Origin of the sequence: Hymenobacter sp. GOD-10R, from assembly GCF_035609205.1 — a bacterium.
Classification (GTDB): domain Bacteria; phylum Bacteroidota; class Bacteroidia; order Cytophagales; family Hymenobacteraceae; genus Hymenobacter.
Map to the genome: position 1 here is coordinate 6,403,874 of NZ_CP141184.1, position 57,671 is coordinate 6,461,544.

28 protein-coding genes (2 of these 28 running past the window's edge) are annotated in these 57,671 nt (G+C 56.2%); 10 read left to right on the plus strand and 18 right to left on the minus strand.

Annotated elements, in window-relative coordinates:
- The 8 genes from SD425_RS25400 to SD425_RS25435 form a co-directional block, all read right to left on the minus strand.
- Positions 1-323, minus strand: partial view of a six-hairpin glycosidase gene (locus SD425_RS25400; protein WP_324673611.1) — the beginning only. The gene continues 1,552 nt to the left of window position 1, outside the view; only the first 323 of its 1,875 coding nucleotides appear in the window; it begins with the start codon at positions 321-323; its stop codon lies beyond the left edge, outside the window.
- A complete protein-coding gene (locus SD425_RS25405; protein ID WP_324673613.1) occupies positions 320-1,291 on the minus strand; it encodes a glycoside hydrolase family 43 protein in 972 nt (323 codons plus the stop codon). The genes SD425_RS25400 and SD425_RS25405 overlap by 4 nt, the downstream gene beginning before the upstream one ends.
- Before the next feature lie 128 nt (positions 1,292-1,419).
- Entirely contained in the window at positions 1,420-2,814 is a 1,395-nt protein-coding gene (locus SD425_RS25410; protein WP_324673615.1) for a glycoside hydrolase family 140 protein, read from the minus strand.
- A gap of 15 nt (positions 2,815-2,829) precedes the next feature.
- A complete protein-coding gene (locus tag SD425_RS25415) occupies positions 2,830-5,952 on the minus strand; it encodes a DUF6298 domain-containing protein (RefSeq protein ID WP_324673617.1) in 3,123 nt (1,040 codons plus the stop codon).
- Positions 5,953-6,448: 496 nt separating this feature from the next.
- Positions 6,449-8,107, minus strand: a complete 1,659-nt coding sequence (locus tag SD425_RS25420) for a polysaccharide lyase (protein ID WP_324673619.1) — start codon at positions 8,105-8,107, stop codon at positions 6,449-6,451.
- A gap of 47 nt (positions 8,108-8,154) precedes the next feature.
- Positions 8,155-9,891, minus strand: coding sequence for a RagB/SusD family nutrient uptake outer membrane protein (locus SD425_RS25425; protein WP_324673621.1), 1,737 nt, complete (start codon positions 9,889-9,891; stop codon positions 8,155-8,157).
- 14 nt (positions 9,892-9,905) lie between these two features.
- A complete protein-coding gene (locus SD425_RS25430; RefSeq protein ID WP_324673623.1) occupies positions 9,906-12,887 on the minus strand; it encodes a TonB-dependent receptor in 2,982 nt (993 codons plus the stop codon).
- A 66-nt stretch (positions 12,888-12,953) separates the two neighbouring features.
- A complete protein-coding gene (locus SD425_RS25435) occupies positions 12,954-14,519 on the minus strand; it encodes a fucose isomerase (RefSeq protein ID WP_324673624.1) in 1,566 nt (521 codons plus the stop codon).
- Between the two features lie 1,224 nt (positions 14,520-15,743).
- On the opposite strand from SD425_RS25435, the gene SD425_RS25440 reads away from it, so the two are divergent.
- The gene (locus tag SD425_RS25440) at positions 15,744-16,640 is read left to right on the plus strand and encodes an AraC family transcriptional regulator (RefSeq protein WP_324673626.1); all 897 of its coding nucleotides are present in this window, start codon (positions 15,744-15,746) and stop codon (positions 16,638-16,640) included.
- A 124-nt stretch (positions 16,641-16,764) separates the two neighbouring features.
- On the opposite strand, the gene SD425_RS25445 is transcribed toward SD425_RS25440, so the two are convergent.
- From SD425_RS25445 to SD425_RS25490, 10 genes are all read right to left on the minus strand, one after another.
- The gene (locus tag SD425_RS25445) at positions 16,765-17,652 is read right to left on the minus strand and encodes a dihydrodipicolinate synthase family protein (RefSeq protein ID WP_324673630.1); all 888 of its coding nucleotides are present in this window, start codon (positions 17,650-17,652) and stop codon (positions 16,765-16,767) included.
- 85 nt (positions 17,653-17,737) lie between these two features.
- Entirely contained in the window at positions 17,738-19,333 is a 1,596-nt protein-coding gene (locus tag SD425_RS25450) for a sodium:solute symporter (protein ID WP_324673632.1), read from the minus strand.
- 336 nt (positions 19,334-19,669) lie between these two features.
- Positions 19,670-23,257 carry a malectin domain-containing carbohydrate-binding protein gene (locus SD425_RS25455; RefSeq protein ID WP_324673634.1) on the minus strand — a complete coding sequence of 1,196 codons (3,588 nt, stop codon included), beginning with the start codon at positions 23,255-23,257 and terminating at the stop codon, positions 19,670-19,672.
- Between the two features lie 231 nt (positions 23,258-23,488).
- The gene (locus tag SD425_RS25460) at positions 23,489-26,317 is read right to left on the minus strand and encodes a glycosyl hydrolase family 95 catalytic domain-containing protein (protein WP_324673636.1); all 2,829 of its coding nucleotides are present in this window, start codon (positions 26,315-26,317) and stop codon (positions 23,489-23,491) included.
- Between the two features lie 261 nt (positions 26,318-26,578).
- A complete protein-coding gene (locus SD425_RS25465) occupies positions 26,579-28,150 on the minus strand; it encodes a glycoside hydrolase family 28 protein (protein ID WP_324673638.1) in 1,572 nt (523 codons plus the stop codon).
- Positions 28,151-28,279: 129 nt separating this feature from the next.
- Positions 28,280-29,851, minus strand: a complete 1,572-nt coding sequence (locus SD425_RS25470) for an MGH1-like glycoside hydrolase domain-containing protein (protein ID WP_324673639.1) — start codon at positions 29,849-29,851, stop codon at positions 28,280-28,282.
- A 98-nt stretch (positions 29,852-29,949) separates the two neighbouring features.
- Entirely contained in the window at positions 29,950-32,736 is a 2,787-nt protein-coding gene (locus tag SD425_RS25475) for an alpha-glucuronidase family glycosyl hydrolase (protein WP_324673642.1), read from the minus strand.
- Between the two features lie 87 nt (positions 32,737-32,823).
- Complete coding sequence (locus SD425_RS25480) at positions 32,824-34,587, minus strand: RagB/SusD family nutrient uptake outer membrane protein (protein ID WP_324673645.1); 1,764 nt, start codon at positions 34,585-34,587, stop codon at positions 32,824-32,826.
- 13 nt (positions 34,588-34,600) lie between these two features.
- The gene (locus SD425_RS25485) at positions 34,601-37,660 is read right to left on the minus strand and encodes a TonB-dependent receptor (protein WP_324673647.1); all 3,060 of its coding nucleotides are present in this window, start codon (positions 37,658-37,660) and stop codon (positions 34,601-34,603) included.
- A gap of 298 nt (positions 37,661-37,958) precedes the next feature.
- Positions 37,959-39,716 (minus strand): amino acid permease, encoded by a 1,758-nt coding sequence (locus tag SD425_RS25490; RefSeq protein WP_324673649.1) that lies wholly within the window; start codon positions 39,714-39,716, stop codon positions 37,959-37,961.
- A 193-nt stretch (positions 39,717-39,909) separates the two neighbouring features.
- On the opposite strand from SD425_RS25490, the gene SD425_RS25495 reads away from it, so the two are divergent.
- The 9 genes from SD425_RS25495 to SD425_RS25535 all read left to right on the plus strand — a co-directional run.
- Positions 39,910-40,596 carry a hypothetical protein gene (locus SD425_RS25495; protein ID WP_324673651.1) on the plus strand — a complete coding sequence of 229 codons (687 nt, stop codon included), beginning with the start codon at positions 39,910-39,912 and terminating at the stop codon, positions 40,594-40,596.
- A gap of 89 nt (positions 40,597-40,685) precedes the next feature.
- Entirely contained in the window at positions 40,686-41,372 is a 687-nt protein-coding gene (locus tag SD425_RS25500) for a carboxypeptidase-like regulatory domain-containing protein (protein ID WP_324673653.1), read from the plus strand.
- A gap of 171 nt (positions 41,373-41,543) precedes the next feature.
- Positions 41,544-42,266, plus strand: a complete 723-nt coding sequence (locus SD425_RS25505; protein WP_324673655.1) for a carboxypeptidase-like regulatory domain-containing protein — start codon at positions 41,544-41,546, stop codon at positions 42,264-42,266.
- 32 nt (positions 42,267-42,298) lie between these two features.
- Complete coding sequence (gene yiaK / locus SD425_RS25510; protein WP_324673657.1) at positions 42,299-43,279, plus strand: 3-dehydro-L-gulonate 2-dehydrogenase; 981 nt, start codon at positions 42,299-42,301, stop codon at positions 43,277-43,279.
- A 415-nt stretch (positions 43,280-43,694) separates the two neighbouring features.
- The gene (locus SD425_RS25515; RefSeq protein WP_324673659.1) at positions 43,695-48,287 is read left to right on the plus strand and encodes an FG-GAP-like repeat-containing protein; all 4,593 of its coding nucleotides are present in this window, start codon (positions 43,695-43,697) and stop codon (positions 48,285-48,287) included.
- A 294-nt stretch (positions 48,288-48,581) separates the two neighbouring features.
- Entirely contained in the window at positions 48,582-50,333 is a 1,752-nt protein-coding gene (locus SD425_RS25520; protein WP_324673661.1) for an FG-GAP-like repeat-containing protein, read from the plus strand.
- A gap of 303 nt (positions 50,334-50,636) precedes the next feature.
- Positions 50,637-53,753, plus strand: coding sequence for an FG-GAP-like repeat-containing protein (locus SD425_RS25525; RefSeq protein ID WP_324673663.1), 3,117 nt, complete (start codon positions 50,637-50,639; stop codon positions 53,751-53,753).
- Positions 53,754-53,802: 49 nt separating this feature from the next.
- Entirely contained in the window at positions 53,803-56,952 is a 3,150-nt protein-coding gene (locus SD425_RS25530) for an FG-GAP-like repeat-containing protein (protein ID WP_324673665.1), read from the plus strand.
- 149 nt (positions 56,953-57,101) lie between these two features.
- Positions 57,102-57,671: the start of a beta strand repeat-containing protein gene (locus SD425_RS25535; RefSeq protein WP_324673667.1), read on the plus strand. 3,942 nt of this gene lie beyond the right edge of the window; the window shows 570 of its 4,512 coding nt (coding positions 1-570); the start codon lies at positions 57,102-57,104; its stop codon lies beyond the right edge, outside the window.

Here is a 57,671-nt window from a genome sequence, read left to right on the forward strand (position 1 = left end):
ATGAGCAGGGTGCGCCCCGGCGGCACGTGCTCCCCCACCGGGTTACTCAGGTATTGCAGGTAAAACTGATTGTTCCAGTAAGCCAGCATGGGGGCGTGATTATACGTCCAGCCCTCGCCATTGGCAGCGGTCGGGTGCTCGCGGTCGGCGCGCAGTACCTGCTGATTATGAACGCCAATCACCGGCCGTAGCTGCCCGTGGTGGTAGTCCACGTTGCTGAGCGTTGTGCCGGTGTAACGGATGGTTTCTTGGGCGTGCGCCGTACCTAGGCCGAGCAGACCTAGCAGCGCGGTACTTGTAAGTTGGCCAGCTAGCTTATTCATGGTTTTACGCTGCTTGAGGTGGCGCTCGGGGCCGGAGCGGCTGCCGATTCTTGCTGTAGTTTCTTCAGAGTTTTGCGCGGGGCCATGAAGATGGTGCCGTGCTTGTGCCCCACCGGCACGCTCACTTGCACCGAGGCGTCGGTGAACGTTTTGAAATCGGCGGTTTTCATGGCGCCGTACTTCTTCTCGCGGTAGGCGTCGTAGTAGATCAGCCACTCGCCATGCGGCAGTTTAGCCACGCTCGGGCCTTCGGTGAAGTTAGCTGTGAAGGGCTTCGACACGTTCGGGAACGGACCTAGGGCCGTGGGGCCAAAGGCCACCTTGATATCGCGCTCAGGCCGGGTGTTGTCCTTCACGACCAGCACGTAGTCGCCGGGGCCGCGCTGGAGCACCTCCGAATCGATGGCGCTGAAACCAGGGTCTAGGTAGAGCTTGGCAGGCGTGAAGGATTGGAAATTCTTCGTGGTGGTGTAGTAGAGACGGTGGTTGTTGTCTTCGTCCTCCTGCCCTTTCGGGAAACGGAATGGAATAGTCGAGGCCCACACGATGAGGTATTGATCAGTGGGCTTGTCGTAAAAAATCTCGGGCGCCCATACGTTTACGGTGGTGGGCTCGTGGCTCATCACATCGACAAAGCGCTGCTCCGACCAGTGAATCAGATCTTTGGAGCTAGCATAGCCGAAACCTTTGTCGCCCTTCCAGCCGCAAGTCCAGACGAGGTGGTAGGTGCCATCGGGACCCTGCGTGATGGAGGGGTCGCGCATTAGCTTGCTTGGGCCAGCTTGCGGGGTGAGAAAGGTGCGACCTAGGTCCTGCCACTTGTAGCCGTCGTAGCTGTAGAGCAAGCGCAAGCCTTCGTTGGCCGGCTCGTGAAACGACGTGAATAGGTACACGTCTTTGGAGCAGGACGCCAGCAGAGTTCCACTGAGCAGGAAGGGCAAGCAGCGCAGGAGGCTAGGTGTAGTCATTTGAAGTAGAGACACATACTTGTGTCTCAATCGTTGCTGATGTTTGTATATTCCTACGCTGGGTCGTTCTAATGTTGTCGTTAGCTGCGCTGATTCTAGATTCAGTGTAGAGACACAAGTATGTGTCTCTACACTGAATCTAGAATCAGCACCCAATCATTCCCGTCCTTCTTGTCCGCGGGTGGGTTGAACTCCTGCGTGCCTTTGTTGGGGAACGTACCGATGGCGGTGGTCTTGCCGTCGCGGGGGCTGAACCAGGCGGCTTTCACCTTGGTGCCGGCGATCTTACCTAGGTTCACCTTCATGTTTCGGCCATTATAGGTGTAGATGAAGGCGTAGTTCTTACCGCGTGTGGCTACCAGTCGGTCATACTTCTGGCCTGCGTCGCCGGCAATCAACGATTGGTCCGGCACCCGGTCGAAATAAGGACGGGAGAGCATCAGCTGCTTTAGGTACTGCATCTGTGCAGAGCCCGGCGCGTTGATGGCCGACGACCACAGTTCTTTCGAGCCGTAAGCGCTGCCTTTATCGAAGCTGCTGTGCATCTGCATCACCGAGTTTTGGCCATAGGTGTAACCAAACGCACCCGCGAACACCGACCAATAGCCGTAGCGACGCACGTCGGCATCGGTCCAGCGGGGTTGGGTAATGTCGTGAAGGCCGTGCGGGATGCCTTCGTAGGAAGGCTCGCCGTCGAGGCTAGGTTTAGTTGGCGTCAGTTTGTAGTCGGCTTGCTGATAGCGCCAGTTGTCAGGGCCGTAGTGGTTCTTTTCCTTCCGTGAGGTATCCTGTTCGTAACGCTGGTGCCCCGATTGGTACATGTTGAAATCCAACCACTTGGCTTGATGAAACCAGTCTGACGACTGCGTGCGGCCGCGTGGGTGGTAGGTTACCAGGTGGTTCGGATCGTTGGCTTTCAACGTCGTGCCGATGGTGTTCCAAACCTGCATTGAGTCGGAGCCGGCAATGTCGCCGCCGTTGAGCCAGATGATATTGGGGCAGTTCCGGTAGCGTTCAGCCAGAAAAGTGGCGTAGGTCTTGGCTTGTTTTTGGGTCACCTTGCCGTTTTTCACATTGGTGCCCCACACCGGCACCATGCCCATGTAGAGGCCTTTCTTGGCAGCTAGGTCCACGATGTAGTCGACATGGTCCCAGAAGTCGTACTGCGCGGGGTCGGTGGCGGTGTTGCCTTGGGTAGTTAGGGGCCGAGCTATGTCAGCGCGCACCAGGGCGGAGTCGCCGTACACGTTTACGGCCGGTACTTGGTGCAGCACCATCACCTGAATAACGTTGAAGCCCTTTTTGCGGCGGTCTTCTAGGTAGGTTTCGGCTTCCTCGCGCTTAAGCTTGTTGAACAGCAGCCAACCGGTATCGCCCAGCCAGAAGAACGGTTTGCCGCTCTCCGTCGTCAGGTACCGGCCGTTGGCTGACACCTTCAGTTTGCCGGTGGGCTCCACCGGCGTCCAAGCCGCCAGCAGGGAAATCAGGAGAAGTAGAAAAGGGGTACGCGCTTTTATAAACATCTGTTTACGAGAAAACTATGCATGTTCCACCCACAGGATAGCAGGCGAGGCTTGCGGGTTCTTCAATTCCAAGGCTTTACCGCCCTTCACTTTCTGCTCTTTCCCGATAAGGTGTCCATCTTTTGCATCAAGCCAATGCACCCGGAACGAGCCCGACGTCTTGCTCAAATCAAGTTGGGCCGGCACGGCAGCGTCGCAGTACTGGATGTAAGACTTGCCGGGGCTAGCTAGGGCAAACTGTTTGGCCGTATTCTCCGGCTGTTCTGTGGGCTGCGCTATGACCGGCATGGCAGCCGCCGACGCCAAGAACCTAGGATCTTGCACGGCGGGCACATCGGGCAGCGAGCCACCCGCCATCAGCACGGCCCAGCCAAACTTATCAGCCCCATCACCGGAGTATATAACGGCCTTTTCGGGGTAGCGCTGGCGGTACTCGTGCACGGCGCGGTACACTTGGTCGAAGGAGCTAGCTTTCGGCTTGAGCAAGCGGGCGTGCTGGCGCGGAGCCAGGTTCTGCCCGCCGAGGGGGGCGTAGGCGGTGCCGTCGGCTTGGTAGTGCCAGTAGCGAATGTCGATGATGTCGACAACGGCGGCGCGGGCCGGATCGGCTAGAATGGCGTCTTGCACGTCCTTGGTCGTGCTCAGGCCGACGAGGGCTTTCTTACCGGTTTCCTGCTCCCACTCTTTGATGGTATCGAGCCAGAACTGCACGAAATGCAATGGACCCGTAAATTCCGCCCCGATCAGCTGAATGACGCCATTGTTCTCAGTGAAGTTGTTGAGGCACTGCCGAATGTAGGCCCGGTGCAATGCACGACGTACCGGATGGTTGATGTCGTAGAACTGCTCGGCCATGAAGATGCGCTTGTCGCCGGCATACGGGGGCGGCTCGGGGAAGCCGGTGTTGTTGATGTTGTTGACGGGGCGCCAAGTGAAATCGGCGTAGTGCGCGCCGGCCTCGATGATGTTGTGCTGGAAGTAGTTCTGGTGAATAAGCACCAAACCTTTCTGATCGGCTAGGTCGGCAAATTGGCGTAGACGGCCCCAATACCACGGATTGTATTTGGTGAGGTCGTACTTGCTCAGGCCATCCCAGGCAGTTTCCTGGCCGCTGCGGGCAAAGGGTACTTCGTAGAAGGGTGGCCACACGTCGCCATCGAGGCGACGCACCCGCTCGTGGTCGTCGCGGCGACGCTCGTACCAGAGGGCGTAGTTCTGCTCGATACCCACTTGGTGGCGGCTGAGCATAGAGTCAGTCAGCTGAGCTAGGTCGTCGGTGTGGCCGCGGCCGGTGCGACCGGGCACATAACGCGTAATGGCTTCACCGGCCGACTTCAACACCTCGGGCCGCACGCTGCTGTTCCACCACGGCACATCTTGGCGGCTGCCAGTCACAAGGTTGGTGCCCCGCACCAGCCAGCCGTTAACGACGCGCATAGGCGCCGCCGACGGCTGGCTGGCCGAGGACTTTGTTTTTACTTGATCAATGGTTTTGGCCCCACCCGCGGCCACCGGAATTGGCTGGCGCTGGCTGGCTTGGGTAATCCAGTTGGTAAGCTGCGGGGCGGGTTGCGTCGAGTTGGCCGTCAGCTCATTCGCCACTTTCACGCTCGGGCTGCTGGAGGCTTCGGTTTGCACCGGCATCACGTGCGGCTTCACCGCCATGCTCTTGCCTAGGCGCTCGGCTAGCTGCGCGTAGTAGAGGCTACGTGGCTGAATGCTGTTGTTCGACTCACCCCAGTAGCCATTGCCCTGAAACTGCGCCCAACTGCCAAAGGCCCAGTTCTGGGCCGTAGGGGGTTGAAAGCAGTCGATGCGGGCGGCAGTGCATTGCCAGAATACACTATTCGCGGCGCACCAGCCAGCGCCCTGTCCATCTTGGCCGCGGTTGGCGTAGCTCAGGGCGTTGCCGTCGATGTTCACCACATCAAACAGTACACCAGTGGCCCAACTGTCAATAGCGCCGCTGAAGCTCAGCGACTCGTATGTTTGCCCTTGCACAAAGGCATTCGGTCCCGCAGCGGCGTAGCCCACGGCAAAATCATGGTAGCCGTGCTCGGAGTAGAGACGCTGGAAAAGCGTTTGTTGTCCGTTGGTATAGAATGCGTTGCGACGCTGCCCACCTATTTCCGACACGGGAGCTAGGTTCTTGCAGTCTTCTACCGTCACGCGCTTAGCCGTTTCGAAAGCGGCTACGGCGGAGCCAGCAAAATGCTCAAACACCACTTGGCGCACCCAGGCATCGGCTACGTTTTCCAACGTAACAGCCATCCAGCGATGCGCCTCGTCTTTGGGGTTCTTGACGTCGAAGGTGGAACGGCAACGTAGGTTTTCGACGCCTACTTGCGTAATGCGGCTTGGCCAGTGGTACGTGCGCACGGTGCCGCCGCCGTAGATGGCGTCGAGGGCAGTAGTAAGCGGGGCATCGAGGGTCAGCACGTCACCTTCCACGGCTACTACTTGCCGGTCCCAATCTTGCTCGCGGGTACCGGGCTTCCAACCGAGGGCTGAGATGCCGCCGCCAAACTCTAAAGTACCTAGCTCTTGCAGCCACTCCTTGGTTGTGGGGCGGTGCACCAGCACCTGGTCGCCGGCTTTGAAGGCACCAGCTTTGGCCACGCGAATTTTCGTGGCGTTTACCGGCACGTAGGTATCGGCCACGGCCACTTCGGCGTCAAGCTTACGGTCGTTCTTACCTAGGACGCGGATGAGGGTTTCGCGATTCAGGCCGCTACCGAGCAAGATGGTACCAGCTTCGCCGCTGCCGCTGCCGCGCAACACCACGCCGGAGGCTTTGATCTGCAAGCCGCCGGCTAGCTCATATGTGCCCTTTTCTAATAGCACCGCGCCGCGAATACCGTCGCGGCTAGCTGGTAGCGTGGCGACATAGTCGAGGGCGGCTTGGATGCGTTGGGTGGCGTCGCCTTGTTTTAGGGGCACCAAGATGCGAACGGGCGCATCCGGAATGGCCTTTTCGCTGGCCGCGTAGCCGCAGTAAGAGAAGTCCGGAATGCGGTTGCCTTTCTCGTCGGGCACGTACACCAGCTTGTCTTCTTTGCTGACCGAAAGCGGTGGTAGTGGCTTGACAATTTTCGGCTTTTGGGCCTGCACCGAGCTAGGCAAAGCTAGGCACCCCATTACTAGCCAAGTAATTAGCTGAAGAGGCAGACTCGTTCTACCAGATACGGAAAGCGGACGATAGGCTATCAAAATCAATGTTCGGTTTTCTGTTCTGGGTAGTCGTTTTGCCTTTGAGTTCGTTCAAGAACAGGAAAGTGTGTCATGCTGAGCCGGCCGAAGCATCTCCTTCACTTCGAGTCCCACTTCGAAGCAAAAGAGCTGCTTAGCTTGCGTCTTCCTTCGTTAGCCGACCCAACACGACACATTTCCTTCAGTAATAGCTTATAGTACACAGGTATAAATCACTTTTTCACTTTCAATTCACTGCTAGTAAGAAGCTAAGCTAGAGTTAGAAGCTCCCCTCCTTTTTTAAGGAGGGGTTGGAGGTGGTTAGACTACAACTAGAAATCTAAAGCTAGCTAGTCGTTCAACGATCTTAACCACCCCGCCCTCCGGGTACCCCTCCTTGAAAAAAGGAGGGGAACTAGCTACATAGCTCTAGCTTTACTCCATGTTATGACTTGCGCTGACCTTGTGGGGCGGGTTTCACTTTTTGGATTTCTACTGCGCTGTTCAGGAATTCTTCGATGTTGCTGTAGCCGTCTTTGTCGCGGTCTTTGGTAGCGTCGGTGGCGTCTTTGGGATTGAGGCCGTGCTTCTTCTCCCACTCGTCGGGCATGCCGTCTTTGTCGGTGTCCGTGTAGGGCTTGCCTTGGTAAGTGGGATAGCCACCTACTTGCTGCGGATCGGTGATAATACCTTGCTTGTAAGAATCTTCCGGCAAGCGACGTTTGATATAAGGGCTCTTGGCGTAGGGCTTGGCATCCTTGGCGTAGGTGATTTTGCCGGTGCGCACATCCTCCACAATGCGGGCGTCAACAGCGTCACGCTTGGGTAGGGTGGCGCCTGCGTTGGCTAGCACGTACTGGTAGGCCTCTTGCGCCGGAATGACCGTTACGTTCGGCATGGGCAAGGGCTTGTCGGTGCGGATACCGGCCAGGATTTTCTCCGGCTCAGCCACATCTTCGAGCTGCACGCCGCCGGCCCAGTTATCCTTGGTAACCTTCTCGTTGCCTTCCACGATGTTACCGGCCACGTAGGCTTTGCCGAACACACCTTTCAACTCCTTATCGCGACTACTTTCGGGCTTGAGGATGCGGTAGCTGATGGGTTTATCCATCGGCGTGATGGGGCCAGGCTTGTAGTAGTTGTTCACGAAGTTGTACTCCGACTTGTTGTCGCCGCCGTCGGCCGAACGGTTCCACCAGTTGAACACCACGTTGTTCGCAAAGCCGAAGTCACCGTACATACCCACCGAGGGGTTGCGGGCAATGTTGTTGGCCCACAGGTTTCGCATGAAGGTGCTGTTTAGCCCTCCGATGGTGCTGCCGAAGGCATGGTTGTAGTAGTCGAGCGCCTCCGAGAAGATGGAGTTCTGAATGGTTACGTTCACCGTCGGTAGCTTGTCGGCCTTACCGGTTTCGGGGTTGTGGTACACGTGCCGGTACATCGACATGTTCTCATCCAAGCCCCATGAAGCCGATACGTGGTCGATCATAATGTTGCCCACGGGGTTGCCGCCCAAGGCATCATCACGCCGGCCCACTTCAGTAGCCCCGCGGCGGAAACGCAGGTAGCGCACCACCACATCGTGGGTATTGATCCAGACCGACTCGTTGGCCACGCACACCCCGTCGCCGGGCGCCGTTTGGCCGGCAATGGTGATATAAGGCGCCCGAATGATAATGGGGCTTTTTAGCTTGATGATACCCGCCACGTTGAACACCACGATGCGGGCGCCACCTTGTTCGCAGGCTTCGCGCAAGCTACCAGGGCCGCTGTCGGCGAGGGTCGTCACGACGTACACCTTGCCGCCCCGACCACCGAATGAGTGGGCACCGCCACCTTCAGCCCCCGGAAAAGCAAGCAGCTCTGACTGCGGCAGGTCGGATGGTTTCGCTGCCCAAGGAATGAACGGCTTACCCGCTTTGGCTTCCTTTTCCACGATTGGCAGCGCCTTCGCCCACATCTCGTCCGAATGCTTCTCGGCTTCGGCTAGGTAAGCTTCGGCTTTGGCTTCCACATCAGGCGGAATAGTGGGGTACTGGGCCCACGCAGGCCGTGTTGCACCGGCAGCCAGGAGAAGAGTCAAGAAAGCTAGGTTCTTATTCATGGGACTTCGGAGGAATCAACTATCGTATTGCTGGATCTTAGGAGAGGCTAGTAACCAGGATTTTGCATAAACTCGCCTTTGTTCGTCACCGCGTCGATGTCACTCTGCGGAATGGGGCGCAGCAAGTGAAAGTCCTTGATGTCGTTCTTGGCGTCGGGGTTGTAGTTGCGCACGCGCTCTAGCAGCTTGCCAGTACGCTTGAGGTCGAGCCAGCGCACTTGCTCACCGGCTAGCTCTCGCGCCCGCTCGTCGAGGACGAAGTCGAGATTCATCTGGGCAGCAGTGACCTGCATGGCTGCCGTGCGGCCGGGTAGGGCGGCGCGGGTGCGCACCAAGTTCACGTAGTAAGCAGCCGAGTCGGCTTTACCAAGGCGCACTTGGGCTTCCGCTCCTATCAGGGCAATGTCACCAACACGCAGGATGAATACATCGCGGGAGCTTTGCGTTTCCGTGGCAGAAGCACGGGTTGGGTCATCGAACTTCCGCAAAGAAGGGTAGTGGAACCGATCTTTGGGTGTACCGTCGGCGTTGTAGATATCGTCGATATCGTAGGTGCGGAAGCGGAAACGCGTGGTGTACTGCTGCTGAAAGTTCGGGATGCTGCGCTTGGTAGTCAGCACGGCCGTGTCGCCCACGGCGAATTTGGGCTGGTTCAGCAACGGAGCCAGGGCTGCGTTCTGGCCTACTTCGGCCTGCGACCATTTTGGAATAGTAGCGCTGTTGTTGGCTAGCCACGCCTGCTTAAAGGAAGCAGCATAGCGACTATCGTTCTGCTCATTATACAGGTTTAGCAGGAAGCGCGTGGGCATGTAGCGCACGTTGGCGAAGCCGTTAGCCACGTCGCGCGTCATGCCGGGCAACGTGTTGTACTCCATCAAAAAGAAGGTGTGACCTAGGTTGCTGCCCGCGTTGAAGGTCAGGTTGGTGGAGTAGTTCACCGCCCACAGCACCTCCGTATTGCGCTGGTTATTTATATTCCAGAGGTCAGCGTAGTTGGTAAGCAGGCGAATGCCTTGGCCAGTGTAGCCAGTGGTTACCTTGCGGGCGTAGTTAGCAGCGCGCTGGTATTGGCCACGGGTGAGGTACACCTTGGCCGCAAAGGCCTCGGCGGCGGGCCGGGTAATGCGGCCGTAGTCACTTGCGGTAGCGGGAGCAGGGTAAGCCGATAGCGTCACGGGGAGGTTCACCAGTGAGAACTCTAAGTCGCTTAGCACCTGCGTATACACGTCGTCAACGGAGGCGCGGGTGGCGGTGGTTACCACGCCTTCAGTAGGCTCCAGCTGGAGCGGAACTGGCCCAAAGCTTTCTACTAGCAGGTAGTAGTACCAGGCACGCATGAAGCGTACTTCAGCTTCCGCCGACGGCCGGCGAGCCGACGTCACGTTAGCCGTGCCGATGTACTTCATGGTCTGGTTGCAGAGGTTGATGCCGGCGTAGCACTGTTGCCACAGGTTGTTCTTCACCCACACGTTATCGGCATTCAGGCCTTGGTAGGTCATCAGCGACGGCTGGGGCGTTACGCCGTTGGTGGAAGTGGCGCCGTTACTAGCAGCGCTGGTCCAGATATCGGTGCCCATTTCCAGCAAGGCGTAGCCGGATTCCTTACCGTAGATAGTGCGGTTGTAGGTATAGGTACCGTTGACGGCCGTTTCTATCCCCTCGGGGGTGGTGAACACGGCCTCAGCCGTTGCCCCACTTGGGTTATACTCTTCCAGCTGTTTTTCGCAAGCTGTGGTGGCTAGGCCAAGCAGCGCGAGAGTCAGGAGACGAATGTTCTTGTTCATGGCTGACTGTCGAATTAAAAGCCCACGTTCAGCCCGATTACATAGGCACGGTTCAGCGGCCGATCAATAACGCCCTCGCCCTCAGGATCGAAGTCTTTGATATCGCTGAGTGTGTAGAGGTTGCGGCCCGATATATACACCCGCACGTTGTCGATTTTAGCCTTCCCGACAACCGACTTTGGAATGGTATACCCTAGGGTCACGTTGCGCACTTTGCCAAACGAAGCTTGGCGCTCGGTGAGGGTAGTCACGTAGCTCAGCGAGCGAGTAGCGTGGGGGCGCGGATACTCGTTGGTGGGGTTTTCGGGGGTCCAGTAATCGACGCGGGCGCCGTTGTTCACGCCGCTACGGGTGTACTTGGCGTAGTAGTCGGAGCTGATCCACTGGCCCACGCGGGCTACCAGTAGCACATTCAAGTCGAAGCCTTTGTAGCGGAGGTCGTTGCTGAGGCCGCCGGTCCAGGCCGGCACCCGCGAGCCAATCACCTTACGGTCGACGGAGGTGATTTTACCGTCGGGCACGCCATCAGGGCCGGAGATATCAGCCACCTTCAGGTCGCCGGGAATGGCGCTGAACTGAGCTGCTGCGGCTTCTTCACCTAGCTGCCAGATGCCAGTTTTCACGTAGTCGTAGTAGATCTGGGCCGGCTGCCCCTGAATCAGGGAGTTGCGGTAGTCGTCGGCAATCACGTTGCCGTTGGGCAGCTCTACAATGGTTTCCTTATTGCGGGCAAAAGTGGCTGTAGTCGACCACGTGAAGCTTTTGCCGTTGAGGTTCTGCGAGGTCAACGATACCTCGATGCCCTTGTTGCGGGTGCGGCCGATGTTGCGGTTTACGGTTGTTACGCCCGTCAACAATGGCAGCGTATAAGGGAAAATCAGGTCCTTCGTTTTGGCATCGTAGTAATCTACCGTGCCCGTAATGCGGTTGTCAAAGAACCCGAAGTCTACCCCAAAATCGGTGGTGTAAGTTTTCTCCCAACCTAGGTTAGGGTTGCCGATAGTAGGCGAGATGGTGTAAGTGGGAGCAGCGTTAGCGTCGCCGTAAGAGAAAGACGTATTGGTCAGCGAGTTTTGCGTTCCGTAGGCGTTAATTACATCGTTGCCCGACAAGCCGTACGAACCGCGCAGCTTCAGCTCCGTGATGAGCTTCAGGCTTTGCATGAACGGCTCGTCGATTAGGCGCCAGCCGAGACCCAATGAAGGAAAGTTAGCCCACTTATGGCCTGACGCAAGCTTCGACGAGCCATCGGCGCGGTTAGTCACCGAGAGTAGGTAGCGGCCTTTGAAGCTGTAGTTGATGCGCCCCGTGAACGAAATCAGCTTGTTTTCCGCGAAGCCGCTACCATAGAAAGGGTTCTGGTTGGCCGAACCTAGGTTGTAGAATGATTGCGAAGGCAGAACCTGGTTGTTGCCGCCGGCAAAGCTACTTGTGTTGGTAAACGACAGATAGCTACCCACTCCCGTGAAGGTGAACGAATGTTGACCTACGTCCTTCTTGTAAGTCAGTACGTTTTCCCAACTCAGGTTGCGGTTTTGGTTGTTCGTGATAGAGGCCTGCGAGTTAGCTCCGCGTCCGTCGATGGTATTACGACCGTAAAAGCTGCCGGCTTCCGAGGTGGCATAGTTGGCCGCAAAGGTTGAGCGCAGGCTCAGCCCATCCAGCGGTGTTATCTCCACGTAAGCGGCGGCGGTGATGCGGTTAGTTTTGGTGTTGCGCTGGTAGGCACCGGGCTGCTCATCGGCCAGCGGGTTTACCTGCGTGCCGCCCAGCGGAAAGATGATCATGTTGCCCTCATCGTCGTAGGGCCGGCCGAGCGGCGCAATCTGCGAAGCGATGTTGAACGGGTCGCGGCGGATGTCGTTGTTGATGTACGCAAGCTGGGTTTGCACACCCACCTTCAGCCACTTATTCACGATCTGGTCGACGTTAGCACGCGTGGTGTAACGCTTAAAACGGTCGAGCTTCAGCAAGCCTTTCTCATCATAATAGCCGAGCGAAAAGTACACTTTGGTGTTCTCGGAGCCGCCGGAAAGACCTATCTGGTAGTTCTGCTGCATACCCTTGTGCAGCAGCTGGTTGGGCCAGTTCACATACTCACCGTTTTCGATGGCAGCTAGCTGGTTGGGGTTAAATACTTTGGAGTCATCGTCGGGGCTGTTCCAGGTACCAGCCGCGCGGAAGGCTTCGCGGCGGAAAGCCACGTACTCGGGGCCGCTCATGAACTCGCCGTAGCCGGCCACCTTCGTGATGCCGGAGTAGGCGTTGAAGGAAATCTTGGGCTTGCCGGCGCTGCCGCGCTTGGTGGTGATGATAATAACGCCATTGGCGCCGCGCGAACCATAAATGGCGGTGGAGGAGGCATCTTTCAATACCTCAATGCTTTGCACGTCGTTGGGGTCGATGTCGGCGGCATTCACGCCCTGCACCCCATCCACAATGTAGAGCACGTTGTTGGAAGCGCTCGGGTTGGCGATGGAGCGGTTGCCCCGAATCCGGATAGACGCTCCCTGACCGGCATAACCGTTGGCACGGGTGATATCGGCGCCCGGAATTTTACCCTGAAGCGCCTCCGTCACGGTTGTTACCGGCAGCTTAGTTACTTCTTCACCTTTCACGGAAGATACCGAGCCGGTCAGGTCGCGTTTTTTCACGGTTCCGTAGCCAATTACGACTACGTCATCGAGCGCCGCAGCCTCTTGCGAGAGCCGAATTTCCAACCGCGTCTGGTCAGGTCTTACGGGCAGTTCCTGACTCTTATAGCCTAGGTAGGAAATAGTAAGGGTGACTTCGCTTTTATCAGGCACTTGAATGGTAAAGCGCCCCTCGCTATCGGTTGAGTTACCGTTTGTTGTGCCTTTCACCACTATTGTTACGCCAGGAAGCGCTTCTCCTTTGTCGCTGCTCACCACTTGGCCGGTAAGAGTGCGTGTCTGGGCCTGCGTTGCCCCCACGAGCAGCAACAAGACCGACAACAACAGGAGAATTCGTTTCATAGCTTGGAGAGGCAAATGGGAATTGTAGAGGCGGCGTTCGGAGGTAAGCTAGGCTTCTGCCGAGTGTTATTGAGCCAACTCGGCTTGCTCAACGGGTTGGGCGCTTTCGGCTAGCTCCACGGCACCGCAGAAGTGCACTTCCAGACCTAGCTCGGCCATAGCCGCTGCTTTGATGCGGCAGGCACGCTGGGCGCTGGCTTCGTCGGCGGCGTACACAACTTGGATATGGTTGGCTTTGTGGCGGGCCATCATCTGGTCGCGACTCACCCCTTTTAGCGTAGCATTCATGATGGGCCATTGGGGCGTGGTTTCCTGCCAGCGACGCTGGGTTTCGGCTTCCGGCAAGGCTACGGCCTCGCCCACCCCTAGGTCGCAGTGCAGCTTGCCGTCCATCACATACACGCGGCTCCACACGATAGCGCCGGGTCGGCTCACGCCTTTCAAGCTGCCACCGCCTAGGCGGAAGTACATGGGAGGCTGCCGCTCGCTACTAGCACCTTGATAGCCACCCACAAAGTGAGCTGGCGGAGCCGCACCCGAAATCAGGAACACCCATACAAAATCATCTATACCATCGCCGGTGAAGTGCTGCCCCCAACGCAGGTCGTGCAGCGTAGTTTCGCCCGGCAGACCTAGCTTTTGCCAGAGGTGGTAGGTGAGCAGGGCATCGAGACCGGCGCACTCATCTACTTCATTGAAGTGCGGAAGCGCCTGCCCAGCGTACAGTTCCTCCCCGGCTTCTGAGAAGACAGGTGGTCGATCTTGGTTGTTCAACAACCCTTCTACTAGGTCGCTGGCAGGCGTTAAGTCTTTTAAGCCTTGTTGGTACTGAATACCGATGGTAGCGCACCCAAACGTATCGGCGAGGCGGACGGCGGCAATGTACATCTTGCACTGCTCCAAGGTCTGCGCCTCGGTTAGCTCCGTGGCATCGTCGGTGCCCCAGTTGAAGGTCATGCCTTTGGCGAGCAGCCAATCGAGTACCTGGCGAGCTTCCGCGTCGGTTACGGTACGCATGGTAGCGTAGAGCGTCGATTGGCTCAGGCGCTCCTTGAACAGGCCGGTAGGGTGCAACAGCTCATCGGGGATGATGGCGTTGTACATGCCCATACAGCCTTCATCAAACACGCCCATGATGGCTTTGTCTTGCTTGAGCTTGCGGGCGAAGTCGCGACCTAGCTGCTCTTCTTCAGCGGGTAGCTCCGTCGAAGCTAGGTCAAGTACATGACTTTCATCTTGCGTGATGGTGCCGGTAGTTAGCCACTCGCCTAGGCCTTGCTCAAAGAAAGAATCGGTAAAGTCCTCGCTCCAGAGGCTGCTGTAGGTTACACCGGCTTTAGTTAGGGAACCATTAAGGTTCAGCATGCCGACGAGGCCGGGCCACTGACCGCTCCAGTTGGCCACCGTCAAAATGGGGCCTTGGTGCGTGGTGAGGCCAGCTAGCACGTGGTGGGTGTACTGCCACACACTTTCGGCTACGATGAGTGGCTGTTGCGGATCGATGGTACGGAATACCTCCATGCCCATCTTCTGCGAATCGATGAAGCCATGCTGCTTTGCCGCGTCGTAAGGGTGAGCCCGCTTTACCGACCAGCCTTGTTTCTCCAAGGCGAGCGTGAGCAAGCGTTCCATATCAGCTTGCGCGGCCCAGCAATCTTGGTTTGCAGCAAGTCGCAGGTCGCCACTTGCCACCAATAAAACTTCTTTTTTCGCAGTGGCCTCCATTGTCAGCACAGGGATAGTAAGTAATTCGATTTAGGAGAATAACATTCTATTCTCTAAGCCTAGCTTATTTAAGCCTCAGAGAAACAGCATCGTTATCTGCGCTCTTATTTGCAAAAACACAAGTCTGATTTATTATCAAATTCCTGTGAAAGCAGAAGAAGCGTTTTGCAGCACCCAAAATTCTCGGGGCAAAAAGCTAGATAACCTGGTATGCAAATATGATTGTTACTTAATCAGAGCTCTTACTAGTTATTATCTACTTACTATAGGATGTTACCATTCCCTACTTAAGCGCATAAACTGGAGCATTTTTCTAGTGCTCTTCGCTATAAACACGGCCCAGCCGACACTTACCAGCTATAAGGAGCAGACCTAGCTTTTTCGGTTGCTAACCTTCCCTGCTACTCGCTTTGCTTCTCGCACAGACTGCCACCTTTCCATGACTGAACACGCCATAAAAACCAACCATACGCTACTTAATATCAAGTATTTATCTTTAAAATACATACAGCTAAGTATACTGTAAGGGACTAAGTTTCCTTTGCTAAAAAGGCCCTGCAGAGTAAGAACGCCATTGCCTAGAGTGCGATATAGTAGAACTGCCGGGATTCTTGGTGCAGCCTAAAACGTTTGCGGGTGGCAATTACCGTTACAAGTAAGAATTAGGCGGATGAAATAGGAAGTATTCGCTATAAAGTTGCTTCCTACTCTCGCACTTGCTACTATTTTCGTCAGCGAAGTCTATTCTGAGAGATTAAGATGAGCAGTACTCTACAGGAGAGTGAGCTTGGATAGAATCTGCTACTTGGGGTATCTTACGCAAACCTTACAGTAAATTTCTTGTCTGAGAATTCTGTCGGAGAAGGCGCTATTGCTGCCACACCGCGTTTCGCTTCATAAGATAAGATCCTAGAGTAAGGCCGTCGGATGGCCTACCGCACAGGCAAAAAGCTCCGCTAGAACTATTCTTCCGGAAACGTTTGCTTGACTAATAACAAGTACCAGTAGCACTTAGCACGGTTCACCGGTAGCCCACGTACCCGGCCCCGTACTGTCGCTCGTCGGCAGCCATCAATAAGCGTCTTCCTCGTTACCATTTGCTTTCATTTTTCATTCCCACTCTTCCTAGCTATGAAAGCCCACTTTCACAAAGTCCCCGTCAATACCCAGAATTCATTCAGCATTCGTCACGACCGGCAGGCTAATTTTGGCACCACCTGGCACTATCATCCCGAGTTGGAATTACATTATGTAATTCAGGGGGAAGGTGTGCGATTAGTTGGTGATAATATCAGCAACTTTTCTTCGGGTGAAATTATTCTACTCGGTGAAAATCTTCCACACACGTGGCGCTGCAAAGAAGAATATTTTCAGCAAAATCCAGATTTAGCAGTTGAAGCAATTGTAATTCAATTTCTGCCTGATTGCCTAGGGCGCTATTTATTGGGTTTGCCAGAAGCGTATCTTATCCCGAAATTATTTGAGCGCGCCAAGAATGGTTTAATGGTAAGCGGCGCAGCCAAAGAAAAGCTTATTCCGCTGATGTACGCTGCGGTAGAAGCCACTAACCTCGACCGAATTATTATTCTGCTTTCTATTCTTAAAATTCTGGCAGAAACCGACGAGGTAGATACCATCGCCACGAAGTACCACGCGTTTGCCCAGTCGAACGAGTCCGACACAGTGCGCATCAACAAGGTGTGTAGCTACACCCTCACCAATTACAAAAAAGAAATCACGCTTGAAGAAATTGCTTCGATCAGCAACCTCAGCGTGACTTCCTTCTGTCGCTATTTCAAGCTCATTACCAAGAAAACGTATTACGACTTTCTAATCGAAATCCGCATCAGCCACGCTTGCCGCCTGCTTATTGAAGACAAGCTGCCTACCGAAGTGCTTTGCTTCGATTGCGGGTTCAACAATGTGTCGAACTTCTACCGTCATTTCAAGAAGATCACCAAGATGACGCCCTTGGAGTACAAGCGTAAGTACTTGCACCACAATTACAAAGAACTAGTAGCAGCCTAGCTCAGCTACTAGCTGGCACTGCCCACGAAATAAAGAGCCTGGACCATCGTTCCTGTACGTCCGCTGGATTCTTACTTCGTAGGCAGTGCCAGCTGATGCTGTCATAGCACGGCTAGCACCTAGCTTACACGGCGTATTCTAGCGACTTGCGCAAGTTGGTGTACTCGCTGTAGAGGTTCTCGACGTTTCTTTTCACTGCGCTGGAAAAGTTGCCCACTTTCCGACGCGTGAACGTCGAAATATCGATGCCGCGCTGGTTCAGGGAGTACTTGGCAACGATGGGGTACACATTGTGCATCACATTCATGTTGCGTACAAAAAACTTCTGCACCTCGTTGACCTCTTCAGCGCGGGAGGCATCGTCATAATGCTCGCACAGCCAGGAAATTAGCTCGGGGTAGAAGTTTCCCTGAATGCACGACAAGCCCGCAGAACCCGCCTTCAGTGAGTCAACAGCGTGTACCATGTATGCGTCATACAGGCCGAAGTTATGTCCTTGTACGGCAGCTAGCTTTTGCTCTACCTGTTTGATATCGAGGCAAGTATCTTTGTGATAAATCACTCGACCCGTTTCAACGAACTGCTTCAACTGCTCGGAGGATAAGAGGCGCTTATACGGCTCAGGGCATTCGTAGAAGCCGAGCGGAATGCCGGGCGTCAGGTCGATTAGCTGAAATACTTGCTCGTTGAAGTACTCGTCAGACTGCTCCTCAGCTGCGAGCAAGCCCGTGATGGCAATGACAGCTTCGGTACCCGCCTCGTACACTTGCTTCACAAAATCAGCTTGCTGCGCAATGGGTCCGCCGAAGGTGCCAGTAGCCACGACGGGCACGGCGCCATCCACTACTTTCACCACGTGCTTAATGGTTTGCAGCCGTTCTTCGGGCGTCAGCTCAAACATCTCGCTGGACAGGCAATTGGCAAACAATCCCGCCGCTCCCGACGCTAAGTACAACTCAGTCAGTTTAGTTAAGGCTTTATAGTCTACTTGCCCATCGTTTTGAAAAGGCATGAGCATGACCGGGACAAATCCTTTACGTGATTTTTCCATTATTATTGCGAGTCAGAAATTACGAGGTTGAGGGGAAGGTCCTAGGTTAGTGGACGGATTGTTTGACCGGCTCGGTAGTGCTATACACGGCCGTGCCTTTGCGGAATTTGGTTAGAAGAAGACCGATTAAGAAAATCGTGAGGGTACCCACCACGATGATCATGCTTTTGTGCAGCGTGTTGCGCAGGCCGGCATACTCATCGGGCAAGCTGTTGGAAAACGTCATCCAGATAATGACGAAGATGCCGATAATCGTTGCTGTAAGGGCCTCGTGGCTCGATGTGCGGCGGCTGATGACGCCGAGCAGGAACAAGCCCAGCATACCGGCGGCAAATATTCCCGAAAGCTCCCACCAGATATCGAGTACGCTTTTCACGCCAATCATGGCAATGCCGGTGCCCATGCCCAACAGACCAAACAGAACCGTAGCTAGGTGCAACAGCAGCAGGGTTTGACGACCCGTCATTTGGGGTTTGAAGTAGCGCTGGTAGATGTCGACGGTAAATACGGTGGCCGAAGCATTCATGCCCGAGCTAATGGTGCTCATGGCCGCCGACAGAATGGCCGACACAATCAGGCCCACGAAGCCTACTGGTATTTTCGTGACCATGAAGTGCGGCATCACTTTGTCGCCGTAGTCGGCGGGCGACAGGTGCGCGGCGGCAGCAGCAATTTGGGCGGTGGTGGCGGTGGCAGGCAGATTGGTAGCCGCCACTTGCAGCTTCACGGCCTGAATGAACTCGGGGTGCACCTGGTAGTAAGCAAACAAGCTAGCTCCTATGACAAAAAAGAGCAGCGAAGCCGGCAAGTACAGCCACACGCACAGCCAAATGGACTTGGCGGCTTGCTGCGGCGAAGCGGCCGTATGATAACGCTGCACATAATTCTGATCGACGCCGAAATTATTCAGGTTGATAAAGAACCCGTATAAAAACACAACCCAGAAAGTAGACTGCGTAAAATCAGGCGCAAAACCACCTAGGCTGAATTTATCATTTGCTTGCCCGATCTGAACAACTTTCGCTATTCCGCCCGGCATGTCATGAATAATTAACCCAATAATTAATAATGCCCCGATGGTTTTAATTACTCCTTGTACAACTTCCGTCCAAATAACAGCTTCAATACCACCGAGCACCGTATAAATAATAATACAGACGCCGGTAATAAGCATGATCATCTCCATCGAAAAGCCCGTCAGTGCTTGGAGCGTGAGGGCAATGCCATAGAAAATAGAGCCGATTCGAGCTAGCTGGGTCAGGAGAAAACAGATGACTGCGTAGGTCCGCGCCCAAGGGCCAAAACGGTGCTCTAGGTGCGTGTAAGCCGATATTTCACCCGTGCTACGGTAAAACGGAACAAAGTACTTGGCTGCTATCCACGCGGCAAAGGGCATGGATATACTGAATACGAAGGCATTCCAGTTGGCACCAAAGGCTTTTCCCGGAACACCTAAAAAGGTATTGCTGCTCAGAAATGTCGCGTAAATAGATAACCCAATTGCCCAGCCCGGAATAGAACCGGATGCGCGGGAATATTGGTCAGCATCATCATTTTTTCGGGAAAAATAAATTCCCACGCCAATCATGGCGACTAAATACAAACCAATAATTACTAAGTCAGGGATGCGCAGATTGTTCATGCAAAGGCTATTTTTTGAAATATAGCTTATCTCGCTCTATAACTTAGGCTATTTGTACCGATTACAAATTTATCATTGTAGGCTGCTTCGTCCGTGTACCATTTTCTCTATCTATTGTAGCATATTAGCTTTGACGGGTTGGACGTGCCAACCCAACCCTGAAGATGCCCGACTATTATCGTTGCGGTCGTCTTCCGGTCCGACGGCCTAGGCGTCCGGCCGGTTGTCGGCAGAACAACTCATCAGAACGATAGTCGTGCACCTAGCTCTTGCAAGCGTCCGCAGACGACGATTGGTCGGACGCCTAGGGCGTCGAACCGGTGAACAACACGATTCTTATTGCACGTCCAGTCCCGATACGCTTAGGCCGGCGGCGTCGGTGGCGGTTAGCTTCACGCGGTAGCTACCGGCGTTGATCATGCTGCCGGTGGAGCTGGTTAGGTAGTTCCACTTGCCGGTTTTGGAGGGCACTAGCTCTACGGGTTCCTCTTTGATGAGCGTGCCGTCGGCGTAGGCCACGGTGAGTTTGCCGGTGAGCGTTTTGGTGAGTGGATTGGCGTAACGGAAGGTGAGCGAATACGTGTCGGCCACGCCTACGATAAATGTCCATTCTAGGGCACCGCCACTGGGCTCTTTGAAGGTGATACTCTCCTTGGTATTGACGGTTTCCTTCACCATGCCGGGGCCTGATACACGGGCGGTTTCGGGTTTGTAACCGGTTGTGGGTTTCAGGTCATACGCCGGCTCAATGGTCGAAGCACGGTTGACAGCTACGCTGTACATCAGCGGTTTACCCTTGGCTGTTACTCCGTTAGGACCTAGCACCACGGTTGTACCGGCGGGGAAACGCTTCCGGTACACGTGGAAAGAATGCCCACCGGCCATGTCATTCGCCAGTGTCGTTTTGGTGTCTTCGTAGTCTTTCAACCAAGCGGGCTTGGCAGTTATCTGCACGTCCAAACCCACATACACATCCGCTTCCGCCGTCACCTCGAAGCTAGCATACGACTGGCTGGAAGTTGACGCCTCTTTCGGCGTGCGCAACCACTCGGCGCCGTAGAGGCCGGAAGGCAACGCACTGAAGGTGGTTTGGTCGCCAGCGTAGGCCTGGTCGCCCGTATCCAGCCACGTTTGCGCCGACCACTGGCTAGCAGTGGCTTTATCAGTAACGTTCAAGTTCTTAATAACAGCTTGAGATCTAGGTATCACGGTAGCTTTCGCATCGGTGGACGCAATAGCTAGGGCGGAAATCAACGCTTGTCCAGAAGCGACATGTGGAAAGGAAATGACGAGCTGACCGCCGGTTACGCGTGCTTTCACGGTCTTCTTCAGGGCTTGATCGTGGCCGGCTTCCTTCCAGATATCTAGGTCGTGGAGCACCGTTTCGTTGTTGATGGCTACGTCGAACAAGCGCCAGCCGGTGCAGTCGAGGCCACCGCCGGTACCTAGCCACGGCTCGGTGAAATAGAGTTCCACGAGGTAGTCGCCATCGGGCACCGGAAAGCTGTAGCGCAGCTTGTCGCGGCCATAGCGGAAGTCTTGGAACAAGGTCCAATCGGTGGTGCCCTGAATGGGGTCGTGGGTGCGGCGCTGGCTGGCAAAGAAGGGCGATAGACCAGGAAAGTCGTTCGTCCACGACTCGGAGCCCCAGGCAGTTGCGTCGGTGTGCGGCTGGTCGGCGAGCCAAGTGTTGCCGCTCTTATCCGTGTACGCAGGGCCGCCGCAGTTCACGCGGTAGAGGTAGTTATAGCTAGGTTGCGGGGCCATAATCGGCTTCGCGCCGGCTAGGAACTGGTCGAAGTGCGGCGCCTGGGGCAAGTGGTGCAGCACGATGTAGTCTTTGGCCACGGCTTTGCCCTGCATGTAGCCTATGGCATACAGCACATTGTACTTAATATCAACGTTATCCCATTGGAAATGCGTACCGATACCGCCGCGTGTTTTGCGACCTAGGGAAGCACTGTTCACGTCATTAAACAGCTCCACTTCGTCGCAGTTGGAGTACACCGTGATGCTGTCTTTCTTGCCGGGCGTGAGCCAACGGTCGGGCCAGGTGTGAGAGGCGATGTACACCATCGGCTCGGTGGCCTTGGGCGCGTAGTTGGCCCGAAACATATAGAATGCATCGGTCGGCTCCTCCCAGGGCGTAAGCAGGCCTTTGTAGTTCACGGGGCCGATGCGGTCTAGCTCCCGCTGCCCTTCGCCGCCCTGCACCCGGCCGGGGTTATCGTGGGAGGTGAAGATCCAGAAGAATTGCCCGGCCGTTTTGTCCTTCACTGATTCCGCCAAGCGCACTTTCGTCTCCATGATCTGCGTCATGCGGTCTTCGCTGAAGGGGCCGTTGTTGAGAATCGGCGGTCCTTTGGAGTGCAAATCGAGGGTGCGCCAGGCGCCGTATTCGCCAATTAGTACTTGGCGCTGCACATCGGCGGCGTAGGTAGCGGGGTCGCCGCCGTAGGTGCCGGTCCAGTTTTGGGGCACGTCCCAGTCGGTGCCTTTGCCGCCGTTGCAGGTCGTGACTTTGCGCTGACTCGAAGCGGTGGGGTCTAGCTGCCGAATGAGGGCAGTGCACTCCTTGGCGAAGTCTTCGGGCAGGGTGCTCTCGTTTTCCAGACCCCAGAGCACAACGGAAGGACTATTGCGCCGCTCCTTGATCCAGTCGACAAGCAGAGCTTTGAAGTTGACGCGAAACGCGGGCGTGTCGTACCAGACGTGGGCGGCGAGCTGCGGCCACCACAGCAGCCCTAGGGTATCCCAGTTCGCTTGGTAGCGCAAGTTGTGGGGTTGGTGGGCATCACGGAAAGCGTTGAAGCCGAGTGCTTTCATCTGCTGCACTCGCGTGCGAATCTGGGCGGCGCTGAAGGCATGGCTTTGCCCTAGCAAGTGCTCGTACTCGGCGATACCATTGATAAACACGGGCTTACCATTAAGCAAGAAGGCTTTCTGGTTGGCAGCGGCCTTCCCAATCGGCCAGCTGATCCAGCGAATACCGTAGGAGGTACTGAGTTCGTCCACCGGTTTACCTTTCTCCACTACCCGCGTCACGAGGCGGTACAAGTACGGGTCTTCCAGCGACCATAGATGAGGCTGATTGAGCTTCGGGAACTGCTGCTTGATCGTGGCGACGGTACCCGGCCGAAGCTGCTGCTTAGTTTTTACCTCCGCTATCCTAGCTCCTTTCTTGTCAAGCAATTGGCTCAGCACCGTAATGGTCTTCGTCTTGCTTTCATAGTTCTTCACCTCCGTGGTCAGATACAGCTGCGCCGACTTTTCCGACACCGTCGAGTCACTCCAGATGTGCACGCCAAACGGCTCCACCCGCACTGGACTCGTCACGACGAGCTGCACCGGCCGGAAGATGCCCATCGGCTGCGAGCCTTCCGAAAAGCCCCGTTCCTCGGAGCAGCCCCCGCATACCCACGGCAAATCCTGAATACCAGCTGGGTGGTCGGCGCGCACGGCCAGCAAGTTAGGTTTACCATCGAGGTTGATAACGGGCGTTACGTCCAGTGTGAACGTGGTGCGGCCGCCCGCGTGAAAACCTACCTTTTGGCCGTTCACCCACACCGTGGCATAGGAGCCCACACCTTCGAAAAAGAGGAAGTAGCGTTGCCCGCTTTTCTCAGGCTTCACCGTGAAGGTTTTGCGGTACCACGCGTAGCCGTGGCGGTTGCCGTGGCGCAGCCGGCGGTAGCCTTCGTAAGCGTCCCAGTTGTGCGGCACAGCCACAGTTTTCCAGTCTTTGTCCGAAAAGCTAGGTTGCTCGAAGCCGTTGAATGCTTGCGGATTTTTGTCATCAGCGACGGTGTGCCAGTCGGTATCAAGCGGAATGGTGACGCGCAGGTTAGCCTGCGACCTAGCTTCGACAATGGTCAGGAGAAACAGGAAAAGCAGCGTAAGTCGTCGCATAATCAGAATATTCATAGCACGATGTAGCGCGAAACTCCCGCTTCGCGCCGCGTTGAAGTCGTCCACCGGTCGGACGCCCTAGGCGTCCGACCGGTCGTCGTTGCTGATGCCTGCACAGGTTAGGCATAGGATGGTCATTCTACTAATTTGTTCTGGCAGCTCGTTCAACGACAACCGGTCGGACGCCTAGGGCGTCGGACCAGCAGACGCGAGTCGTTCAACGAGGCGCGAAGCGGGAGCTTCGCGCTACATCACTTCTAGATTTCCATTCAACCGATACGTTTTGCCCTTCTGCGTTGCTAGACTCACCTCCTTAGTGCCGTAGCGCACAGCACAGTTGCCACCGGCTTTCGACAGAATTTCAACTTGTTGCAGCTTGCCTAGCTGCCACTTCATGGTTACTTCGAAACCGCCGCGAGCGCAGAGGCCGCGAATCTCACCGTTGGGTAGCGCGGTAGGTAGCGCGGGTAATAACTCTAGGTAGCCCGCTTGGCTTTGCACCAGCATTTCGGCCAGGCCGGCCGCGCCGCCAAAGTTGCCGTCGATCTGGAAAGGCGGGTGCGCGTCGAACATATTGTGGTACACGCCGCCCCGCTCGCTGCCGGTGCCAGTTTCGGCGGGCGAAAGCAAGTTCTTCGCAATGAGCAGGGTATGGTCGCCGTCTTTGAACCTAGCCCAGAGGTTTACTTTCCACGCTAGGCTCCAGCCGGTGCCCTCGTCGCCGCGGTAGAGCAACGACTGCCGGGCGGCCTTTAGCACATCGGGCGTGGCCCAGGTAATATCGGTGCCGGGAAACACGCCCCACAGGTGCGACACGTGCCGATGGGTGTCGGTGGGGTCATCTTTGTCTTCCAGCCACTCTTGTAGCTGCCCGTGTTTGCCGATTTGATTTGGGGCTAGCTGGCGAGATTTTTCTTCCAGCGTTTTTCGGAAGTCGGCATCAACACCGAGAGCTTGTGCGGCGGCACTGCAATTCTTGAACAGCTCCCGAATAATCTGGTGGTCCATGGCGGGGCCGGCCACTAGACCACCGTGCTCCGGTGAGTTGGAGGGCGTGCTGATGAGCCAGCCGGTTTTGGGGTCCTTCACCAGGAAATTCACGAAGAAGCTAGCGGCCTCCTTCATCACCGTGTATTGCTGGCGCAGAAACTCCTTGTCTTGGGTGAACTGGTAATGCTCCCAGATGTGCTGGGTCAGCCAGGCCGCGCCAGTCACCCAGATACCGTGGTTGGAGGCGTTGATGGGCGCCGTGCCCCGCCATAGGTCGGTGTTGTGGTGGAGCACCCAGCCGGGCGCGTTGTAGTGGGCTTTCGCAGTGCCTTTACCCGCTTCGGCTGCTTCATCGATCAACCGAAATAACGGCTCGGTGCAGGCCGAGAGGTTTAGCACCTCCGCTGGCCAGTAGTTCATCTGTAAGTTGATATTGGTGGTGTACTTACTGCCCCACGAAGGCGTAAGCGACTCGTTCCAAACACCTTGCAGGTTCGCTGCCTGTGCTCCCGGCCGCGAACAGGAAATCAGCAGGTAGCGCCCATACTGCATGTACAACGCCAGCAGCGCCGGGTCAGCAGTCGGATTGAATTGCCGAATGCGCTCATCGGTGGGCAAGTTCTCGTTAGGGCTGTGCCCTAGGTCGACGGCGAAGTTTTTGAAGTAGCCTTGGTACTCCCGTACGTGTTCGGCTTTCAGCGCTTCGTACTTCTTGCCTTTGCTGAGAGCTAGGGCTTGAGCAGCTAGCTTCTCCGGCTCGGCCGATACGTCTTTGTAGTTCTTGAAACTGGTAGCCGCCGTCAGCGTAAACGTGGCTTCGTCGGCGTTTTCGACCTTGATCTGGTCATTGGTCACCGTCACTTTCCCGCGCTTGGCTTCTACCCGCAGGTAGCTCACGCCACGCAGGACGCCATCTTTCACCTGCACCGACAGAGCTAGGGTGTGGTCATCCACTTGGCGAGTAGTCATCTGCTTATGCAGACTTTTCAGCGCAGCAGCTAGGTTGATAGCGCCCTTTCTATCAGCCGCCAAGTGCCAGACAAGCGCTTGCCGTGGCGCACTGGCGAAGTACTCGCGGGTGTAGTTGACGCCGTTGTTGGTATACGAAACCCGCGTAATGGCCTCGTTCAAGTCTAGCTCCCGGTGGTAGTTGGTCGGCGTACCGGCCTGCGGGAATTGCAAATACACGTCGCCAAAAGGCTGGTAGCTAGCTTCGTAAGAAGGAAACAGCGGCGGATTATCATCCTGAATCCAGTACTGCCAGTTGGGGTCAAGCGGCACGTTGGTTTCGGGGCTGCCGCCTTCAGGATACACCACGAACACCGGCTGCTTTTCCTTTACCCCGATCAAGCCTCCCTTGTCGTAAAAGTTCAGCACCTTGATTACCAGCTGGTTCTTACCCGCGTGCAGCGCCGCGGCCGGAATGATATAGCGCCGCTTTTTGCTGATACCTTCATCGGTACCGATTTGCGTGCCGTTCACGTAGGTATAGTCCACGTCGCGAATGCGACCTAGGGCTACCGTCAAGTTCTTACCGGCCCACGCTTGCGGCACGTCGAAAGAGGTTTTGAACCACACGGCGCCATCAAGACCTTCTAAACCAACACTCTCCCAACCGTTTAACGCCGGAACAGCTACGTTCTGCCAGGTATGGCCGGGCGCTAGGGCTGCGGTTACATTCATGGCGCCCACTTTTTGTAGCCATGCCGCTTTTTGCGCGTCGTACTCGCCTTCGTGGTCCTTTACCCCCATGAAGTGCTGCTCGGCTAGTGCTTCAGCCTCAGCTTGTTTGCCCTCCGCCAACAGTTGGCGAATGGGACCTAGATATTGGGCGGCGCCTTCGCGGTAGTACGTGCGCGGTCGACCCGTCCAAAGCGTTGCTTCGTTGAACTGAATATGGTCTTCCGTCACGCCGCCAAACACCATCCCGCCTAGCTTGCCATTGCCGATGGGCAAGGCATCGGTCCACTTCTCAGCGGGCTGGTTGTACTGAAGCTTTAGTTGCTGCTGTTGCTGCGCCTCACTGGTGCTTAGGGTTAAGCTTAATAGTCCGGTGATGCTGAGGACGAAGCGCAGGTTTATCATACTATCTATAGTTGTCATGCTGAGCTTGCCGAAGCATCTCTACCGCTTCGTTGCCCGGTGTAGAGACACATACTTGTGTCTCAATCGTTGCTGATGGTATTTAGACCGTATTGTTCTAATGCTGTTCGTTCTAGCGTCAGTCGTTCAACGAGGAGACGCAAGTATGCGTCTCTACAACGTTTTAGCTACCCCCAACGAAGCACGCGAGATGCTTCGGCAAGCTCAGCATGACGTTCTTGAGGGTTCGTGCTTGGTCTCTCTTTAATCCACTACCACTTGCTCCTTCACCGCGTCTTCCTTCTTCAAGGGCGATTTCACATACTTGAAGTTGTTGTTGCGCAGCACCACGTTTTTAGTTTTGTCGCCGTTGAGCTTCAGGAAGGTTTCGGTGCCAGCGGCGGGGAAGGAGTTGTACACGAACACGTCTTCCGTGTTGGTCAGGTCGATGGTGGCGGTGGCGGCTTTGGGAGCTAGGGTGCGCACGCCGTCGAGCAACAGCGTTTTCACGTTTTCGGCGCGCACGGCGGGACCGGTGGCGGCATTCACCTGCACGTTGTGAAACTCAATGTTTTGGGCTTGCTTCACCGTGAAGCCAGTTTTGGCATTGAGATTCATGTTGTTAAAGGTGACGTTTTCGATGGGCATTTCTTCCAGGCCATTGAGGTAGCCGGCTTGGTTTGTCTCGGCGGTGATGTTGCTGAAGTGAATGTTGCGGAACCTAGGGGTACGCTCCGTGATGGGCTCGGGCTGACTCTTGGCGTACTGCATATCCAGCACGATGGCCTGCTCGCGGATGTTCTTCATCACGATGTTGTCCACCCGGATTTCCTCCACCACTCCTCCCCTGCCGCGGGCCGTTTTGATGCGAATGCCGCGGTCGGTGCCGTCGAAGATGCAATTCGAGATGGTAATCTTCTTCACGTCGCCCGACATCTCGCTGCCGATCACTACGCCGCCGTGCCCTGAGAGCATGGTGCAGTTGGTGATGGTGTAGTTTTCGGCTGGCGCGGCCATCTTACGGCCCGGACCATCTTTGCCCGACTTAATGGTGATGCAGTCGTCGCCGACGCTGATGTGGCAGTTGGAAATGTGCACGTACTTGCACGACTCCGGGTTGATACCGTCGGTGTTCGGCGACTTCGGGTTGTTGATGGTCACGCCCGTAACCGTCACGTTTTCACAAAACTCGGGGTTCACCGTCCAAAAAGGCGAGTTGCGGATGGTAATGCCTTCAATCAGCACGTTTTTGCAGTACATCGGCTGGATGAATGGTGGTCGTAGGAAGGCTCGCTCCATCACGCCCGGCACGTCGGGTTTTAAGCTGTTCAGCACCTCCGGGTTCAGGCGGCGAAATTCCTTCTGCCACTTCGACTCATTCTCCCGCCGCGACTTGCCCTCAGCAAACGCCCACCACTTTTTGCCCTGCCCATCAATCAGCCCGCGGCCCCGGATGGTGATGTTCTCGACTTTGTAGGCATAGAACAGCGGCGAGAAGTTCATCACATCCACGCCCTCGTAGCGCGACTGCACCATGGGCAGGTAGTCGTCGAAGTTGTTGCTGAAGTAAATTTCCGCCCCCGCATCGATGTCGATGATGATGTTGCTTTTCAGATGAATTGGGCCGGTTTTGTACTTACCGGCTGGGAAATACACCGTGCCGCCGCCCGCCTTCGAAGCCGCATCAATAGCCTTGGCAATGGCCTGAGTAGCTAGCTTGCTGCTGTCGCGGCGCGCACCATACTTCACTACATTGTAGTACTGCTGCGCCACGGAAACCGTAGCACTTGCCAGCAAAAGCACGAAGCTCAGGGCTAGGTATTTGAGTTGATTCATAGCGTTAGTTTTGTAGAGACACATACTTGTGTCTCATCGTTGAACGATTCGGCTTAGAACGATGCGCCGTAAACAACATCAGCAACGCGAGGAGACACAAGTATGTGTCTCTACAACGTGCAACGTAACCTAGCCTGGCAGCGTCGCCAATGCCCGCTTTAGGTCCTTGCCTTGATATATTTGCTTGCCATCGGCATAGATACGCAGGCCTTGGCCTCTACCGTATTTTTGGCCGGTTTCATCCCACAGCACTGTGATGCTCTTGCCGTGGTACGGCACGTTGTCGAGGCAAAACCACGCCCACTTACCTGCCGGGATCAAAGGAAAGATTTCCAACTTATTGTCAGCCCTAGGTTTTAGACCAACTAGGTCGCTGATAACTAAGTCACAGAAGCCGGAGTGGTTGTAGAAGCTGCTGCGCGGGTTGTCGCCTTTCAGCCACTCGCCGTTCTTTTCATCTTGGTATTCACCTAGGTAGGGCACACCGCGTTTCTGGTGCGAGAGGGCGTATTTGCGCAGCTCGTCGTAGTACACCTGCGGGCTCATGCCGTCTTGGTGCTTGTACTGGGTGAGCAGGTTGGCGAGGCCTTTCAAGGTTTGGGTGGTGGCAAAGGGCCACACGGCGCCGTCCCACTCGCAGCCGTGGCCGGAGCCGTGGGTGCGGAAAGTGGGGGCGCGGCGCTCGGCGGTGGTCAGGCCCCATTTGGCTTTGAAGCCGGCCGAGTCGGTGAGCTGCTCCCATTGCTTGGCGTACTTGGCTTTGTCGTCGGGCAGGGAGAAATACCAGGGAATGTAGCCTAGCTCCTCCCGCGACTCGCACAAGGGGCCGGCTTCATATTTTACTTTGAAGAAAGACGCTGGCTCATCCCACAAGTTCTTCTGCACCAGCGTTTTTAGCTCCTTTTCTTTCTGCTTGTATTTGCGAGCGAGGCTGTCATTCTTCACCAGCGCCGCCATAGCGGCCAGCGCTTTGGCGTTGCCGTACATGTAGCTGTTGATGGTGGGCCGCACGTTCTTGTTCTTGCGCGAGCCGCTGATGGATTCCTCCATGGCGTCGCGCACGTCGAACTGCCAGAACATCTGGTTGGGCAATTTGCGCTCAGTTTCCCACAGGCGGTAGTCGTCGTTGAGGGCGGGCAGCACCGCCTGCACAAAAGCTAGGTCGGGGCGCACGAGGTAGCGGTTGTACACGGCATCGTCGAGCCAGCTGCTAAAGGCATGCAGGTGGGGCTTCTTCTGCTTCGGATCGACAAAGAGCCAGAACTTGATGTACTCGTCGAGGTACTGCTGGTTCCGCAGCCAGCGTGCTTCGTAGATGTGGTGACCGAGGGCGCTGCTGATGGTGTTATGAACGCCCGCGTGGTTCATCGGTGTCATGAACTCCGTGAACACGTAGCCGTCGGGCGTCTGCTTCAGGTGCTTGCGCATCGTCCACCAGCGGTAGTAGTACGTCTGCTGAATGGCCGAATCGGGGCACTCGAACAGCGGCACGTTCTGCGCCATCCAGTCGGCCGACTGGGCGTTGGTGACGTAGTTCTTTACGGCTTCTTCCACGTCGAGCGAGTTAAAATACGCGACGCTGCTTTTCAGCTTGTCGGTGTTCAGCACCACGGGCGCGCTCTGCTGCGCAAGGCTAGGTTGCGGCTGTTGCCAAAGGGCTAGGCTAGCGAGAGAGAGAAGAAGCTTGGTTCGTAACTGCATTTATTCGTCCTAATTTGTCATTCCGAGCCAAGCGAGGAATCTGGGTTTGGCTATAGCGAACTCAGATTCCTCGCTTCGCTCGGAATGACAGATGATGTTTACTCAAAGAGCCAGTCGATTTCCTTTTTCTCCCCGCCCGTACCTAGGCCGGCGTCGTAGGTGCGCACGTCTTGGCTGCCGTCGATGAAGCCGAGGATCAGGCAGGCTCCCCGGTTCAGGTTCAGGGTGTGGGTGCCAGCTTTGAAGGAAAACGTGTGCACGTTCACCGGCGGTAGGTTGCCGGCGAGTAGGGCGTGAGCGGTTTTGGTATCGGCCTGACCGAAGTCATTAGCGCTGGCATCGGTTTCGAGCTGCGGTGCTTGCAGGTAGCCGCTGCCTTTCTTCTCAAAATAACCCACCAGCACTTTCACTGGCTTCGTGGTCGAGAATTTCACCTCCGTGCCTTGTTTCTGCTGGCTAGCTTTGGAAAGCAGCACGCCTTTCAGCCCCACTAGCTCCGGTGCAAACGCCTTGATCGGCGCCGTGCTATCAGCAAACACCTCCTGACCAGGGGCAATGGTATAATAGCCAGCTACTTTGCTAAGCACATTCACCGGAGCATTTTGTAGAACAATCAGCTTTTTGGCTTGGGCCGAAGGCTTGATGGCTTTCAGTGAGTCGATATTGTGGCGAAAGTTAGCTAGCTCCTTCTCGTACACGGGCAGCATTTCCACCCAGGTTTTGTAGGTGCCATCTACGCCGCGCATCGGAATTTTGCGCTGTGCCGTCTGCATGCTGTTGGCGTAGAGGTAGGCGTTTTCGGTGTGCGCCACTAGCTTTTTGAAGTGCTCGATGCTGCGCTGCAAAGGCGCCACGGCTTGCTCCAGGTCGGTGATGTTGTTGGAGTACTTGTAGCGCAACACCTGCACCGCCGCCCTCGCTTTTTCAGCGTAGAAGTTGGCCATGGCATTGTAGCAGTACATGTCGTTTTTGAGACGCTCAAATTCCTCTTTGTTCTTGGTCACGCTTGGGGCGGCTTTCTCGATGGCGGCTACCGCCTTGTGGCCGTGCACCACCACTTCGTCGGCTACTTGCGGGGGCGTCTCGCCGATGTGCGGCTGACGGGCGGCTTCCTTGGCCGCGTACTCGATAATCATCTCGCCCTCTGGTGCTTCCGAATTATAAAGCAGCGTAAACAGACCGTAGCGGTTTGGGTTGATGAGCTGGCCCATCAGCATACCTAGGGTCAAGGTCTGGCGGTTGCCGTCGGTGATACCGTAGCGGCGCAGGAGCTTCGGTGAAATCTCGCCCGACTCTTCGTAGGCTTCCAGGATAGCTTTGCCGGCTTGCTCGTCGCAGCCATACATTTCGCCAATGGAGTTACCCCAGTAGCTCACTTCCGCGGGCCGTGGGCGGTTGGCTTTCCAAGCGTAGCGGGCCCAACCTTTGTACCAAATCCAGTCACGGTCTACTTGCAGCTCGCGCTGCACCACTTTGTCGGCGGTATAGGGCCAATCCCAGTACGAGGCTTGTGGGTAGAGGTGCAAACCATTGGCTTCGTACACGTTGTGCATAGCTTGCACACTTTTCTGGATGAAGTCGGCCGAGCCGTAGCGGAAGGGCTCCAGGTTGGCCAAGATGTGCACGTTCTCGATCTGCACCGTACCGATGCGACTCAGGTTGCGGTGCAGCTCGGCCCATGGGCCGCGAGGTGTGTAGGTCGTGAGGGCCTCGCCGTTGAACTTGGCTTCGGTGTAGAGATTCTTGTAGAGCGGCAGCGCCGCTTTCATCACCGCTTGAGCGTCGGTATCGTGAGCGCGCAGCACGATGGGCGGCTGCGTGGTTTGGCCTAGGGCTTTCAAGCCGTCTTGCACCCCCGGAATGATGGTTTTGGTAAACCACTCAATATCGTCTTGTCCCACACCTTCCATCGCCTCGCCCAGCGCCAGCATCAGGCCCACGTTCGGATACTTCTCCACGAAGGCCGCAATCGACTTGCGGGTATAATCGGCAATGAGCGGAACGATGGGCCGGTTACGGTCCTGGGTTTTGATGTTGTGGTGCTCGGCGAAAGGCTTAGAAACGAGAATGTTGTAAAACATTTGAATCACCCAAATGCCACGCTTGTCGGCTTCTTTGGTCAGGAAGCTGAAAATTTCTTCGTTCTTCTTGAAGGTGGCGTCGTCTACTTCTACGGCGTAAGGGTACTCCTTCAGCTTCACCAAGGAAGCAAAGGGGTGGCCGTTCCAGAGGTAGAGCGAGTTGTAGCGGTTCTCGACCATCATGTCGAGGTACTTGATCCACAACTCTTTGTCGTACAGCCAGGGGAAAAGCTCGGGCGTGTAGGGGTACTCATATACACCACGGCCGGGCAGATACGTCGGCTTCTGCACGCCGATGCAGGTGCCGCGCAACACCATTTCAGGTTGGTCGACGTAAGAAATCTGCTCGGGTAAAGTCTTCTTCTCCTTCACCTGATCGGCTAGCTCCAAGCAACCGTACAGAGCGCCCGAATCGTCGGCACCGGTGATAACCAGCACGTTGTTATTCGCCGAGTTGATGGCAAAGCCTTCTTTGGCTAGGGTCTTGGCCGCGCCGAGCTGGTAGGTGCTCGTCGCTTTTTGCAGTAACTCATCTCCTGGCTTCCCGACGACAATCAGCCCTTGCTTGCCAGCTAGCTTGTCCTGCTGCACCACTTTCACCTGGTAGCCCGCCGCCTGCAAGGCAGTTGCCAACCGACTGGCGCCGTACTGCAAACGCGCGTGGGCCGACTTCGGAATCACGATGGTGCGAGACTGCCCTTTTACCGGCGTAGCAAGCCCATAAGACCTAGGTGAGCAGAGCAGCAGAAAGCAGCTAACAAACAGCAGGGTACTGACTACTTTTTTTAGGGGGAAGCAATTCAAGAGAATCGGTTTTAAACTACTGATTAGGTGTTGACTTGCGCCTGCCGGTCCGACGGTGGAGCATCGTCGGACCAGCAGACGGCCTGTTTAGTATCCTGGATTTTGGCCGAACTCCGCGCCGTTCGTCAGTGAGTTCAACTCCTCTTGGCGGATGGGGCGGAGCACGTGGAAGGGCTGCACCTGCGTGATATCGGGGTTACGCTGGGTGATGTAGCTAGCAAAGTCATTTCCGCTACGTACACCTTTCATGCGCTTCACGTCAAACCAACGGATGTTTTCGCCGGCAAACTCACGGGCGCGTTCATCCAAGATGAAGTCGAGTGTCACGTCGGCTGCCGTTATCTGCATGGCGGTCGTTTGGTTTACGGGTGTCTTTCTGGCGGCGCGAGTTCGCAGTACGTTGATCATGGTAGCTGCCGCCGGGCGGTTACCTAGCTGAAACTCCGCTTCCGCCGAAATCAGGTACATCTCGGCTAGGCGCATCACCATCACGTCGTTGGTGCCGGCTTGCACGTTGGGCGCCGAGCGGTTCGGGTCGAAGAACTTCTTCAACGTCACGAAGTTCAGACCGTCCCGAATGGTGCGGTTCGACAGGTACACGTCGTTGCGGTCGTACACTACATACGTCCGCAGGTTTTTATTGGGTAGGGCCCGCTTGGTGATAACCAATGCCGTATCGCCCACGCGCAGCTGCTTGCCCACTAGGCTAGCATCTTTGCCGTAGGTGCGAGCGTCGGCCGCCGTCCAGGTGTAGGCTTTATTCGCCAGCCAGACTTCTTGGAAGGAGCTTTCGTAGCGACTGTCTTTCGTGGCATCGTACAGGTCTAGTAGCGTCAGCGTGGGCATCAGGCGGCGATTGTTTTCGTAGCCGTACACCACACTCTGCTCTAGGCCAGGCTTGCCATTATAAGGTGTCTGGAACACCTGAAACAGGCGGTTGCCTTGGTCGTCGTAGTTGAGGCTCTGGTTCGTAGAGTTGCTGACTACGTATAGCGCCTCGCCCCCATCCCGGCCCTGCTTTTTGTTGTTGACCGGGTTGAAGAGATCGGCATAGCTAGGCGACAGGTCTACTTTCAGCTCTCCTTTCCTCGTGATAATGGAGTTAGCCATGTCGCGCGCCTTCGTGAAGTAGGTCTGCGCGTCGCCGCCGGTCGAGTAGTACGCCCGCGACAAGTAGGCTCGGGCCAAGAAGCCCATGGCCGCCTTGTTGGTAGCGCGGCTATATTCGTTGCCCCAGCTCACGGGCAGATTAGCTGCTGCAAACTCCAGGTCGCTAATAATCAAGTTGTAGAAATCTTCTACCGAGCTGCGGGTAGCCGTCAGCACTGGCTCTTGGGTTTCCTGTGTGCGCAGCATTACACCGCCCCAGGTCTCCACCACGTGCCAGTAGTAGAAAGCGCGCAGAAAGCGCAGCTCGCCTTCGCGCTGGTTCTTGTCCTGCGCCGAGGTGAAGCCGGCCCCGTTGATGCGGTTGATGCCGGCGTTGCAAAGGTTAATAGACTTCCACAGCGCCGTCCAGGCGGCGCGGTTAGGGTTGCCTTGCAGAGGCGTTAGGCCGGCGTACTGGGTCAGCTGGCCAGCGTAGGTGTTCTTGTCACGGTTGAACCACAGGTCCGTGCCCGACTCGCTCATGAACTCGCCGTCTTCCTTGCCGTACCAGGAGCGCTGCTCGGAGTAGGCGCCATTCACGACCGTCACGAAGCCTTCGGGCGTGCTCCAGACGGTGTCGGCAGTGGCGTTGGAGGGATTATATTCGTCGAGGTCATTGCAGGCACCTAGGCCCAGCGCAAGCACTAGCCCGAGTGCGCGAGAGAAAAGGACTCGTTTGGTAGTTATCGTAGTTACTTTCATTGGTGTGGACCCGTTAGAAATTAAGATTTACCCCGAAGACAAATTGCCGGCTCAAGGGCGTCGATTCGCTGCCGCCGCGCTCGGGGTCGTAATCTTTAATCAAATGGCTTTTCGCCAGCACCAGCAGGTTAGAGGCCGTGGCGTAAATCCGGGCATTTTCCAGTAAGGCTTTGCCGGCAATACCCTTTGGAATGGTGTAGCCTAGGGTCAGCGTGCGTAGCTTGAAGTAAGAGCCCTCCACAAAATTCAGCGCTTGGTAGCCGGTGTAGCCTTGGTAAGAGCTGAGCGTCGTGCCTTTTCGGGGACGCGGGAAATCATTGGTAGGATTTTCGGGCGTCCAATAATCAATAATTGCCGGTCCGTTGCCTGAGCCCGCCGTATTGTAGCGGCCCAAGAATTCAGCGTTAATCATTTGCCCGTAGCGAGCAAATAAAAACATGTTTAAATCGAATCCTTTGTAGGTGAATGTATTTTGAAAACCACCTACCCATTTTGGTACGTTCGAGCCAATATAAGTTTGGTCGGCGGCGCTAAATGTGAAGTCCCCATTTAAGTCCGCTAATTTTATATCGCCTGGCTTAAAGGTGTAACTACCTATTTTATATTGCGCGGCAATATCAGCTTCGTTTGTCTGCCAAATACCTAGCTTCCGGTACGTGTAGAACGAACGAATAGGATGGCCCAACAACAGTGAATTACTTTCCGGATTGCTGGAAGCAATAATATCGGTACCACTCGTCAACTTCGTAATTTCCTCGATGTTGCGAGAAAAGGTAATAGTGGAAGACCATTTAAAATCTTTGGTCTGCACGTTTTGCGTGGTGAGGGCAAATTCAATTCCCTTGTTGCGGGTAGCGCCAATGTTTTCGTACACCTGCTGCACGCCCGAAGAAATAGGCAGCGGACGGAGCAACAGAATGTCGGAAGTGCGCGTGTCGTACACATCTACCGTAGCGCTCACGCGGTTATTGAACATACCTAGGTCCAGGCCGATATCGGTGGTCGCCGACTTTTCCCACCCTAGGTTCGGGTTGCCCACAGTAGGCTGAAACAAGTAAGCCGTGGCAGGTACGTCGCCGAAACCCATGCGGGCACTAGCCGACAGGACGCTTTGCGTGCCGTACGGATCAATGGCATAATTGCCCGCTACGCCGTAGCTAGCTCTGATTTTTAGGTTGTTAATCTTTTCAACATCCTTCAGGAAGGCTTCGTCGCTGATATTCCAGCCGACGGCTGCCGAGGGGAAGAAATCCCATTTGTTGCCCGGCGCTAGGCGCGAAGCGCCGTCGTAGCGGCCAGTCAACGTCAGCAGGTATTTACCGTGGTAGCTATAGTTCAAGCGGCCAGCGTACGCCATGTTTTTCGAGCCTACGTAGGGCGAGCGAATGGTGCGTGTGGTAGCCGTGCTGGTCGAACTTAAATCATAAAACAACTGCGACGCGAGTAATTGATTTGTACCACTGGCGTAGGTATTATCATTATCACTCTGGATGTAGTTTGTAATTCCGGTGAGCGTGAATGTATGATCACCGAAATCCTTAGTGTAGCTCAGAATATTATCCCAGTTGTAAAACCGGTTGAAATTCGTTTCCGACGAGGCTACCGATGTGCGCGTGCTTGCTTGCGTAAGCGACGTTTTATCGTTGTAAATACCGCGGCGGCTAAACGTAATATTGGTACCAAAGTTAGAGCGCAACGACAGCCCCTTTACCGGCGTGATTTCCAGGTAACCGTTGGCGATAATATTGGTGCGAATCGTGTTGTCGCGCGCTACATAGGGGCCGCGCTCATCAGCGAGGGGGCTTACGCGGCTCTGGTCGGCCTGAATGGGGTAGGCATTGATAGCACCATTGGCGTCGTAGGGCACACCTAGGGGGCTGATGGAAGTGGCCTGCCCTAATGGGTTCTGGCGGTCGTTCTGCTTGAAATACGTTATCTGACTCAGGAAACCAGTCTTCACGACCTTGCTGATATTCTGGTCAACGTTGAGGCGCAGGTTGTAGCGGTTATAGTTGTTGTTACGCAGCATACCCTCTTCGCGGAAGTAGCCCGCTGAAGCAAACACCTTCGTATTGTCGGAGCCTCCACGCAGCGATACGGAGTGGTTTTGTTGCGTACCGTTGCGCTTCACCAGATTCACCCAATCAACCCATTGGTTGGCCTGCACGGCGGGGTACTCACCTACATCGGGAAAGATTTTCGCATCATCGTCGGGGCTGTTCCAATCGCCGGTGGTCCGCCAAGCCTCTCGGCGTAGGTTTAGGTAATCTTCCCCAATTCTGGATTTCGGAAATCGATACTCATTTACTCCGTAATAACCATTGTAGGAAACTCTTATCTTACCAGCAGCGCCTTTTTTGGTAGTTACGATAATAACCCCGTTAGCCCCCTGGGCTCCGTAGATGGCCGTGGAAGAAGCGTCTTTCAACACCTCAATGGACTCAATATCATTGGGGTTCAAATCGGCAATATTACCGCCCTGGAAACCGTCGATGATGGTAAGCGGACTGTTGCGGTCGATGCCGCTGCCAGCTCCCGTACCGACGTTGCTGATGGAGCGCGTGCCGCGGATAGATATGGTGGAGTTGGCCCCTGCCGCGCCCGAGCTGCGTACAATATCGGCGCCGGGCACGCGGCCCTGTATAGCTTCAATGGCATTGTGGGTGGGCGTTTGCACGATGTCATCTGACTTCACCGAGTACACCGAGCCAGTTAGGTCGCGCTTCTTGACGGTTCCGTAACCAATTACGACTACTTCATCGAGGGCGGCGGCGTCTGCGGCTAGCCGAATATCCAGACGTGCCTGGTCAGGGGCTACGTTCAGCTCCTGCGACTTGAAGCCGATATAGCTTACCACCAAGGTGACACGTTGATTGCCAGGCACGTTCAAAGCAAACTCCCCTTTCGTATCCGTTGAGATGCCGTTGGTGGTGCCCTTCTCCACCACCGTTACCCCAAGCAGCGGCTCCGACTTATCGGCGCTGACAATGCGGCCTGTGATGCTACGCGTTTGCGCATAGCTAGCTATGATGGTTCCTAGCAGCAGAAACCACAGGATAAAAACTCGTTTCATAGAAGAATGTAGTGCAGGTGGGTGAGGCGTACACTGTCTGCGCATAACAGGCAGCTTAAAACCAAAATTAATTTTATCCTACGCTACTACTTTGTACCATTTTCTCTAACCATTATAGGAAGTTAGCATAGAGTTATTGAGCTATAATTATGGTGCAATAAATACTCTACCTATGTAAAAACTGCACTAGTATTCAGTTATAAATAATAGTCGAAATTCAATTTCAATCAGTAGTAATTAAAACAAAGAAAGCCCGTTCAATACTATTGAACGGGCTTTCTTTGTTTTAATTAACAACTTAGCGCGCAAGCACCGAATTAAGTTTACTATGTTTATTACTGTAGCCAAAATAAATAGCTAGGCCAATAATGAGCCACCCAAAAAACAAAATCCAGTTGCTGATACCAAGCTGCGTCATCAGGTAGAGGTTCGTAAGCAAACCTAGTACGGGCAGCAGCGACAAACTTTTGGTGAACGATACCACCGCTAGCCCCACGCAAAACAGCAGAAATACAATCATCGGAATCAGGTGGCGGAACCGCTCGTAACTGCCGCTGCTGAACGCTTGCCAGAACTCGTTGATGGCCGGGCGATTGTAGGTCAACAGCAGCGCGGCCCCAACTAAAAGCACCAGCGGCACCAGGAAGCGGCCGTTTACGTAGGGCACCTTGAAGCGAGCATCCGATCTTCCGTAGGGGTCGATGACCAGGATGCCACCGCACACCAGCGCGAAGGCGAACAGCGTACCGATGCTGGTGAGGTCAATCACAAGGTCCATGTTGAGCAGTAGGGCTGGCACACCCACAAATAGGCCCGTCACGATGGTGCTGAACGAAGGTGTGTGGAAGCGCGGGTGCACCTTAGCAAAAACGGGCGGCAACAACCCGTCGCGGCTCATGGTGAGCCAGATACGCGGCTGCCCGATCTGAAACACCAGCAGCACCGACGTCATGGCAAATACGGCCGACACGGCCACGACGCCAGCCAACCAATCGACCCCTACCTTCTTGAATACGAAAGACAGTGGGTCGCCCACCCCTAGCTCTTTGTAGCTCACCATGCCCGTAAGTACCAGCGTGATAATAACGTACAGGACTGTGCAAATTACCAAGGCGTAGATCATAGCGCGGGGCAGGTCGCGCTGCGGGTTTTTGCACTCCTCAGCGGTGGTGCTGATGGCATCAAACCCGATATAAGCGAAGAACACTGCCGACACGCCCTTGAGCACCCCGCCGACGCCGTTAGGCGCGAAGGGCGTCCAGTTGGCCGATTTTACGTAGAAAGCGCCCACAGCAATAACCACCGCCACTACTGCTAACTTCAACAAAACCAGCAGGTTAGACGCCGTCTTGGATTCCTTGATGCCAATGTACACCAGCGCTGTCACGAGGACGGTGATACAAAACGCCGGGAGGTCGCAGACGAGCTTGAAGTCACCGAATAGGGTCGGGGCGCTGTTCCAGACGCGGTACGCATCGAGCTGGGCCGGTGAGGCGCCGGATAATGGTTGCCCGGCCTGCATGAGGTCTAGCACGTCGTGGTAGCCTTTGTAGGCACTTTGAGTACCTAGGGTCAGATAGTCAGGCACATGCATCCCAATACCATCGAGCAAGCCGGTGAAGTAGTCGGACCAGGAAATGGCCACCACGATATTACCCACGGCATATTCCATGATGAGCGCCCAGCCAATAATCCAGGCGGCTAGCTCCCCGAAGGAGGCGTAGGCGTAGGTGTAAGCCGAACCACTCACCGGGATAGTAGCCGCAAATTGGGCGTAGCACAAAGCCGAAAAGGCGCACGCCACGGCCGTAAACACGAAGAGCAGCGATACGGCCGGGCCACCGTCGTGGGAGGCGTTGCCGATGGTGCTGAAGATGCCCGCCCCAATAACGGCCGCAATGCCAAGGGCCGTGAGGTCGCGCACGGTGAGGTGCCGAGCTAGGCCTCCGTCGCCGGGGCCACCGTGGGCGTCGGCGGGGGGGCTAGCTTGGAGTTGGGCAATACTTTTCCGACGAAATAAGGTGCTGGCGCGCGATGGAGGCAGAGGAGTAGACAAGGCGTAATTGGTTTTGAGAGGGCAAAAGATACAGAATAATGCGCCGGGGCTGCATCATGGGCATTGCAGCGCTGGTTAGAGCTAGCTTGTTTGAGCAGGAACGCACCATGGCACATTCCTACTTTTTTCCGGGCCTTGTGTGGAATCTGCTGGAGTGCGGCATCTAGGTACTAAACCTTCTACTCTGCTGCCTATGCCTAGCTTTTCTGTTCCTAGCCCCTGTGCTCAATCGTGGGACCATATGACCCCGGCAACGCACGGCCGTTATTGCGCTGCCTGCGAGAAGGTGGTTGTCGATTTCAGTTGCATGAATGAAGCTGAACTGCTCGATTTTTTCGCGGCCCACCCCTTGGAGCGCGTGTGCGGCCGGTTTCGACCTGATCAGCTAGAGCAACCCCGGCCCGCACCGTCCACCACAGCGCCCTCCTGGGCTAGGTGGCTGGCAACGGCCGCCGTTGCACTGAGCAGTTGCGAAATGCCCCCGCCGCTAGTTGGCCAACTGGATGCGCAACAAGCCACGGCAGCAACGGAATTCTTTACTGTACGCGGCCACGTCACCGACCGCCTCACGCGCGTGCCGCTCGCCAACGCTTACATCACCTGCTTGCAGGACACTACGCACACCGTGCGCACCGAATTCGATGGCAGCTTTGAGCTATTGCTGCCCATGAGTCTGATGGGTAGCAAGCTAGCAATAGAAGCAAATGATAATTATCACACCACACGCATAGTAGCAAGCACTCCCACGCTTGATATCGATTTGGGGTCCGAGGTCATGGGAGCTATTGTACCTAATGACTCGATTTCTACCGGCGCTGCCCCGCAAGAACATGTGCTCATACTTGGAACACCATCTATAATCACGAGGAACAAAAATTGATAATTTATTTAAAATCAATTATTTAAAAACTACATATGCTATATCCTAGCCTCTCCGTACCTAACCCTTGCTCCCAGTCTTGGGACGCTATGACGCCCACCGCGCACGGTCGGCATTGCGCATCTTGTGCGAAAGTAGTGGTCGATTTCACTCAATTCACTGACGCCGAGCTGTTGGTATGGCTGCACCAACAAGCCGGTCAACCAACGTGCGGGCGCTTTCGCGCCGATCAACTAGAGCGAGAGTTGCGGCCCGCTGCGGCACCTAGGCCAACGTCGTGGCGGGCCTGGCTGGCGGCGGCTGTGGCGGTGTGGGGTTTGCGAGAGGCAGCAGCATCCACAGCCAAGGCACAAGCGCCTACCGAACGACGCGAGCGAGAGGGCGAGCCTATTTCTATTGTTGACTATGTGCGGCAACCCATCGTAATACGCGGTGTGGTAACTGACTCAACCTCACACGATCTTCTTCCTGGAGTCACGGTGCTGCTAGAAGGCACAAATGCTGGCGCAGCGACCAACGAAAATGGGCAGTTTGAATTGTCAATCCCTGCTGATGTTTGGGCGAGTTCCTCTCGGCAGTTGGTCATAATTTCTATCGGATACATTAAGCGCACCATGCCGGTAGCCACCATTCCTATGCAACCACTGACCCTTACATTGGCCATTGATACACGTCCGTTAGTAGGTGAGTTAATTGTAGTTGGAGGTTACTATTTCCGCCCTTGGTACAGCCCTGTTAGCTTATGGCAACGACTAAAGCACCCGTTCCGCCGTTAGTTCTTTTGTGCGCCGGTCCGACGCCCTAGGCGTCGGACCGGTTGTCGGCTGCTGACACCTGCGTAATTGATGCACGATTATCGTTCGAATACCTCGTTCAATGACAACCGGTCGAACGCCTAAGGCGTCCGACCGGCGCACGACTTGCTACTCACTACCCTTCCTTTCTTCATGCCGCACCCTAGCTTTTCCATTCCTAGCCCCTGCTCTCACCCGTGGGATGCTATGACACCCACCGGCATCGGCCGGCACTGTGCCGTGTGCGCCACCGAAGTCGTGGACTTCTCGCGTATGAGCGAAACCGAAATCTTGGCGTTCTTGGCGCAGCCTAGAAGCAAGCCCGTGTGTGGCAACGCGCATGCGGCACAGCTTCAACCGCCTACGGCCTCGTCTTCGCTCATCAGCCGTTGGTCGCGGTGGGTGGCGGCGGGCTTGGCGCTATTCGGGTTACACCCAACCACTACGCAGGCGGCCGTGCCGCCGGTACCACTAGCTAGCCTCGAAATAGCCGACGCACCTAGGTATCTGGCCAACCACGCCGCGGTACCAAAAGCAGTAGTGCTGCAAGGGCGCGTACTCGACGACTCGACGGGGCTGGGTGTGCCGGGCGCTTGGATCTTTATTGATGGCACCAAGTACGGCGCCGTGACCGACGACGAAGGCCGCTTCTCGATCACCTTACCCGCCTCGTGGAAGTCGCTCCAAAAAGGCAAAGTGAGCTTGCGGGTGCAGGCCAGCCCCTTCGAGTTCAAGCCGCGCACGGTAGTCGTGACGGTGCCGGCCCGTCGGCAGCCCGCGGCCTTGGCGGTACGCCTGCTATCGGTACCCGGTCGCGGACAAATTATGGGCAGAATAAAACAGGCAGATCCGCCGGTCGCGCCGCCGAAGTCGTAGTAGCTAGGTAGTCACCCTAGCCTCCTACTTTCATGCGTGTTCCTTACCAGCAGCTCCAACAAGAGTTTAAGCGCGTTTTGCTCGGCCTGTCTTTTCCGGAAGACAAGGCCGAACGATGCGCCACCATCTTTGCCCAAAACAGCCGAGACGGTGTATACACCCACGGCCTAAACCGCTTCCCTACGTTCGTGGGGCACGTCCTGAAGGGCTTGGTCGACCCGGAGGCAGAGCCTGAGTGCCTGGAGCGCAATGGCCTCGTGGAGCGTTGGGACGGGCACCTAGCTCCCGGCATGTACAATGCTAGCTTGTGCATGGCACGGGCCATCGAGCTTGCGGAGCAGCAAGGCATGGGTTGCGTGGCCATTCGCAACACCAACCATTGGATGCGCGGCGGCACGTACGGCTGGCAAGCGGCCGAGGCGGGCTGCATCGGTATTTGCTTCACCAACACCATTGCCAACGTGACGCCATGGGGCGGCACTGATGCGCGGCTCGGCAACAATCCCTTGGTGATAGGTGTGCCACGAGCCGAAGGACCCATTGTGCTCGACATGGCCATTTCGCAGTACTCCTACGGCAAGCTCTCCTCCTACTCCACCGACCACGAGCAGCTGCCCGTGCCCGGCGGTTACGACAACGAGGGCAAGCTAACTACCGACCCGGCCAAGATTATGGAGTCGCAACGGGGCTTGCCGATTGGCTTCTGGAAAGGCTCGGGGCTTTCCTTGTTGCTCGATGTACTACTCACGGCTTTGAGCGGCGGGCGCTCCACGGCCGAGATTACCAAAAGTGGGCAGGAATCGGGCGTTTCGCAGTGCTTCATTTGCATCAAGCAACCGCACCTGCACGCCGAACTGATTGAAGAGATTCTGCGCTACACCAAGAGCAGCCCACCGGTGCCCGGCGAGGAAGTGTTCTACCCCGGCGAGAAGTCGTTGGCCACGCGTAACGAAAACTTAGCGCAGGGCGTGCCGGTGCAGGAAGATATTTGGCAACAGGTAGTAGCGCTTTAGTTCGCTGACTTATATGACTTCCAACTCCTACCTAGCCAAGGCCTTGTAATCAAGCGTTTGGTGGTTGAGTAGCCTACCCATTTGCGGAGTTTATTGATCCTGCTCTCAGCCAAAGCTAGCGGCTGCCCTGCTACAAGCCAGGCAGCCGCTAGCTTTGGCTGCGCTATTAGTCAGCGCTTACACCACTCTTGTGCAACTCCTACCTAGCTTATCACGAAGCGTCTGGCAGCAAAATAACCTATTGTCCTCCTGTAAGTTATAACCGTATACAAGAAGTACGCCCTGGCGGTGTTTAGCGTGGGCTTCTTGTACAAATTGTTCTAGAGCAGGGCCTTCTTAATATCCTACTTGGAAATTGAATAGGCTTTCTCCTATAAAGACTATATTCGTCTCCTACTTACCATACTACCCTACCATGAACCAATCTTCTACCCCTACCTACCCACCTATCCTAGGTTGGGCAGGAGTGCGCCTAACACCTATCTGGTGTACCGGCGTACTACTCCTGCTCGCTGGTGCGGCGCACGCCCAATCGCCCGTCGTCACTAGCCTTACGCCTGTGCGCAATGCCCGTGCAGCTTCCCCCTCGACTCGTGTGGCGGTGAACTTCAGCCAAGCCCTGAACAACGCCGCCGGCCAGCAAGCCTTTACTGTATTTAGCCAGCAAACAGGCAAGAAAGCCGGTGCCGTCTCGGTGCGGGGCAATACGCTTAATTTTGACCCAAACACCGATTTCAAGCCCGGTGAGACGGTATATGCCACGGCCACGGCCGCGACCCGAGGCAACAATGGCGTGGCCGTCACCCCCCACGTTTTTCAGTTTACCACAGCCGTAACACCTAGCGCTGCTACCTTCAGCGGCGGCGCGGAAATTTCGGTTGGTCGGGGCCCACGCCGCGCCAAGCTTGGCGACGTCGATGGCGACGGTGACCTAGACCTACTCACCGCTACTTCGCTGGGCAGCACCGGCGCCGTGAGCATCCGCCTGAACGATGGCAAGGCTAGCTTCAGCAGCGGCGCCGATGTTGCCCTCAGCGAAGGCCCGCAGGACTTAGCACTCGGCGACCTAGATGGCGATGGTGATCTGGATTTTGTTACAATAGGCGGCACTACAGCTCGGGTGAGCTTAAACAACGGAACCGGGCGCTTCACCACCGGTCCGGCAACAGCCCTCGGTAGTGGCCTCGCGCTGAGCGTGGCCCTCGGCGACGTGGATGCCGACGGCGACCTAGATTTAGTAACTGTTCGGTCATTGAACGGAGTAAGCGTGCGTCTTAATGACGGCAACGGTACCTTCAGCAGTGCGCAAAACCTCCAGACCGGCTTCAACCCCCAGGAAGTGGTGCTCGGCGACATCGACAGCGATGGTGACCTTGACCTGCTCACCGCCAACAACCTGTATGGTAGCGCAAGCACCGTTGGGGTGCGGGTAAACGACGGCGACGGCAACTTCTCGGGCACCTGGGAATACCCCGTTGGGATGGGCGCGATGAGCCTGACGCTAGGCGATGTAAACGGCGACGGCGACCTCGACCTGCTCACTGCCAATGGTTCCAGCAACACCGTGAGTGTGCGCCTAAACGACAGCAAAGGTGTTTTCAAGAACGCCCCAGACATTGCCGTTGGCATTCGCCCCACCAACGTTACCGTGGGTGACCTAGACGGCGACGGCGACCTCGACCTACTGACGACCAACAACAACTTCACCAACGGTGCGACGCAAGCCGGCACCGTGAGCGTGCGCCTAAACAACGGCAGCGGCACTTTCTCAGGCAATCAGGAAGTCGATACGAAGGTAGTAGGTCCTTCTTACGCCGCGCTTGGCGACCTCGACGGCGACGGTGACCTAGACTTTGCCACGGCCAACGCCGACTTTGAAGATGGGAAAGTGACGGTGCGCCTGAATCAGCCCACCACTACACCGCTGGCTGTCACGAGTGTTTCGCCCACGCGCAACGCCCGGGCGGCGTCCAAAGCGACCGAAATTTCGGTGAGCTTCAACCAAGACCTCAGCGATACTCCCAACACGCAGCAAGCCCTGAAAGTATTTGGGCAACAGGCAGGCGGCAAAAAGAACGGCAACGTGAAGGTGAACGGTAACACGCTCAGCTTTAAATCGAATGCTGACTTCCGAGCCGGCGAAACGATATCGGCAACCTTGATCGCCACCGCCCGCGGCAACAGCGGAGCGGCGTTAGCAAAGCCTCAGGTTTTTCAATTTACCACGGCAACCAGCCCTAGCGCGGGTACCTTTGGTGCTGGCTCCGAAGTATCAATAGTTGGCGTGCCCTACGCGGTGAGCAGCGGCCTGACTACGGGCGACGTCGACGGCGATGGCAACCCTGATCTACTAACTTCCAACCCCCTGAATGACCAAGTAAGCGTGCGCCTGAACGATGGCAAAGGTGGCTTTGGTGGCACGCAAGAAGTGTCGGTGGGCAACCGGCCAGAGAACATCGTGCTCGGCGACGTCGATGGTGACGGCGACCTAGACTTAGTGGTGGTTAACCAAGGATCCACGGCCAATAACTTCGCCGGCACCGTGAGCGTGCGGCTGAATGATGGCAAAGGCGGCTTCACCGGTACGCAAGATGTAAGCGTCGGACGGGCACCGTACGACGTGACGCTCGGCGACGTAGATGCCGACGGTGACCTCGACTTTATCTCCTCCAATGGCGGCAACATGACGGCTAGCGTACGTCTCAACGACGGCACCGGCACCTTCACGGCGGGCCAGGAAATCACCATCGGCGTCTCGCCCTTCGCGGCGGTGCTCGGTGACATTGATGGCGATGGCGACCTCGACCTGTTGGCGGGCAACTACTACGCTAGCACGGTGGCGACCCGCCTCAACAACGGCGACGGCACCTTCTCGGTTGGAAAGACGATCATCGCCGGTGGCCGGCCAGCTGGCTTGGCGGTAGGCGACATTGATGGCGACGGCGACCTCGACCTGTTGGCAACGGCGCTGCTAGGTGGCGTTGATGTGCGGGTGAACGACAGCGACGGCAATTTCAGCGGCACTCAGGTCATTAGCGGCATCAGCAACTTCAGCATCGGCGACATCGATGGTGATGGTGACCTCGACGTAGTGGGCCTTGGTGGCGGCCTGAACACGGCCAGCGTGCGCCTGAACAACGGCACGGGCACTTTCAGCATCGGTCAGCTGGTGGCAGTAGGTGCCGAGCCCAGTGCTCTAGCCCTGAGCGACGTAGATGGCGACGGCGACCTAGATGTGCTAACCCGCAGCAGAAACAACAGCAACAACTCGGTGAGTGTACGCCTGAACCAAGCAGCCTCGCTGCAAGTGGTATCAACTTGGCCCGTGCGTAACATCAACACGGCCGCGCGCAGCACTGACGTAGCCGCAAGCTTCAACCAGACCTTGGACAACACGCCCGCTACCCGCCGAGCCATTAGCGTATTCAGCCAACAAGCGGGTGGTAAAAAAGAAGGTACACTCACGGTAACTGGCAACACGTTGAGCTTCAACCCTAGCGAGGACTTGAAGGCTGGGGAAACGGTATTTGCTACCGTGGCCGCAACGGTACAAGGCAAAGCAGCTGCTAGCTTAACCACGCCGCAAGTCTTCCAATTCACGACGACCACCAGGATAGCGCCTGCGGTCTTCCGCAGCGGCACCGAATCAGCGGTAGGCACCAACCCACAGGGTGTAACCCTTGGCGACGTCGACGGCGATGGTGACCTCGATATTCTTACCGCCAACAACCTAGCTAACTCGGTTGCGACGGGTACCGTGAGCATCCGCCTGAACAATGGTGATGGCACGTACACCGACGGCCAAGAAGTATCGGTGGGCCGTGGCCCTTACAGCGTGAAGCTAGCTGACATTGATGGCGACGGTGACCTCGACCTGCTCACGCCTAACTCCAACGTGAACTCGGTAAGCGTCCGGTTCAACAACGGAAATGGGCGCTTCGTTGGCAACCAGGAAGTAGCCGTTGGCAACCTGCCCCACGACGTGGCCCTCGGCGACATTGATGGCGACGGTGACCTCGACCTACTGGCCGCCAACTATACCGTAGCCAACAGCGTGATCAGCAGCACCGTGAGTGTGCGCCTGAACAATGGCAACGGTATCTTCAGCAGCTACCAGGAAGTATCGGTTGGCGCTCGGCCCCTTACCGTAACGCTCGGCGACGTCGACAATGACGGCGACCTCGACTTCGTGACGGCTAGCTCGAATGGCACAACTGCCAGCGTGCGCCTGAACAACGGCACGGGTACTTTCTCGGGCACCCAAGAAGTGTTGGTAGGCTTCACTCCTGCAGCAGCTACCCTAGCCGACGTGGATAATGACGGTGACCTCGACCTGCTCACCACCAACTACTTCAACTACGCCAACACCAGCCGCTATACCAGCAGCACCGTGAGCGTGCGCCTGAATGATGGTGATGGTACGTTCTCGGGTACCCAGCAAATAAGTGTGGGAGATGGCGCCAACAGCATCGCTCTAGGAGATGCAAACGGCGACAAATTCTTGGACCTGTTTGTCACGAACAGCCTCGGTAAAACGGTAAGCCTACGCCTGAATGACACAAAGGGCACCTTCCTAGGTATGCAGCAGATAGCCGTAGGTGATGAGCCCACGAGCCTAGCTTTAGGCGACCTAGATGACAACGGCACCCTCGACTTGGTGGTAGCGAACTACAGCTCCGACGACGTGAGCGTGCGCCTGAATACGCTAGCGTCGGTGGCAGAACGAGTGTTGGCAACAGCTCCCGCCGAGTTAATCGAGCAGATCAACGTGTACCCAAACCCCGCGCATTCGGCCGTGCGCTTGTTGTTGCCTCAGGCAATTGCCAAGCAGGCGCTGCAAGTGAGTTTGCTCAACGCCCTAGGTCAGACGGTGCTTGAGCGGCAGTTTACCACGGCGCAAGCGGTTGACGGTCCGGAACTTGACTTGAGCACCCTCACGACTGGCTTGTACACCGTGCAGATGCGCACCAGCGCCGGCCTAGTCACCAAACGCTTGATGGTAGAATAAACAAAACACGACGAGACTTGCCCTCGCTTTTCCACAAGCGACACGCAACTTACTCTTTCACTCAAAACGACCGGAGGCTAGCCTCCGGTCGTTTTTGTTGTTGATTACCTGTAGCGAAGCACACCGACCTATGAGCCTACTCCTTGATAGGACTAAAAAATACCATTGTACTATAGCAACACAAACTTGTATTTTATGTAAAACAATTTCACATTAATTGTATTCTAGAAGAACCTATTCAGCTAATATTTAGCACTTACCATTCAAACCAATCCATCCCACCCTTCTTTCCTCATGGCAACATTCCTTACGCTTTTCCCTAGGTCAACTTCTTTGATAGCGGGAGTAACTCTGCTGCTAGCAGTAGGCACCGAAACAGCCAACGCGCAGGCCCCGATTATCACTAGTCTGGTGCCGGCCCGCAATGCTCGGTCGGCGCCACGCGCTACCAACGTCACAGTCGGCTTCAGCCAAGCCTTGAACAACACCACAAGCACGCAACAAGCGCTAAAAGTATTCAGCCAAAGAGCTGGCGGGAAAAAGGCGGGGCTAAGTACTGTGAGCGGCAGCACGCTCAGCTTCAACCCAACCACGGATTTTAAAGCGGGCGAAACCGTATTTGCCACCGTGACAACGGGCGTGCAGAGCAACAACCAGAACCTAGCTCAACCGCAGGTTTTCCAGTTCACAACAGCCGTAGTGCCCAGTCCCGGCAAGTTTGGCGGCGGTTCCGAAGTAGTAGTCGGCTCCACGCCCTTAGAAGTCATCTTGGCAGATATTGATGGCGACAGCGACCTAGACGTGCTAACGACCATCAGCGAATCGTCGACGCTGAGCATCAGCCTCAACAACGGCAGCGGCGTGTTTGCGGTCAGCCAGCAGATTCCGAATACCACCAACCCAACCATGGCGGATGTGGACAGCGACGGCGACCTAGACCTCGTAACGCCATCGAGCTATAACAACCCTAACCCAGGAGTGACCATCCGCTTGAACAACGGCAACGGTGTGTTCAGCGTTAGTCAGGAGCTAGGTGGCTTGTTTAACACGGTTTATAAAACGGCCGCGGGCGATATGGACGGCGACGGCGACCTTGACCTCGTAACTTCGGGGAACGGGGGACTGGTGTTCATCTTAACCAACAATGGCACCGGCACATTCAGCAGCACTTCGCAGCCAATCGGCTCTTCCCCCTCGAACAACACCAGAATCCTGCTAGGTGATGTCGACAACGATGGGGACCTCGATGTTGTGGTCGCCAACTACCTCCTCAACAATACTACCTACACGAGCAGCGCCGTGTACGTGTATTTGAACAACGGACCGAACTCCTTCAGCCTCGGCCAGCAACTACCTATTACGGTATATATTGCGGATATCGCCATGGGTGATGTTGATGGTGATACCGACCTCGACTTGGTGGTTTCCCGCGGTGGCGCCAACTCCGTGAGCGTACTGCTAAACAACAGCCGGGGCCTTTTCAGCGAAGGGCAGGCTGTACCGGTTCCGCGGGCGCAGACGCTCGCCCTAGGTGACGTGGATGGCGACGGCGACTTCGACCTGCTCACCGGCAACTACGACGCAAAGGCCGTTGACGTGCGCCTCAACAACGGCAACGGCACCTTCGCCAGTAGCCAGCAAACCGTTAGCGTCGGTAGCAATGGCACCTTGGGCGGTATCACCCTGGGTGATGTAGATAACGACGGCGACCTGGATTTCGTCACGGCCAACAGCTTCACTGGCTCCACCTTGAGCGTGCGCCTAAACCAAGTGACGCTAGCCAATGCACCGGCTAAATTGGCGCAAAAAGTCAGCGTGTATCCCAACCCGACGCATGCCGCCGTGCACGTGCTCTTGCCCGCTGAGCTAGCCACCCAGCGCGTGCAAATGGACGTGGTGAACGCCCTAGGCCAGGTGGTGCTCTCGCAAACGCTAGCGACTCAAGCCGTTTCAGAAGTGGCGTTGCCACAACTCACGGCCGGCGTGTACAGCGTGCAGTTGCGCACAGCAAAGGGCTTGGTATCAAAGCTTCTCGTCATTGAGTAAGCTTAGCTTAACCTAGCTGTTCTTCTTGCCTTTCAAGAACAGCTTCGAGTACTACCTAGGAGTATACCCCTTCGCTTTCCAACAGCAATCCGACGAGTGCCGCCTGCTAGCAGGCGGCACTCGTCTTCGTTTTAGGCAGCCCCAACCCAATCAAAAACGCGCCTCTACTCTCAGTGTTAAAGCCACACGAATATTAACTTTTCAAGAACACATAGTCTTCTGCGGAAACAAAACCTACCTTGTTCCCGTCTACTGCTCTGATAATCTGACACAACCGACATCACCTTTCTAATTAAGCTAGCTATGATCCGAACACCTACTTTCACACTTCATCGTGGTTCTATCATTCAAAAATCTTGGTTAGGACTGAGCGCAGCACTGCTCCTCACGGCGAATAGTGTTTATGCTCAAGCTCCTACCGTTACCAACCTCACGCCAGCCCGCAACGCCCGCTCAGCGCCACGCACGACCGATGTGGTGGTGGGCTTTAGCCAGACGCTAAGCAACACGGCCGCCACGCAAGGCGCCCTCAAAGTGTTCAGTGCGCAGGCTGGAGGTAAAAAAGCGGGTATAGCTACCGTGAGCGGTAATACGCTCACCTTCAACCCTAGCGCCGACTTTAAAGCAGGGGAAACGGTTTTCGCCACCGTCACCGCAGGTGCACAAAGCACCAGCGGCACGGCAATTACCCCGCACGTCTTTGAATTCACTACCGCTACTTCACCCAGCACGGGCATACTGGCGGGCGGTTTGGAGCTAGGGCTACAATTTGACAACCGCGACGTGGCACTAGGCGACCTAGATGGAGACGGCGACCTGGATATTGTATCGTGCTACGGCACCAGCGACCCAATTCCGGGGGTCGTGGTGGTGCGTTTGAACGCCGGCAACGGCTACTTCACGGATGCGCAGGACGTACGCGTGGGCACCAATCCTTTTGCCAACATCCTAGCCGACGTGGATGGCGACGGCGACCTGGATTTACTCACCGGCAACTCGCGCAACAACATCACGGCCAGCACCGTGAGCATCCGAAAGAATGACGGCAATGGCAACTTCAGCGGCACCCAAGATGTCGTGGTGGGTCCCTTTCCTAATAGTCTAGCCGTTGGCGACCTAGATGGCGACGGCGACCTAGATTTTGTCATTGCCAGCAACCGATTGAGTGTACGCCTGAACGATGGCAACGGCACCTTTGACGGTACCACGGAAATAACAACAGGCGTTAACAGCCCTCAATTTGTTGCGGCACGTGACCTCGACGGCGACGGCGATTTAGACCTCATCAGCGCTAACGGCGACAACACGGTGAGTGTACTCTTAAACGACGGCAAGGCCAATTTTAGCAAGGGCTCGGAACTGGCGATGAGCAGCTACTCCAAGCTAGCTTTTGGCGACGTGGATGCCGATGGTGACCTAGATTTTGTCGCTACCGGTAGCGGAACTCGCGCTAATACGCTGAACATCCACCGCAACGACGGGACAGGCACTTTCTCAAGCGCGCAGCAACTTGCTGCCAACAGGGTTATGGCCTTGTCTCTCAATGACATGGACGGCGACGGCGACCTAGATTTGGTTACGGCCGAAGGCTTAAACATCATGGCCATCCGCTTGAATGATGGTACCGGCATTTTTGGCAACAGTCGCAACGCCAGCATCCCCGATGGCCCTATCAGCCTAGCGGTAGGTGATATGAATGGCGATGGAAGCCTAGATGCCGTTGCCACTTGCAGCTCCTCTTTTTATCGAGCTATTAGCATCCGCCTGAACCAAGACTTAGCGGTCAGCACCATCTTGCCAGTGCGCAATGCCCGCTCGGCCCCGCGCAGCACCGATGTGGCCGCGACCTTCAATCAGCCTTTGGCTAATAATGCCGTCACCCTAGGTTCGCTGAAAGTATTCAGCCATCAGAGCGGCGGCAAGAAAGCGGGCACGGCTGCGGTAAATGGTAACACCTTAGCCTTCAACCCTAGCACCGACTTCAAAGCGGGCGAAACAGTACTAGCCACGCTGACCGCGGGCGCCCAGAGTAGCAACGGGGCAGCGTTGGCGACCCCACAGGTTTTTCAATTTACTACCGCTACCAGCCCGAGCACGGGGCGCTTCAACCAGGGTCCTGACTTTCCGGTAGACCCGAACAGCAACCCCTATAACCTAGCTACCGGCGATGTAGACGGGGACGGCGACCTGGATATTCTCACCGCTAACTTCGGCGGCAGCGTGAGTGTGCTGCTAAACAACGGCAGTGGCTCCTACGCCAGTAACCAAAGCGTGCCGGTGGCCAGCGCGACTCTAGCCATCGTGTTGGCCAACCTCGACGGGGACGGCGACCTAGATTTTGCCACGGCCAATGGTCTAGGTAGCACCGGCACGGTGAGCATTCGCCTGAACAACGGCAGCGGCACCTTCAGCGGCACGACTACCATCACGACGGGTTACCGCTCCAACGGCGCGGGCAATGGCCTGGTCGCCGGCGACGTGGACGGCGACGGCGACCTAGATCTGCTCACAAGTTATTTGCCGAACAGCACGAACACCAACAACGGTTTGGTAGGAGTACTCCTTAATAATGGTAGCGCCAGCTTCACGGTAACGCAGCAGGTGACCACGCCACCGTTGCCCTACGAAATAGCACTGGGCGACATCGACAATGACGGTGACCTCGATCTGCTGGCAGCTAGTTCGAGCACCGTGAGTGTACGGCTCAACAATGGCAAGGGCACCTTTGCGACCTCCGGTGAACAAGTTTCTGGTGGCGGAACTGTCCTGCCCGGTGACCTAAACGCGGATGGTTATCTCGACTTTGTCACTTTTGAAAATGGTAACAACCTTGGGGTGCGGCTAGGAAATGGCACTGGCGCTTTTAACGTGGTTCAATCCATTACGCAGCTGGGCGGAATCACTGACCCTGCCCTAGGCGACGTGGATGGTGACGGCGACCTCGACGTGGTGGATGTGAGCCGTAATGCTAACGGTGCGGATGTATACTTCAATAATGGTACTGCCATCTTCTCGCCTAGTCAGTTTCTGCCAGTGGGCCAGTCGCCTTACAGTGTAGCCCTCGGCGATGTGGATAACGATGGTACCCTAGACCTGCTAGCCGCCAACTACACCAGCCAGACGGTGAGCGTGCGCTTGAACAAGACCGTGCTGGCTACTGCGCCCGCGCAGCTTGCCGAGCAAGTGAGCGTGTACCCCAATCCGGCCCACAGCATGGTGCATCTGCGCCTGCCCACCGAGCTAGCCCAGCAGCGCTTGCAAGTGCGTGTGCTCAACGCCCTCAGCCAAGTCGTACTGACCCAAACCTTAGCAACTCAAGCTACGCCCGAGCTAGCCCTACCGCACCTAGCTGCTGGCCTCTATACCCTTCAGCTTCAAACCAACAAAGGCATAATAGTTAAACGTCTGGCAGTAGAGTAGCCTCTTATTCCTTTCCGCATCGATCTGTTCCTCCCTATACCATAGCACCATGATTCTTTCTAGTACGCGTTCTTCCTGCTTGGCTGCGCGCCAGGCAGGAGCTGGCTTCGTGCGTTTATTTTGTCTAGGTAGCCTCTTCTTCGTAGCAGGAGCAGCGCACGCACAAGCCCCCACGGTCACCAGCCTCTCGCCCGCGCGCAATGCCCGCTCGGCCCCGCGCACCACCGACGTGAGTGTAGGTTTCAGTCAAGCCTTAAGCAACAACGCGGCTACCCTAGGTGCCCTGAAGGTCTTCAGTCAGCAAAGCGGCGGCAAAAAAGCAGGCACGGCTACCGTCAGCGGCAACACGCTCAGCTTCAATCCAACTACGGACTTCAAAGCGGGCGAAACGGTGTTTGCGACGGTAACGGCGGGTGCCCAGAGTACAAGTGGCACGGCGGCTACCCCGAATGTTTTTCAGTTTACCACGGCAGTTAGCCATAGTAGCGGCACGTTTGCCAGCCGACAAGAGCTACCCGTGGGCATCCGCCCGTCCGGTATCGCGACGGGCGACATCGACGGGGATGGCGACCTCGACCTGCTTGCCACTAGCTCTGAATTCGTCAGTGTGCGCCTGAACGATGGCACGGGCTCTTTCTCCGGCAAGCAAACATTGCCCATCGCTCCTACTTACGGTATTGCCCTAGGTGACCTAGATGCCGATGGCGACCTAGACTTGGTACTTGGCAACTACGCTTCGTCTACCAGCTTGAAAGTCAACGTGCTTTTCAATGATGGTACCGGCAACTTCGCTGGCAATCAGGAAGTAGCAGTGCGAGGAGCGTTGAATCTGGCACTAAATGACATCGACGGGGACGGCGACTTGGACCTGCTCGCCGCGGGCGGCGCTACAGCCAGCGTGCGTGTTAATGACGGCCTGGGTACTTTTTCGGGCAGCCAAGAGGTAGCGGTTAACGGCTCGACCTATGACCTAGCCGTCGCTGATATTGACAGCGATGGGGACCTGGACCTGCTCACGACCAGTCCGCAGAATAACACCGTGAGTATCCGCCTGAACAATGGCCTGGGCACTTTTTCGGGCACCTACTACGTGACCGTGAGTGGAGGGCCTGTCGGTATTGTCACGGCCGACGTGGACAGCGACGGCGACCTGGATTTGATTACCGCGAATGGTAATGGCCTGTCACCCAACTCCAATACCAACGCGAGTGTGCAGCTGAACAATGGGAGCGGCACCTTCTCACCGGCTCTAAACCTCGGCGTGAACAACTACGCCTACGACATAACCGCTGCTGACGTGGAGGGCGACGGCGACCTTGATTTATTCATAGCCTATAGCACCGGCGTGAGCGTCCGCCTAAACAATGGGGCGGGCACCTTCTCTAACGGCCAGGAGGTAACAACCGGCGTTAATCCGAACAGGATAGTGGCGGTGGATTTAGATGGGGACAGTGACCTAGACCTGCTCACGCTCAATGGCATCAGCAGCAACGATGTGAGCGTACGGCTGAATCAGAATGCTGTGCCGAGCACGCCGGTGCGAGTTAGCGCTGTTTTGCCCGCGCGCAATGCCCGCTCGGCTCCGCGCAACACCGATGTGGCTGTGAGCTTCAACTATGCCTTGAGCAACACGGCCGCTACCCAAAGCGCGCTGCAAGTATTTAGCGCGCAACGTGGGGGCAAGCAAGCTGGCACAGCAACTGTGAATGGGAACACCCTAGCTTTCAACCCGAACACGGACTTCAAAGCCGGCGAAACCGTGTTTGCGACGGTGAAGTACGATGTTGTGACGACCAGCAATTTCGCGTTGCTTACGCCTCATGTCTTTCAGTTTACCACCGCTACCAGCCCGAGCGCCGGCCGCTTCGGGGCGGGTTCGGAAGTGCCGGTGAGCAACCCCAACAGCAATCCTGCTAGCGTAGCCACCGGCGACGTAGATGGCGACGGTGACCTGGATCTGCTGACGGCCAACCAGGGCGCCAACAGCGTGAGCGTACGTCTGAACAATGGCAGTGGCAGCTTCAGCGGCAACCAGGAAGTAGCCGTGAGCTCCGCACCGCTGAACCTAGCCCTAGGGGACCTGGACGGCGACGGCGACCTGGATTTTGCTACTACTAATGGACTGAACACCACCAGCAATGGCACCATAAGTATCCGCCTGAATAAGGGTGATGGGACCTTCTTCAACGGACCAGAGCTAACTACTGACGGGCGCTTCACGGGCGACCCCAATGGCTTATCCCTTAATGATATGGACGGCGACGGCGACCTGGACCTCGTGACTACTTACCCAATCGATACTACTACTGGTGGTGCCGCGACGAGCATACGGCTCAATAATGGGGATGGCACCTTTAGCAACGGTGCCCAAGTAACCATTGTAGAGCCTTCGCCCAAGGACGTAGCCGTAGGCGATGTGGACAACGACGGCGACCTAGACCTGCTGACGACTGGCTACAGCAACAACTTTGTGGCCCTGCGCCTGAATAATGGTCTGGGCACCTTCTCCACTCAGCTGGTGGTAACTGTGGGCACCAAGCCCATTAAGCTGGCACTGGGCGACTTAGATGGCAATGGCACACTAGACCTGGTGACAGCCAACAGTAATAGCCTCAGCATCCGCCTGAACACGAACGGTATTTTCGGCGGCACCCTGAACCTAGCCCTAGCCAGCGCCCCCTTGGGGGTAAGCCTCGGCGACGTGGATGGCGATGCAGACCTGGACCTGGTAGTTGTGCGAAAAGATGCGAACGGTGCCGAGGTATACCTCAACAACGGCGCTGCCTCCTTCACGGCCAGCCAAACAATAGCGGTGGGTTCTGCTCCGGCTGCCCTGACCCTCGGCGATGTAGACGGCGATGGCGCCCTGGACCTGCTGACGGCCAACTCTGCTAATCAAACGGTGAGCGTGCGCTTGAACAAAATTATCCTAGCTAACGCACCCGCCCAACTAACTGAGCAGGTGAGCCTCTACCCTAACCCGGCGCATACGTCGGTGCGTCTGCGCTTGCCCGCCGAGCTAGCCAAGCAGCGCGTGCAGGTGCGTGTGCTCAACGCCCTCGGCCAAGTAGTGTTAATCCAAACCCTAGCAGCTCAGGCTACGCCCGAGCTAGCTCTACCGCACCTAGCCGCTGGCCTCTATAACCTCCAACTCCAAACCAGCCAAGGCATGATCATCAAGCGCTTAGCTGTGGAGTAGCCTATTGCTATAGAAGTCATTGCTTCGCTACGACGCAATGACTTTACGCCTATTGTCTCCCTCGTTTTGCATGCGGCAGACGCTAGGTCTATACGCGTCTTATCGTTGCGCACTGCTTTCTCTCAGGTTGTTTCACCAACTGTTCCTCTATGCGTATTACTACTCTTTCGCCTGCTCGCCGGATGCTGGCTGCCAGGCACACGACCATTAGCCTTGGGCTAGGTATCATTAGCCTGCTGCTGGGAAGCCTACCGAGCCTAGCACAAGCCCCGACCACTACGCCGAGCAGCGGCTTTTTTAGCGGCGGGTTCGACACTAATGTGGGTACTAATCCGCAACGCGTGGCGCTAGGTGACGTCGACAAGGACGGTGACCTCGACCTACTTACGCTGAGTAGCAGCACGGTAAGCGTGCGCCTGAACACGGGTACGAGCCCCAACTTCAGCACCGGGTTTGAGGTGCCGATAGGAGCCAGTGCCCAGGGCTTGGCCGTGGGCGACTTAGATGGGGATGGAGACCTCGACCTAGCCATTGCCAACAACGTCAGTGCTGCCGGCCTAGGGTTCACGTTGAAACTCAACAACGGGAACAACACCTTCACCACCAGCCCTAGCGGCGTGATGAACCCAAGCTTAAACAGCGTGGCGGTGGGTGATGTAGATGGCGATGGTGACCTGGACTTAGCTGTTGGTGGCACGGAAACGAGTAGCGTTAGTGTC

Bases quoted from the DNA above. Each gene is read 5' to 3' on its own strand.
- SD425_RS25455 (WP_324673634.1), bottom strand. From the start codon at position 23,257: ATGAATATTCTGATTATGCGACGACTTACGCTGCTTTTCCTGTTTCTC.
- SD425_RS25445 (WP_324673630.1), bottom strand. From the start codon at position 17,652: ATGCCTTTTCAAAACGATGGGCAAGTAGACTATAAAGCCTTAACTAAA.
- SD425_RS25500 (WP_324673653.1), top strand. From the start codon at position 40,686: ATGACGCCCACCGCGCACGGTCGGCATTGCGCATCTTGTGCGAAAGTA.
- SD425_RS25525 (WP_324673663.1), top strand. From the start codon at position 50,637: ATGATCCGAACACCTACTTTCACACTTCATCGTGGTTCTATCATTCAA.
- SD425_RS25415 (WP_324673617.1), bottom strand. From the start codon at position 5,952: ATGGGGTGCCTAGCTTTGCCTAGCTCGGTGCAGGCCCAAAAGCCGAAA.
- SD425_RS25495 (WP_324673651.1), top strand. From the start codon at position 39,910: ATGCCTAGCTTTTCTGTTCCTAGCCCCTGTGCTCAATCGTGGGACCAT.
- SD425_RS25530 (WP_324673665.1), top strand. From the start codon at position 53,803: ATGATTCTTTCTAGTACGCGTTCTTCCTGCTTGGCTGCGCGCCAGGCA.
- SD425_RS25465 (WP_324673638.1), bottom strand. From the start codon at position 28,150: ATGAATCAACTCAAATACCTAGCCCTGAGCTTCGTGCTTTTGCTGGCA.
- SD425_RS25480 (WP_324673645.1), bottom strand. From the start codon at position 34,587: ATGAAAGTAACTACGATAACTACCAAACGAGTCCTTTTCTCTCGCGCA.
- SD425_RS25420 (WP_324673619.1), bottom strand. From the start codon at position 8,107: ATGAATAAGAACCTAGCTTTCTTGACTCTTCTCCTGGCTGCCGGTGCA.
- SD425_RS25405 (WP_324673613.1), bottom strand. From the start codon at position 1,291: ATGACTACACCTAGCCTCCTGCGCTGCTTGCCCTTCCTGCTCAGTGGA.
- SD425_RS25505 (WP_324673655.1), top strand. From the start codon at position 41,544: ATGCCGCACCCTAGCTTTTCCATTCCTAGCCCCTGCTCTCACCCGTGG.
- SD425_RS25520 (WP_324673661.1), top strand. From the start codon at position 48,582: ATGGCAACATTCCTTACGCTTTTCCCTAGGTCAACTTCTTTGATAGCG.
- SD425_RS25460 (WP_324673636.1), bottom strand. From the start codon at position 26,317: ATGATAAACCTGCGCTTCGTCCTCAGCATCACCGGACTATTAAGCTTA.
- SD425_RS25435 (WP_324673624.1), bottom strand. From the start codon at position 14,519: ATGGAACGCTTGCTCACGCTCGCCTTGGAGAAACAAGGCTGGTCGGTA.
- SD425_RS25515 (WP_324673659.1), top strand. From the start codon at position 43,695: ATGAACCAATCTTCTACCCCTACCTACCCACCTATCCTAGGTTGGGCA.
- SD425_RS25485 (WP_324673647.1), bottom strand. From the start codon at position 37,660: ATGAAACGAGTTTTTATCCTGTGGTTTCTGCTGCTAGGAACCATCATA.
- SD425_RS25425 (WP_324673621.1), bottom strand. From the start codon at position 9,891: ATGAACAAGAACATTCGTCTCCTGACTCTCGCGCTGCTTGGCCTAGCC.
- SD425_RS25440 (WP_324673626.1), top strand. From the start codon at position 15,744: ATGAAAGCCCACTTTCACAAAGTCCCCGTCAATACCCAGAATTCATTC.
- SD425_RS25470 (WP_324673639.1), bottom strand. From the start codon at position 29,851: ATGCAGTTACGAACCAAGCTTCTTCTCTCTCTCGCTAGCCTAGCCCTT.
- yiaK (WP_324673657.1), top strand. From the start codon at position 42,299: ATGCGTGTTCCTTACCAGCAGCTCCAACAAGAGTTTAAGCGCGTTTTG.
- SD425_RS25410 (WP_324673615.1), bottom strand. From the start codon at position 2,814: ATGTTTATAAAAGCGCGTACCCCTTTTCTACTTCTCCTGATTTCCCTG.
- SD425_RS25450 (WP_324673632.1), bottom strand. From the start codon at position 19,333: ATGAACAATCTGCGCATCCCTGACTTAGTAATTATTGGTTTGTATTTA.
- SD425_RS25430 (WP_324673623.1), bottom strand. From the start codon at position 12,887: ATGAAACGAATTCTCCTGTTGTTGTCGGTCTTGTTGCTGCTCGTGGGG.